Annotated in this window: 60 protein-coding genes and 1 riboswitch (2 of these 61 cut by a window edge); of the genes, 38 read left to right on the plus strand and 22 right to left on the minus strand. The window is 47.7% G+C overall.

The genetic code is table 11. The annotated features are described in order from the left end of the window. Window positions 1-481: the 3' portion of an N-carbamoylputrescine amidase gene (gene aguB / locus MHI54_RS10995; protein ID WP_095214358.1), read on the plus strand. 395 nt of this gene lie to the left of the window's left edge; 481 of the gene's 876 nt are visible here — the last part of the coding sequence; the start codon falls outside the window, past its left edge; the stop codon is at window positions 479-481. A gap of 239 nt (window positions 482-720) precedes the next feature. On the opposite strand, the gene MHI54_RS11000 is transcribed toward aguB, so the two are convergent. From MHI54_RS11000 to MHI54_RS11015, 4 genes are read right to left on the minus strand one after another with little or no spacing between them, the layout of a single operon-like run. Then, on the minus strand, window positions 721-1,620 hold the full coding sequence (locus MHI54_RS11000; RefSeq protein WP_340081473.1) for a glycine betaine ABC transporter substrate-binding protein: 900 nt from the start codon (window positions 1,618-1,620) through the stop codon (window positions 721-723). 19 nt (window positions 1,621-1,639) lie between these two features. Then, window positions 1,640-2,389, minus strand: a complete 750-nt coding sequence (locus MHI54_RS11005; RefSeq protein WP_340081474.1) for an ABC transporter permease — start codon at window positions 2,387-2,389, stop codon at window positions 1,640-1,642. Between the two features lie 13 nt (window positions 2,390-2,402). Next, entirely contained in the window at window positions 2,403-3,374 is a 972-nt protein-coding gene (locus tag MHI54_RS11010; protein WP_095214356.1) for an ABC transporter ATP-binding protein, read from the minus strand. Between the two features lie 13 nt (window positions 3,375-3,387). After that, on the minus strand, window positions 3,388-4,071 hold the full coding sequence (locus MHI54_RS11015; protein WP_233134752.1) for an ABC transporter permease: 684 nt from the start codon (window positions 4,069-4,071) through the stop codon (window positions 3,388-3,390). A 408-nt stretch (window positions 4,072-4,479) separates the two neighbouring features. Here MHI54_RS11015 and MHI54_RS11020 point away from each other — a divergent pair, with 408 nt between their 5' ends. The 3 genes from MHI54_RS11020 (at window position 4,480) to MHI54_RS11030 (ending at window position 7,377) form a co-directional block, all read left to right on the plus strand. Continuing rightward, window positions 4,480-5,499, plus strand: a complete 1,020-nt coding sequence (locus MHI54_RS11020) for a PTS sugar transporter subunit IIC (protein WP_095214355.1) — start codon at window positions 4,480-4,482, stop codon at window positions 5,497-5,499. Between the two features lie 96 nt (window positions 5,500-5,595). Then, window positions 5,596-6,543, plus strand: a complete 948-nt coding sequence (locus MHI54_RS11025; RefSeq protein ID WP_233134751.1) for a bile acid:sodium symporter family protein — start codon at window positions 5,596-5,598, stop codon at window positions 6,541-6,543. Between the two features lie 90 nt (window positions 6,544-6,633). Further along, window positions 6,634-7,377 carry a ZIP family metal transporter gene (locus MHI54_RS11030; RefSeq protein ID WP_340081475.1) on the plus strand — a complete coding sequence of 248 codons (744 nt, stop codon included), beginning with the start codon at window positions 6,634-6,636 and terminating at the stop codon, window positions 7,375-7,377. A gap of 194 nt (window positions 7,378-7,571) precedes the next feature. On the opposite strand, the gene MHI54_RS11035 is transcribed toward MHI54_RS11030, so the two are convergent. From MHI54_RS11035 to MHI54_RS11055, 5 genes are all read right to left on the minus strand, one after another. After that, window positions 7,572-8,900, minus strand: coding sequence for an ABC transporter substrate-binding protein (locus MHI54_RS11035; protein ID WP_095214353.1), 1,329 nt, complete (start codon window positions 8,898-8,900; stop codon window positions 7,572-7,574). A 19-nt stretch (window positions 8,901-8,919) separates the two neighbouring features. Next, window positions 8,920-9,732 (minus strand): carbohydrate ABC transporter permease, encoded by an 813-nt coding sequence (locus MHI54_RS11040; RefSeq protein ID WP_095214352.1) that lies wholly within the window; start codon window positions 9,730-9,732, stop codon window positions 8,920-8,922. Further along, entirely contained in the window at window positions 9,729-10,652 is a 924-nt protein-coding gene (locus tag MHI54_RS11045; RefSeq protein ID WP_095214351.1) for a sugar ABC transporter permease, read from the minus strand. The genes MHI54_RS11040 and MHI54_RS11045 overlap by 4 nt, the downstream gene beginning before the upstream one ends. After that, window positions 10,649-11,773 carry an ABC transporter ATP-binding protein gene (locus MHI54_RS11050; protein WP_095214350.1) on the minus strand — a complete coding sequence of 375 codons (1,125 nt, stop codon included), beginning with the start codon at window positions 11,771-11,773 and terminating at the stop codon, window positions 10,649-10,651. Before MHI54_RS11050 ends, MHI54_RS11045 begins: the two co-directional genes overlap by 4 nt. A gap of 184 nt (window positions 11,774-11,957) precedes the next feature. Continuing rightward, window positions 11,958-12,209, minus strand: a complete 252-nt coding sequence (locus MHI54_RS11055) for a GlsB/YeaQ/YmgE family stress response membrane protein (protein WP_095214349.1) — start codon at window positions 12,207-12,209, stop codon at window positions 11,958-11,960. Between the two features lie 267 nt (window positions 12,210-12,476). On the opposite strand from MHI54_RS11055, the gene MHI54_RS11060 reads away from it, so the two are divergent. After that, the gene (locus MHI54_RS11060) at window positions 12,477-13,289 is read left to right on the plus strand and encodes a glycerophosphodiester phosphodiesterase family protein (RefSeq protein WP_158221447.1); all 813 of its coding nucleotides are present in this window, start codon (window positions 12,477-12,479) and stop codon (window positions 13,287-13,289) included. Window positions 13,290-13,377: 88 nt separating this feature from the next. Here MHI54_RS11060 and MHI54_RS11065 read toward each other — a convergent pair whose 3' ends face one another. Further along, the gene (locus MHI54_RS11065) at window positions 13,378-13,518 is read right to left on the minus strand and encodes a hypothetical protein (RefSeq protein ID WP_198946012.1); all 141 of its coding nucleotides are present in this window, start codon (window positions 13,516-13,518) and stop codon (window positions 13,378-13,380) included. A gap of 197 nt (window positions 13,519-13,715) precedes the next feature. Between MHI54_RS11065 and MHI54_RS11070 the strand changes: the two genes are divergently transcribed. From MHI54_RS11070 to MHI54_RS11085, 4 genes are all read left to right on the plus strand, one after another. Further along, the gene (locus MHI54_RS11070; protein ID WP_038563668.1) at window positions 13,716-14,042 is read left to right on the plus strand and encodes a MerR family transcriptional regulator; all 327 of its coding nucleotides are present in this window, start codon (window positions 13,716-13,718) and stop codon (window positions 14,040-14,042) included. Between the two features lie 477 nt (window positions 14,043-14,519). Further along, window positions 14,520-14,627: riboswitch (SAM riboswitch) on the plus strand. Between the two features lie 94 nt (window positions 14,628-14,721). After that, complete coding sequence (locus MHI54_RS11075) at window positions 14,722-15,531, plus strand: MetQ/NlpA family ABC transporter substrate-binding protein (RefSeq protein WP_095214346.1); 810 nt, start codon at window positions 14,722-14,724, stop codon at window positions 15,529-15,531. A gap of 12 nt (window positions 15,532-15,543) precedes the next feature. Next, on the plus strand, window positions 15,544-16,557 hold the full coding sequence (locus MHI54_RS11080; protein ID WP_095214345.1) for a methionine ABC transporter ATP-binding protein: 1,014 nt from the start codon (window positions 15,544-15,546) through the stop codon (window positions 16,555-16,557). Beyond that, a complete protein-coding gene (locus tag MHI54_RS11085) occupies window positions 16,554-17,219 on the plus strand; it encodes a methionine ABC transporter permease (protein WP_233134750.1) in 666 nt (221 codons plus the stop codon). The genes MHI54_RS11080 and MHI54_RS11085 overlap by 4 nt, the downstream gene beginning before the upstream one ends. A 40-nt stretch (window positions 17,220-17,259) precedes the next feature. Here the strand turns inward: MHI54_RS11085 and MHI54_RS11090 are convergent, their stop codons facing one another. After that, window positions 17,260-18,258 (minus strand): inorganic phosphate transporter, encoded by a 999-nt coding sequence (locus tag MHI54_RS11090; RefSeq protein ID WP_095214344.1) that lies wholly within the window; start codon window positions 18,256-18,258, stop codon window positions 17,260-17,262. 10 nt (window positions 18,259-18,268) lie between these two features. Further along, on the minus strand, window positions 18,269-18,886 hold the full coding sequence (locus MHI54_RS11095) for a DUF47 domain-containing protein (protein ID WP_095214343.1): 618 nt from the start codon (window positions 18,884-18,886) through the stop codon (window positions 18,269-18,271). Window positions 18,887-19,071: 185 nt separating this feature from the next. Here MHI54_RS11095 and MHI54_RS11100 point away from each other — a divergent pair, with 185 nt between their 5' ends. Next, window positions 19,072-19,368, plus strand: a complete 297-nt coding sequence (locus MHI54_RS11100; RefSeq protein WP_095214342.1) for a HesB/YadR/YfhF family protein — start codon at window positions 19,072-19,074, stop codon at window positions 19,366-19,368. Window positions 19,369-19,401: 33 nt separating this feature from the next. Here MHI54_RS11100 and MHI54_RS11105 read toward each other — a convergent pair whose 3' ends face one another. After that, complete coding sequence (locus MHI54_RS11105; RefSeq protein WP_340081476.1) at window positions 19,402-20,652, minus strand: M20/M25/M40 family metallo-hydrolase; 1,251 nt, start codon at window positions 20,650-20,652, stop codon at window positions 19,402-19,404. 211 nt (window positions 20,653-20,863) lie between these two features. On the opposite strand from MHI54_RS11105, the gene MHI54_RS11110 reads away from it, so the two are divergent. The 12 genes from MHI54_RS11110 (at window position 20,864) to MHI54_RS11165 (ending at window position 31,841) form a co-directional block, all read left to right on the plus strand. Next, window positions 20,864-21,670 (plus strand): basic amino acid ABC transporter substrate-binding protein, encoded by an 807-nt coding sequence (locus tag MHI54_RS11110; protein WP_095214340.1) that lies wholly within the window; start codon window positions 20,864-20,866, stop codon window positions 21,668-21,670. 80 nt (window positions 21,671-21,750) lie between these two features. Continuing rightward, window positions 21,751-22,464: an amino acid ABC transporter permease gene (locus tag MHI54_RS11115; protein ID WP_095214339.1), complete on the plus strand. Its 714-nt coding sequence runs from the start codon at window positions 21,751-21,753 to the stop codon at window positions 22,462-22,464. Then, complete coding sequence (locus tag MHI54_RS11120) at window positions 22,403-23,125, plus strand: amino acid ABC transporter ATP-binding protein (RefSeq protein ID WP_095214338.1); 723 nt, start codon at window positions 22,403-22,405, stop codon at window positions 23,123-23,125. The genes MHI54_RS11115 and MHI54_RS11120 overlap by 62 nt, the downstream gene beginning before the upstream one ends. A 370-nt stretch (window positions 23,126-23,495) precedes the next feature. Beyond that, entirely contained in the window at window positions 23,496-24,272 is a 777-nt protein-coding gene (locus MHI54_RS11125) for an ABC transporter ATP-binding protein (protein WP_095214337.1), read from the plus strand. Then, on the plus strand, window positions 24,259-25,074 hold the full coding sequence (locus tag MHI54_RS11130) for an ABC transporter permease (protein ID WP_095214336.1): 816 nt from the start codon (window positions 24,259-24,261) through the stop codon (window positions 25,072-25,074). The genes MHI54_RS11125 and MHI54_RS11130 overlap by 14 nt, the downstream gene beginning before the upstream one ends. Window positions 25,075-25,084: 10 nt before the next feature. Beyond that, window positions 25,085-26,095 carry an ABC transporter substrate-binding protein gene (locus MHI54_RS11135; protein ID WP_095214335.1) on the plus strand — a complete coding sequence of 337 codons (1,011 nt, stop codon included), beginning with the start codon at window positions 25,085-25,087 and terminating at the stop codon, window positions 26,093-26,095. A 172-nt stretch (window positions 26,096-26,267) separates the two neighbouring features. After that, a complete protein-coding gene (zupT, locus tag MHI54_RS11140) occupies window positions 26,268-27,068 on the plus strand; it encodes a zinc transporter ZupT (protein WP_340081479.1) in 801 nt (266 codons plus the stop codon). 69 nt (window positions 27,069-27,137) lie between these two features. After that, complete coding sequence (locus MHI54_RS11145) at window positions 27,138-28,088, plus strand: aminopeptidase (protein ID WP_340081480.1); 951 nt, start codon at window positions 27,138-27,140, stop codon at window positions 28,086-28,088. Between the two features lie 115 nt (window positions 28,089-28,203). Next, on the plus strand, window positions 28,204-29,328 hold the full coding sequence (ugpC, locus tag MHI54_RS11150) for a sn-glycerol-3-phosphate ABC transporter ATP-binding protein UgpC (protein ID WP_340081481.1): 1,125 nt from the start codon (window positions 28,204-28,206) through the stop codon (window positions 29,326-29,328). Window positions 29,329-29,393: 65 nt separating this feature from the next. Further along, complete coding sequence (locus tag MHI54_RS11155) at window positions 29,394-29,912, plus strand: YfiT family bacillithiol transferase (RefSeq protein WP_095214331.1); 519 nt, start codon at window positions 29,394-29,396, stop codon at window positions 29,910-29,912. Window positions 29,913-30,119: 207 nt separating this feature from the next. Then, on the plus strand, window positions 30,120-30,905 hold the full coding sequence (locus tag MHI54_RS11160) for an SDR family NAD(P)-dependent oxidoreductase (RefSeq protein WP_340081482.1): 786 nt from the start codon (window positions 30,120-30,122) through the stop codon (window positions 30,903-30,905). A 33-nt stretch (window positions 30,906-30,938) separates the two neighbouring features. Beyond that, entirely contained in the window at window positions 30,939-31,841 is a 903-nt protein-coding gene (locus tag MHI54_RS11165; protein WP_095214329.1) for an NAD(P)/FAD-dependent oxidoreductase, read from the plus strand. Between the two features lie 13 nt (window positions 31,842-31,854). On the opposite strand, the gene MHI54_RS11170 is transcribed toward MHI54_RS11165, so the two are convergent. Genes MHI54_RS11170 through MHI54_RS11185 form a run of 4 tightly spaced genes read right to left on the minus strand, consistent with a single transcriptional unit; the run spans window position 31,855 to window position 37,037 of the window. Then, window positions 31,855-33,006: a mannitol-1-phosphate 5-dehydrogenase gene (locus MHI54_RS11170; RefSeq protein WP_095214328.1), complete on the minus strand. Its 1,152-nt coding sequence runs from the start codon at window positions 33,004-33,006 to the stop codon at window positions 31,855-31,857. After that, entirely contained in the window at window positions 33,006-33,437 is a 432-nt protein-coding gene (locus tag MHI54_RS11175; protein WP_095214327.1) for a PTS sugar transporter subunit IIA, read from the minus strand. Before MHI54_RS11175 ends, MHI54_RS11170 begins: the two co-directional genes overlap by 1 nt. 2 nt (window positions 33,438-33,439) lie before the next feature. Continuing rightward, window positions 33,440-35,533, minus strand: a complete 2,094-nt coding sequence (locus MHI54_RS11180) for a BglG family transcription antiterminator (RefSeq protein WP_095214326.1) — start codon at window positions 35,531-35,533, stop codon at window positions 33,440-33,442. Window positions 35,534-35,549: 16 nt separating this feature from the next. Next, window positions 35,550-37,037, minus strand: coding sequence for a PTS mannitol transporter subunit IICB (locus tag MHI54_RS11185; RefSeq protein ID WP_340081484.1), 1,488 nt, complete (start codon window positions 37,035-37,037; stop codon window positions 35,550-35,552). A gap of 317 nt (window positions 37,038-37,354) precedes the next feature. Here MHI54_RS11185 and motA point away from each other — a divergent pair, with 317 nt between their 5' ends. The 3 genes from motA to MHI54_RS11200 all read left to right on the plus strand — a co-directional run bounded on the left by motA (window position 37,355) and on the right by MHI54_RS11200 (window position 39,886). Continuing rightward, a complete protein-coding gene (motA, locus tag MHI54_RS11190) occupies window positions 37,355-38,146 on the plus strand; it encodes a flagellar motor stator protein MotA (RefSeq protein ID WP_095214312.1) in 792 nt (263 codons plus the stop codon). After that, window positions 38,143-38,946, plus strand: coding sequence for a flagellar motor protein MotB (gene motB, locus MHI54_RS11195; RefSeq protein ID WP_095214311.1), 804 nt, complete (start codon window positions 38,143-38,145; stop codon window positions 38,944-38,946). Before motA ends, motB begins: the two co-directional genes overlap by 4 nt. 133 nt (window positions 38,947-39,079) lie before the next feature. Beyond that, window positions 39,080-39,886, plus strand: coding sequence for a hypothetical protein (locus MHI54_RS11200; protein WP_340081486.1), 807 nt, complete (start codon window positions 39,080-39,082; stop codon window positions 39,884-39,886). Here the strand turns inward: MHI54_RS11200 and MHI54_RS11205 are convergent. Continuing rightward, window positions 39,878-40,702: a histidinol-phosphatase HisJ family protein gene (locus tag MHI54_RS11205; RefSeq protein WP_340081488.1), complete on the minus strand. Its 825-nt coding sequence runs from the start codon at window positions 40,700-40,702 to the stop codon at window positions 39,878-39,880. The genes MHI54_RS11200 and MHI54_RS11205 overlap by 9 nt on opposite strands. Window positions 40,703-40,793: 91 nt before the next feature. After that, window positions 40,794-41,726, minus strand: a complete 933-nt coding sequence (locus MHI54_RS11210; protein ID WP_095214308.1) for a nucleoside hydrolase — start codon at window positions 41,724-41,726, stop codon at window positions 40,794-40,796. A 97-nt stretch (window positions 41,727-41,823) separates the two neighbouring features. Between MHI54_RS11210 and MHI54_RS11215 the strand changes: the two genes are divergently transcribed. Then, window positions 41,824-42,768 (plus strand): fumarylacetoacetate hydrolase family protein, encoded by a 945-nt coding sequence (locus MHI54_RS11215; RefSeq protein WP_095214307.1) that lies wholly within the window; start codon window positions 41,824-41,826, stop codon window positions 42,766-42,768. A 44-nt stretch (window positions 42,769-42,812) separates the two neighbouring features. Here MHI54_RS11215 and MHI54_RS11220 read toward each other — a convergent pair whose 3' ends face one another. Next, window positions 42,813-43,067, minus strand: a complete 255-nt coding sequence (locus tag MHI54_RS11220; protein WP_038563758.1) for an HPr family phosphocarrier protein — start codon at window positions 43,065-43,067, stop codon at window positions 42,813-42,815. A gap of 344 nt (window positions 43,068-43,411) precedes the next feature. Here MHI54_RS11220 and argC point away from each other — a divergent pair, with 344 nt between their 5' ends. The 8 genes from argC to MHI54_RS11260 all read left to right on the plus strand — a co-directional run bounded on the left by argC (window position 43,412) and on the right by MHI54_RS11260 (window position 50,774). Next, complete coding sequence (gene argC, locus MHI54_RS11225; RefSeq protein ID WP_095214306.1) at window positions 43,412-44,449, plus strand: N-acetyl-gamma-glutamyl-phosphate reductase; 1,038 nt, start codon at window positions 43,412-43,414, stop codon at window positions 44,447-44,449. A gap of 14 nt (window positions 44,450-44,463) precedes the next feature. Then, window positions 44,464-45,687, plus strand: a complete 1,224-nt coding sequence (gene argJ / locus MHI54_RS11230; RefSeq protein WP_095214305.1) for a bifunctional glutamate N-acetyltransferase/amino-acid acetyltransferase ArgJ — start codon at window positions 44,464-44,466, stop codon at window positions 45,685-45,687. Between the two features lie 13 nt (window positions 45,688-45,700). Continuing rightward, a complete protein-coding gene (gene argB / locus MHI54_RS11235) occupies window positions 45,701-46,501 on the plus strand; it encodes an acetylglutamate kinase (RefSeq protein WP_095214304.1) in 801 nt (266 codons plus the stop codon). Beyond that, window positions 46,494-47,672 carry an acetylornithine transaminase gene (locus MHI54_RS11240; protein WP_095214303.1) on the plus strand — a complete coding sequence of 393 codons (1,179 nt, stop codon included), beginning with the start codon at window positions 46,494-46,496 and terminating at the stop codon, window positions 47,670-47,672. Before argB ends, MHI54_RS11240 begins: the two co-directional genes overlap by 8 nt. A gap of 125 nt (window positions 47,673-47,797) precedes the next feature. Continuing rightward, entirely contained in the window at window positions 47,798-48,697 is a 900-nt protein-coding gene (purU, locus tag MHI54_RS11245; RefSeq protein ID WP_095214302.1) for a formyltetrahydrofolate deformylase, read from the plus strand. Between the two features lie 14 nt (window positions 48,698-48,711). Then, on the plus strand, window positions 48,712-49,596 hold the full coding sequence (rbsK, locus tag MHI54_RS11250) for a ribokinase (protein WP_095214301.1): 885 nt from the start codon (window positions 48,712-48,714) through the stop codon (window positions 49,594-49,596). 39 nt (window positions 49,597-49,635) lie between these two features. After that, window positions 49,636-50,133 carry a preQ(1) synthase gene (gene queF, locus MHI54_RS11255; RefSeq protein ID WP_095214300.1) on the plus strand — a complete coding sequence of 166 codons (498 nt, stop codon included), beginning with the start codon at window positions 49,636-49,638 and terminating at the stop codon, window positions 50,131-50,133. 254 nt (window positions 50,134-50,387) lie between these two features. Further along, window positions 50,388-50,774 (plus strand): VOC family protein, encoded by a 387-nt coding sequence (locus MHI54_RS11260; RefSeq protein WP_095214299.1) that lies wholly within the window; start codon window positions 50,388-50,390, stop codon window positions 50,772-50,774. A gap of 41 nt (window positions 50,775-50,815) precedes the next feature. On the opposite strand, the gene MHI54_RS11265 is transcribed toward MHI54_RS11260, so the two are convergent. After that, on the minus strand, window positions 50,816-51,823 hold the full coding sequence (locus MHI54_RS11265; protein WP_095214298.1) for an NADP-dependent oxidoreductase: 1,008 nt from the start codon (window positions 51,821-51,823) through the stop codon (window positions 50,816-50,818). Between the two features lie 137 nt (window positions 51,824-51,960). Between MHI54_RS11265 and MHI54_RS11270 the strand changes: the two genes are divergently transcribed. The 3 genes from MHI54_RS11270 to MHI54_RS11280 all read left to right on the plus strand — a co-directional run bounded on the left by MHI54_RS11270 (window position 51,961) and on the right by MHI54_RS11280 (window position 53,871). Beyond that, entirely contained in the window at window positions 51,961-52,398 is a 438-nt protein-coding gene (locus tag MHI54_RS11270; RefSeq protein WP_095214297.1) for a DUF2188 domain-containing protein, read from the plus strand. A gap of 207 nt (window positions 52,399-52,605) precedes the next feature. Continuing rightward, the gene (locus tag MHI54_RS11275; protein WP_340082945.1) at window positions 52,606-53,469 is read left to right on the plus strand and encodes a DUF1002 domain-containing protein; all 864 of its coding nucleotides are present in this window, start codon (window positions 52,606-52,608) and stop codon (window positions 53,467-53,469) included. A gap of 15 nt (window positions 53,470-53,484) precedes the next feature. Continuing rightward, window positions 53,485-53,871: a RidA family protein gene (locus MHI54_RS11280; RefSeq protein ID WP_095214295.1), complete on the plus strand. Its 387-nt coding sequence runs from the start codon at window positions 53,485-53,487 to the stop codon at window positions 53,869-53,871. Window positions 53,872-53,904: 33 nt separating this feature from the next. Here the strand turns inward: MHI54_RS11280 and MHI54_RS11285 are convergent, their stop codons facing one another. Beyond that, window positions 53,905-55,128: an MFS transporter gene (locus MHI54_RS11285; RefSeq protein WP_095214294.1), complete on the minus strand. Its 1,224-nt coding sequence runs from the start codon at window positions 55,126-55,128 to the stop codon at window positions 53,905-53,907. 239 nt (window positions 55,129-55,367) lie between these two features. Here MHI54_RS11285 and helD point away from each other — a divergent pair, with 239 nt between their 5' ends. Then, window positions 55,368-56,054, plus strand: partial view of an RNA polymerase recycling motor HelD gene (helD, locus tag MHI54_RS11290; protein WP_095214293.1) — the beginning only. The gene runs 1,626 nt beyond the window's last position; the window shows 687 of its 2,313 coding nt (coding positions 1-687); the start codon lies at window positions 55,368-55,370; its stop codon lies beyond the right edge, outside the window.

Here is a 56,054-nt window from a genome sequence, read left to right on the forward strand (position 1 = left end):
ACCTGGGGATACTGGTTTCAAGGTATGGGATACGAGATTCGGAAAAATCGGTGTCGGTATTTGCTGGGATCAGTGGTTCCCGGAAGCTGCTCGCAGCATGGCGCTCCAGGGAGCGGAAATCCTGCTATATCCAACAGCGATCGGCTCAGAGCCGGAGGATGCAAGCATCGATTCGAAGGATCATTGGCAAATGTGCATGCGCGGTCATGCAGCAGCCAATTTGGTGCCTGTCTTGGCATCGAATCGGATCGGAGTAGAGTCGGATGATGATTCGTCCATCACATTCTATGGTTCTTCCTTCATTGCTGGACCGCAGGGGAATTTGCTTAAGGAAGCAGGACGTACAGAAGAAGAAATCCTAATGGAAACATTCGATCTGGATGAACTCGCGATGCAGCGAGTGGAATGGGGTCTGTTCCGTGACCGCCGTCCGTCGATGTACCGCAATCTCCTGAGCTCCGATGGCTCGACAATCATATAAAACAAAAGCTGCCGGCTAGTCCTGGCAGCTTTTTTTAATGGCGCATCATGACAGCAACGCCTGCTATACATAAACCAGTCCCGATCTGTCTCGCAGCTACATCCAGATCAAGTAACCGCGCCAATTTCGGCAAGTCCTGCAAAATGATGATAGATAAGAAGATGATTTTATCCCCTTGTATGTAATACCCATACCGCAGCTGAAATCAAATAAAAACGACCCTTGTCAGGGTCGTTTCATCAGTCCTTGAGCAGATCATTTGCCTCGAGGAAGTCCTTGGCTACACGTTCTACACTCTTTTGCTCAATATCCACTTGGTAGTTCAATTCACGCAAGGTATCCTCTGTCAGGGCCTTCTGGAGCGGATCCAGCAATTCCGTCAGCTCCGGATATTCATCAAGCGTTTCTTGGTTGATGGTAGCAGCATAATTGTAGGAAGGGAAAAACTTCTGATCATCTGCCAATATTTTCAGATCCATTGATTTAATCTGCGGATCCGTTACAAATGCTTGGGTGACGTCGATTTCATCGTTTTCCAATGCTGTGTAATAAAGACCTATTTCCATTTCGCGGATATTGGAAGGAGGCACATCGAATCCATAATATTCTTCTAATCCAGGCATCCCATCTCTCCGATTCCTGAATTCCGTCTCCATGCCGAATCGGAGATCCTCAGGATTTTCTTTCGCATAAGCTGCCAAGTCACTTAAAGTTTCAATGCCTAATTCATCGGCTTCTTCCTGCTCCATGACGAGTGCATAAGTGTTGTTGGCATCGGTCAAGTTTGTCCAAGCCACGCCGTTCTTCTTATCCAATTCCTTAACCTTTTGCATCGCCTCGTCTTTATCCGCTATCGGCTCTTGATCCAAATAGGTGACAAGTGCTGTACCAACATACTCCCATGTCATATCCACCTGTCGAGTCTCGATTGCTTGACGCATGGCAGAGGAGCCTAGATTTTGAATTTCTTCGACATTATAACCGTTATCCTCCAATATGAAGGCTGTCATTTTGGCTATCACGAGCTGCTCAGTAAACGTTTTCGCTCCGACGGTAATGGTTTTCCCGCCAGGGCCGCATGAACTTAGCACGACTAATAAAGCCGTCAATAAGGCGAATAGGGTCAATCTTTTTTTCATCGATTCAGGTATCCTTTCTTTACGGATTTTGTGCTTTTCTGGCAAGCCGGAGTCCTTTTGGCACCAAGGCGAACTGCAGCCACTTGAATAGATAATCAATCACGATGGCAAGCAGTGTGACGGGAACGGCTCCGGACATCAAAAATGCATTATCGAAAAGGCGGATACCTGTGAAAATCCATACACCCAGGCCTCCTGCACCGACTAGGTAAGCAAGTGCAGCGGTTCCGATATTGATGACCAATGCGGTCCGAACCCCCGCTATGATCGAGGTGAGTGCATTTGGAAGCTCGATTTTCCAAAGAATCTGTGTATTCGTTAGTCCCATCCCTTTGGCTGCATCTTTCATATTGTCATCGACAGAGTCGATGCCGGCAATCGTGTTTTGCAAGATTGGCAGCAGGGAGTAGAGGAATAAGGCAACGATGGCTGCGCTGATTCCGATACCCAGAAACCCCATGGCAAGTGCAAGCACAGCCAGGCTCGGAATCGTCTGACCAAGATTCGCAATGCCGACAATCAGCCATTCCGATTTGCGGAATCTAGGACGTGTGACAAAGATACCCAGTGGTACAGCGAGCAGCACTGCAGCAGCTCCTGAAAGGAGTACGATCGTGATATGCTCACCAAGCAAGCGCAGGAAAGTATCCGGCTGTTCCGCAATCTTACGGAACATATCATTGGCGAATGCCCAAACAAAGAAGGCGATGAGGAGCGCCCAAAAGATAAGCTTGATGATCAAAGCGATGGTTTTATTTGTCCGTTCCATGATCAAAGCCCCCTCAGACGCTCTCCTTGATCTCACGGTGCAGGAACTGCTCGATCAAGTCCAAAGTGATACTGCCTTTACGCGTACCATTGTCGTTTTCCACGATTAATTGATCCGCTTCCTGGTTTAAGATTTTCGAGATGGCCACACGCAGGGAAAGATTCTCGTTGATATTCTGAGAATCAGGAGACTCCAGCACAGGCTTTAATGTCAAGGCATCAGCCAAGTCTTTCACTGTATACAGGCTCATGCTTTTCAGCACGCGGTCCTGACCGACGAACTCTGCGACAAAGCTGTTGGAAGGTTTGTTCAGCATCCTTGCTGGTTCGGCGTACTGCATCATCTTCCCGCCTTTGAGCAAGGCGATTTTATCTGCCATCTTGACGGCTTCATCAATGTCATGACTGACAAAAAGGATCGTCTTCTTGAGCTCTTTTTGAATTTGCAGGAATTCCTCCTGAAGGTGTGTGCGGATGATCGGATCCAGGGCTCCGAACGGTTCATCCATGAGCATGACCGGCGGGTCGGCAGCCAAGGCGCGGGCTACGCCTACGCGCTGCTGCTGACCTCCGGAAAGCTCATGCGGATATCGTTTCCGGTATTCATCCGGCTTCAAGCCGACGAGCTCCATCAACATGTTGAAGCGATCGCGCATTTTCTTTCTGTCCCAGCCCAGCAGGTTGGGCACAATCATGGCATTGTCTTCGATATTCATGTTGGGGAATAGTCCATTGGATTGAATGACATACCCGATATTACGACGCATTTCTATCTTATTGGAATGCCGTACGCTTTTGCCATTGAGCATGATGTCGCCATCCGTGATGCTCTCCAGCTGGTTCACCATGCGAAGCAAGGTCGTCTTTCCGCAGCCGGAAGGACCCAGCATGATAACCAGTTCACCATCTTCGACTGTAAAATTCATATTTTCAATAGCCTTTACATTGCCGTTATATACCTTTGTTACATCGTTGAAATGAATCATAATGTCACCCTTATTATTTTTTTACACCCTTAGGCGTAAATAGATTTTCGATCAGACGCAGGAACAAATCGGCAATCAATGCCAAAATCGCAACCGAGATGGCACCTGCCAATATCATTGTATTATTGGTGCGAAGTATCCCTTGGTAAATGATACCTCCAAGACCCCCTGCACCAATCAGCGTAGCAATGGCACCGACACCGATATTCAGGACAGTGGCAGTGCGGACTCCGGCCATGATCAATGGCAGGGCGTTTGGAAGCTCCACTTTGTAAAGACGCTGGAAAGTAGTCAGGCCGATACCGTTGGCGGCATCCCGTATATTGGGATCTACATTGCTGATTGCTGTGTAAGTATTCCGGATGATCGGTAGCTGTGAATAGAGAACAAGTGCAATGATAGCCGGTAAAGTACCGATTCCTTCGTTGATGAGTGAAAGAATTGGAATCATGATTCCAAATAATGCGAGGCTTGGAATAGTCATCATGATGGAAGCAATTTGAAGAATGGTTGAGGCTGCGTATCTATTGACGGAGCAATAGATACCTAATGGGACGCCAATCACAATGGCAATGATGATTGCTGAACCGACAAGCTTGATATGGTCCCATGTATATCCGAGTATGAATGTAAAATTAGTTGTAAAATAATCGATTAAATCTGTAATGGGAGGGCACCTCCTGAATTTGTCATGCAAAAAGCTCTTGTCAGGCTTTTGCTACCTATTGTTATACCCAGATAAACCAACATCCTAACATGAAAGTATAGCCATTACAAAGGCTGGTTCAACTTATAATACGGAGCATTGAAGAGGAAATAAGAGGAATACAGCCTTAGGGATGGCTGAGGGTATTAAATAAAGGAATTTCCTGTTCGACAGAAGGCGGGGACTTGGCTTAATGAAATTTAAAATAACTGAAAATTAAATAATATTACTAAAAATATATTTACTTCTCCCCAAAAAGGGTGGTAGTATATCTAAATACTAATATGTACTCATTAAAAATGTACTAGCACATAAGGAGTCACGCCCTTATGTGAAAAGAGAGAATGCAAAGCTGAGTAGTCAGAATTGAATGACTATTCAGGAGAGGGAGCGGGAAGAATGAAGGAATATTTTATCGAGCGAATGTACAAAGCATCACAAGGAATGGCAAATGCAGTCCTCGTGACCCTCGGTATTGGTTTATTGATGGAAACCTTTGGTGAGTTTCTGAACTGGCCGACATTGATTGCTGTCGGTACAGTCGCGAAAGCATTGCTGGCACCAGCTTTAGGAGCGGGAATCGCTGTTCAGCTGGGCGGCAATACACTGGTCGTCTTCAGTGCGATGATCAGTGCGACAATCGGCGGTGCTGCAATGACTGTCGGCGATGACGGCTTGCTGACATCGATGGTGTCCGGTCAGCCGATCAGTGCTGTCCTTGCGGCGGTGGTCGCTACCTTTGTAGGAAAGAGGGTAGCAGGGAAGACACCACTTGATATGATGGCCATCCCATTTGCGGCGGTATTTGTGGGGGGTATTGCAGGGGCGGGTCTTGCAGCTGTGACAACACCGTTACTGACATGGATGAGCGGACAGATTGCCAACTCTGTTTCTGGTTCACCATTGCTTGCATCCATCGTCATTTCGTTGGTATGGAGCATTCTGTTGATGACACCAGCATCATCGGCGGCATTGGCGATCGCCTTGCAGCTGGATCCGGTATCCAGTGCTGCAGCATTGATTGGCTGTACTGCCCAATTCGTCGGATTCACTTTCATGAGTATCCGTCAGAATGATCTCGGTGGTTTCCTGGCACAGTTTGTCATTACACCGAAAGTACAATTCCCTAACTTGATCAAGAATCCAGCACTTGTCATCCCGCCATTCGTCGCTGCTGTCGTATGTGCTCCGATTGCGACAGTGCTGCTAGGTTTTACGACATCCTATGAACTGGCAGGTTTGGGCTTAAATTCATTCATTGCGCCGCTTAATATTCTGGCAAGCCAAGGCGTGGAAGCTTTCTTGATTTACTTGGCAACAGGTGTCATCCTGCCGCTGATCATCTCGCTTGGACTTTATCATGTCATCAAATCAATCGGATGGGCCAAGGCCGGCGACCTGCGCATGGAAATCCAATAATCAGGGCCGCAGCTGTGAAGCTGCGGTTTTATCATGCAGTTTTACATAATATTGATATACTGAAGGGAGATAAAATAAGAAAGAAGGATATCCTTCATGAATCATCTGAATCGTGTACTCGCACGATATATGCCTTTCCTGACTCCGCTCAGCGTAGTGGCAGGCATCCTTCTCGCTGATATCCTGCATCACGGGGAATCACTGGTTCCTTGGATTTTTGCTGGCATGACCTTTGCCGGAAGCTTATCAGCCGATTTCGGCAGCCTGCTGCATGCAGTTAAAAAACCAGGACCGATGCTGCTAGCTTTTGCCGTTCTTCATTTCATCATGCCTTTGCTGGCTTTTGGCCTTGGACATCTTTTCTTCCCGGGGGATGTGTACACCATTACAGGCTTTGTGCTGCTCACAGCCATACCCACTGGTATCACCGCATTCGTTTGGGTTGCAATGCAGGAAGGGGATATCGGTATCACTTTATCGACCATCTTGATCGGGACCTTGATTTCCCCTATGCTGGTGCCGATGATTCTGCATGTCCTTGTTGGCGGTGATGTACAGCTTGAGGTACTGCCGATGATGGAGGATCTGCTGTGGATGATTGTCGTTCCTTCGCTAGCAGGCATGCTTGTCAATCAATTTTGCAGCAAGCAGCTCACAAGCACGTTAAGTACAAATCTTGCTCCATTCTCAAAGATAGGCCTGATAGCGGTGGTATCCATTAATGCGTCCGTAGTGGCTCCTCAACTAAAAGAGATGGATTTGACTGTCATGGGAATTGTGCTGCTCGTTTTTTGTTTGTCCTTTGGCGGCTATCTGCTTAGCTGGTTTCTCGGAAAGTCATTTGGGTATGGGAGGCAGGAGATAGTCAGTGTCACCTTCATCGGGGGGATGCGGAATATCAGTGCAGGTGTGGTGCTGGCTGTAAGCTTCTTCCCGGCTCCTGTCGCCATACCGGTAGTGATCGGAATGCTGTTCCAGCAGGTTTTGGCTGCCGTATTCTCCAGCCTTTTGAAGAAATATGAACCACAGCAAGCTGCTGCTTGAACGAAGACCGTCTGTGCGGTCTTCTTTTTTGTGTTTACTTTTCAATCATTTAGGCAATGCCTCTAACATGACATGGAAAGGAGGATGCTTATGTGGGAAGCGTTGCTTTGGGGCGCCATTGCAGGTTCAGCTAGTTTGATTGGAGCTGTCTTGCTAATGCTCATCCCGGTAAAAAAGCGGATCATCGGCTTTATCATGGCCCTTGGTACAGGGGCATTGATTGGTTCCACCTCTTATGAATTACTGGAGGAAGCATATGAAATCAGCGGAGGCTTGCAAGAAGAGGCAATAGGTTTTCTTGGAGGAGCAATCATCTTCACTATATTGGATATAGTCATTTCGCGAAGAGGCGGGAAAAATCGCAAGCGGACACGTTTGCATGAGACGCATAATAAAGAGGATAAGGGTTCGGGATTGGCGATCTTTGCGGGAACCGTGATGGATGCCATTCCGGAATCAGCCATGATCGGTCTAAGTTTGGCAAGTGGAGGGGGTGCCAGTACAGCATTGATTGTTTCGATTTTCATCAGTAACTTTCCAGAAGGTCTTTCCAGCACTTCCGGTATGCAAAGCAGCGGTTATTCAAGAAACCGAATCCTTTTGATGTGGTTGGCCGTAATGATGATATCAGCACTCAGTGCACTTGTCGGAGCAGTGCTGCTGCAGGATACCAGCTCCAGTACAAGAGCAATCCTCAATTCGTTTGCAGGAGGAGCGATCATTGCAATGGTTGCTTCCACGATGGCGCCCGAGGCATATGAAGAGGGAGGCCCGGCTGTGGGTATCGTGACAGCAGTGGGAATGTTTGTCGCCTTCTCTCTTGCGCATGTTTAGGGAGTGTTCAAGAAGGGGAAATAAGAACCAAAGAATGGAGGCGTTTCAATATGAAAAACCTTGTTCGGAAAGCGATTAAGTATGGACCGGTCGTCTATCCAATCGTCAAAAAGATAATCAATAAAAGGAAAGCCAAGCGCTCAGGCAGGGCTTCATATTAAAAAACGTGAGAGCATCTGCTCTCACGTTTTCTTTTATCTGCTCCTGCTGCCTTTCTCGAGTGCGGTATCCACTTCAGCTGCAGCTTTGTCCAGAGCGGTTTTCGGGTCTTCACCTTGATAAAGGCTTTCCATGCCGGTTACAATTTGCTGGCGTGCCTCAGGGAAAATGGAGATCAAAGCGCCTTGCGTAGCTGTGCTCGGAATCGTGTCATGAAGCTGATCCACTGTAACTTTCAATTGCGGATACTTCTCCCATTCCTGCTTGACGATATCTTCCTCGTAAGCTGCTGGATTGATAGCAAAGTAGCCTGATTCCACATGCCATTTTGCCTGTACTTCCGGTGTGGATAGGTACTTCATGAAGTCCCAGGCGGCTTGCTGCTGATTTTCATCGATATCCTTTGCCATCCAGAGGGAAGCACCGCCGATGATGACGCCTTGCGGATTGACATCGTCAGGGTGAGGCAGGTATGCAACGCCCACTTCGAAATCAGCGTTATCGACAAGCCCTTTGATACCTGCCGAGGAATCCAGCATCATCGCCATTGTGCCGGCCTGGAAGGATGCGCGCATATCATCCCAGTTCTGACCGCTATTGTAATACGTGCCTGCTTCGTACATATCACTGATCAATTCAAAAACTTTCTGCCCTTTTTCATCATTGAAAGCAGCCTTCGTTGCTTCACCTTCGCGTCCATTTTCGTTATTGACATACATACCGCCTTGCGTTGCAAGCAATTCCTCGAAGAACCATCCATAGTTCAGAATGGATAGACCATACTGCGTTGTCTTATCGCCTTCTTTGATTGTCAGCTTTTCGGCAGCTTCCTTCAATTCGCTGTACGTGCGAGGAGCTTTCTCCGGGTCCAGGCCTGCTTCCTTGAATGCATCCTTGTTGTAGACAAGGACCGGGGTGGAGGAGTTGAAAGGCATGGAATACTGCTCGCCGCCGACTTGATAATAGGAGGAGATATTTTCTTCCCATTGGGATGTGTCGTAGTTTTCTTCATCGATGAACTTTTGGACGGGCTGGATATTCCCGCTGTCGATCATCTGTTTCGTACCAGCTTCGAAAATCTGTGTGACCGCCGGGGCATCTGCGGTTCCAGCCACGGTTTTCAGCTTTGTCAGTGACTCCTCATAAGAGCCTTGATAGACCGGTTTAACCGTATATTTGTCCTGTGAGCTGTTGTATTCATCCACGATTTCATTGATGCTGGTTTCCAATTCCCCGCCCATGGCATGCCAGAAGATGATTTCTGTCTTGCCATCCTCCGTTGTGCTGCTTGCAGAATCGGTTCCGGAACAAGCGCTGAGAAATAGTACGAATAAAACAGATAACCCTGCTAATAGTCTTTTCATCATACAACCTCTTTCGTTTTTATTTGATTGCACCTTGCGTCAGACCTTTTTGCAGTTTTTTCTGTCCAGCGAACAACAGCAGCAGGGTAGGAAGGATCACGATGACAACGCCGGCCATCACGATTCCCCAATCAGAGGCTATTTCCTGTGTTTGCAGCTGCTTAAGGCCGATTTGGACAGTTCTAGACGATTCAGTATTGGTGACCAGGAGCGGCCAAAGATACATATTCCAGTTAGTGAGAAAGCTGTAGATGCCCAAAGTGATCAAGCTGGATCTGCTGACCGGCAGGATGACATTCCAGAAGAAGCGGAATCTTGAAATACCGGCAACCTGGGAAGCTTCATACAGTTCCTGGGGGATGGTCTTGAAATGCTGGCGCAATAGGAAGGTTCCGAATGCCAAGGCAAAGAAAGGAACCGTCAAACCTATATAGCTGTTTGTCCACCCAAGATTTTGCACGGTCATGAAATTTGGTACCATTGTCGCTTCCCACGGGATCATCATCGTGGAGATGAACAGGAAGAATAGAAAGTCCCTGCCTTTGAATTTCATGAAAACAAAGGCGAATGCTGCCAGGCTGCTTACCAAGAGCTGCCCGAACATGACGATGGCCGATGTGACGAAGCTGTTGATCAGATATGTCAGCAGCGGCACTTTTTCGAATACTTCCAAGTAGTTATCCAGGGACAGGCTGCTTGGGAGCAGCCTGCCGTCCAGTACTTCTCCGCCTTCCATGAAGGAAATGCTGAAGGCGTAGAATATCGGAAACATCATCACGGCGGCACAGATGACAAGGACGGTATACAGGCTGATGCGTTTTGCGATGATCATTGATAATGCACCTTCCTTTCACCCAGCTTGAACTGCAGGACTGTAAGCAGCAGGACACAGAAGAACAAAATGACTGCCTGGGCACTCGCTGCCCCGACATCATTATTGATGAATGCGTCCTTGTAGATGGAATAGACGACGACATTCGTCGATTCCACCGGACCGCCTTTTGTAAGGATATCGATTTGTCCGAATGTCTGGAATGCATTGATGAGTGATACGGTCACGATGAAAAACAGTGTAGGTGATAACATCGGCAGTGTAATGCGGCGGAGCTGATAAAAATAGCTTACGCCGGCTACTTTCGCATTCTCATAAAGATGTGGGTCGATATTCTGCAATCCGCCAAGTATGATCAGATAGGCAAAACCAGTATTCATCCAGATCGTCGATAGGGAAACTGCCAGCAGAGCATAATCGGGATCCTGGAGCCATTGGATTGCAGGAAGGCCCAGCCATTCGGCAATTCTGCTGAATACACCGATCGAGGGATTGTACATGAACATCCATATGACGCTGGATGCTGCAACGCTCATTCCCATTGTCGAGGAGAAAAGGGTCCGGAAGAAGCCGATTCCCTTCATCTTTTCATTCGTCAGCAATGCCAGGAACAGCGCCAGCAGAATTCCGGCGGGGACGGTGTACAGGACGAAAAGGATCGTTGCTTTGACGCTGCTGCGGAAACTGTCAGAGCCAAGGATATACTGATAATTCCCAAGGCCGGCGAATTCGAATGGGCCCATCTGGTCAGCCAGGAAGAAGCTCAGATAGATGGTTCGGAACATGGGGTAGAAAACGAATACCCCGAACAGGATGATGGAAGGAAGCAGGTAAAGCCAGCCTTCCAGGAAGGCGAAAGGGTTCCGTTTGGGACGTTCCTCATGAGAAGGAACTGGCTGCAGGTCCCGCGCGGCGTTCATCTGAGCACCTCCCGAGCAGCTTGCTTCGGCTGTCCGTCATTCGCTGCCCAAAGGAGCCGGCCGCTGTCCTTTGAAAAAAGATGAATTGCGTCCAAGTCAAAGCGGATAGGAATCCTGTCTCCGACAGAGAACTGCCATTGTCCGTTCCATCTGGCGATCCATTGTTCATCGGCATCATCAAGCGTGAATGCTATGAGGGTTTCTGTGCCGAGTATTTCGGTGTTGACGACCTCCGCTACGGCGTCTGCTTGTTCCGGAGCGGAAAACAGGATGTGCTCGGGCCTTATTCCGATTTGGACATTTTTCCCTGAGGTACTTGTATTTCCTTTCATCGGATTCGGCAAGATGCATTGCGGGGACAGCGTGATCCTGCTTGGTGACACATTTGCTTCCATGACATTCATGGCAGGTGATCCGATGAAGGTCGCGACGAAGGTATTGGCAGGATGATTGTAAATATCGAGCGGTTTGCCGATTTGCATCGGTACGCCTTCATGCAGGATCATCATCCGGTCTGCCATCGTCATTGCCTCGGTCTGGTCATGTGTGACATAAATCATCGTGATTCCCAGTTTCCGCTGTATCTGTCTGATTTCCGAGCGCATCCTGGTACGCAGTTTTGCATCCAGATTGGATAGGGGCTCGTCCATCAGGCAAAGAGGGGCTTGGGTCACGATGGCCCTGGCCAAAGCGACCCGCTGTCTTTGACCGCCGGATAATTCCCGCGGTTTGCGTTTCAGGTAATCTGTCAAGCCAAGCATATCAGCAGCTTCCAGACAGCGGCGCCTTTGTTCCTCGCGTGAAATCTTCTTTGTATGTAAGCCGAAAGTGATATTCTGTTCCACATTCAAGTGGGGGTAGAGGGCATAATTCTGGAAAACCATGGACAAATCCCGCTTATTCGGTGGGGCCTCATTCATCCGCTTGCCATTCACGAATAAGTCCCCGCCTGTAATCTGCTCCAGACCGGCAATCATGCGCAGTATGGTGCTCTTCCCGCAGCCAGAGGGACCGACAAGGACGAAGAACTCTCCTTGCTGCAGCTGCAAATCCACTTGATTGATTACATTTTTCTTTCCGTCGTATGACTTCTTCAATCCCGCCAGCTCAACATGTGTCATAATCTGCTCCTTTCTGAAAATTCATCTATACTATAACGAGTGAAAATTGAGCTATTGTGAAGTGGAAATAAAAAAGCGTTTACACGGAGGCAGGAAATGAGCTTTGTTTTTACAAAGCTCATACATTCGGGCAATGAAAAAAGGACTTGCAGGTCATATGACCTGCAAGTCCCTTCATGTTCTGTTACTTTTTGCGCATTCCGCGTAAAATGAGGCTCAACACGAAAACAAAGATGATGGCGCCAATCAAGGCCGGGATGATGGCCATACCCGCCAAGTCAGGGCCGAAATCGCCGAAAATCAGTCCGCCCAACCAGGCTCCGATGATACCGGCGATGATATTTCCGATGATGCCTCCCGGAACATCACGTCCAAGGATCAATCCGGCAAGCCAGCCGATGATACCGCCGACGATGAGATATAAGATGAAACTCATGATAACTACCTCCAGAATTATTGTTGTATTGTGCTGTACTACTAGCATTCCCTAAGTATGCAATCTGCAAACGTGGCTTGTGGCGCCTTTGTATGTTTACATGTTCTTAAGATAAGCTGCATCATTCTAAACAGCAGCTCAACATCCCCTTAATAAAAAGCCTTTATATTGAAAGTACAAGAAAATAAGGAAAGATCACTGTCCAAAGTTCGAAGATTACGATCTTACGAAGATTACAATCCAGATAACCCCAGGGAGATGATCCGAATGACAAATCAGTTTAGTCCATCGTACGAGTCCGTAACCACTAAATCCCTCGATAGTCAGTCCGTTCACCGAAGTATCATGCCTGTTATCGCACATCGCGGTGCTTCTGGATTCGCGCCCGAGAATACAATTGCTGCTTTCGATTTGGCTCTGGAGATGAACGCTGACTTTATTGAGCTGGATGTACAAATGACAAAGGATGGCCAGCTTGTCGTCATTCATGATACATCCATCAATCGTACAGCAGCCAATGCACCGTCAGAGACTGTATTTGTTAAGGACCTTACCTTTGCTTCCTTGCAGAATTATGATGTGGGCGCAGGATATGATTCTGTATATGAAGGGCAGCGTATCCCGCTGCTGGAGGATGTGATCAGACGGTATAAGGGGAAGACAAAGTTCCTCATTGAACTGAAGTCCCCTGAACTCTATGACGGAATAGAGGAAGCTTGCGCAGAATTGCTGGAGCGATATGAATTGGCCAATGTCTTGCATGAAGAGGTAATCCTGCAGTCATTCAATTTTGGATCGGTTGCTTATCTTTCCCAGCTGCTGCCATATGTGCCGCTTGGCGTGCTGACGTCAAGAAGTGCCGATCTTACCAATCGCAAACTTGATAAGCTTGCTGCTTATACAGATTATGTGAATACACATTTCACCAATGTGACGCTGGACGATACATTGGTTAGTAGGATCCATTCACGCGGAATGCGTATCATGCCATGGACGGTCCGGGCACCGGGGGAAGTCCAGCCGCTGATCCGAGCAGGTGTCGATGGTATCATCACAGATTATCCGAATTATGTGAAATGAGAAAAGGAGACCTATTTTGAACTGCCTCCCCAAAAGTTTTGGTAACTTCTGGGGGGCACACCATTTTACGGGTCTCCTTTTGCATGTATCATCTATTCTGAACGAGTCGAAGCAATTCGAATGCTTTATCCCCAGCGAGTGCTGCGAGATCTTCCCAGCACTCATCGCGCTTCAGGTCGAGTTCCACAATCTGTTTGGCTAAATCAAGGGCTTCCTGATCATATGCCACGTGCAAGACGCTCCTTTCCGGTATCTCTTTTTGCTGTTACGTTCAGTATACGTATATCCAAATTGCCATGCATCAAACATGTAAGCGATGCTGACGAACTTTTTTTGTTGTTTGTTAGGTTTCCTTACATAATACTAGGATGAATGGAAAGTTGCGGTATAATGTTAAGTAACAGCACATGGTGATGAGGTGAACAGATGAGTAATGAGCCTTCTTATAAGAACAGGAAAGTGATCACAATCGGCATTGTGAGCGAGCTGACTGGTCTGACTGAACGCAAGATTCGTTATTACGAGGAACGCAAGCTCATTTTTCCGGAACGTTCAGCGAAGGGAAATCGCAAGTACTCTTTTTCGGATGTAGAGCAATTGATCGAAATCGCCAACAAAAGGGAAGAGGGTGTGCAAACCTTCGAAATTCGTCAGCAGATGCTGAGAGACAAGAGGAAGGAAGCGGAACGGGAAAGCCGCCAGCAAATGCTGCGTGGTCAAATCAATGCCCGCTTTGGCATACAAAGAGAATAGCTGTGTGTACGTATGTGTTGGGAGGCCTTGTACACAGGAGAGCCGGATGTCTGACATCCGGCTCTTGTTCATCTTTTCCGGCTATGGATGAATTTTTTATGCGCTCCTTGACGCTGATGCATATTTAGGATGAACCGACCATTCGCGCAGGAATTCAGGGGTGATTCTTTTGCCTTTTCGCTCTTCCGCAAATATATCAAATTTATGATAATAGTAGTCATATCGGAGAGCGGATTTCAGGATGGACATGAAAAAGAAGCGGGATCCTGTCGCTCTTTGGGAATTGATCAATCGCTCGTTTGATGCCGTACATGAATCGTTGCGGAACCATACAGCCAAACAAATCCCATTATCTTTTCGGATGACGGGACTACCAGGGAAACGGGATAATTTTTCTATTATTTTTGAAATTATATTGACAACGTTTGGATTGGGAGGTAAAGTAACAAACAGATCAACAACAAAAGTATAATGAAATTCTTATCAAGAGTGGCGGAGGAACAGGTCCTATGAAGCCCGGCAACCAGATCAGTGATCAGGTGCTAATTCCTGCAGACGGCGAAAAGCCGTACTGAGAGATAAGAGAATTAGTGCATATGTATACCATGCGCCTCTCTTAATCCGGAGAGGCGCTTTTTTATTGTAGTTGATAACAGCGAAGGAAAAAGGGGAGAGCAACATGAAAAAAATCTTAAGTTTTGGACTTATCGGATTATTGGCGTTATTTTTAGCAGCGTGCGGCAATGATAAATCTGCTGCGCTGGCAAATGATAAAATTTTGGTGGGTGTCAGCGGGGGACCGCATGAGCAAGTCATGGAAAAAGTAAAAGAATTGGCAGCGGATGAAGGAATCGATGTCGAAATCAAGACATTCAATGATTACAATACACCAAACAGTGCGCTGGATGATGGCAGTCTGGATGCGAACAGCTATCAGACACTTCCTTTCCTGGAAGATCAAGTGAAGAATCAAGGATATGAATTAGAGGAAGTATTCAAGACCTTGACTTTCCCGATGGGGATTTATACAGATAAGATTTCGGATATTTCCGAGTTGAAAGAGGGAGACAAAATCGCTGTACCGAATGACCCTGCCAACGAATATCGTGCGTTGAAACTCTTTGAGTCGGCAGGCGTATTGAAAGTGGATCCGGAGGCGGAAAACTCCGCAACGGCTAAAGATGTCGTAGAAAATCCGCTGAATCTGGAAATCGTCGAATTGGATGCTTCCCAGCTTCCGGCTCAGCTTCCGGAAGTGGCGGCAGCGGCAATAAATACAAACTTTGCAATGGGAGCTGATTTGAATATCAATGATGATGCTATCTTTGCAGAGGAATCGGAAAACAATCCATGGTCCAATTACTTTGTTGTAAGATCAGCGAACAAGGACGATGAAATTGTGAAGAAGATTCAAGAAATCTACCAGTCCGATGAAGTAAAACAGTTTGTGGAAGATGAATTCCAGGGATCTGTCGTTCCAAGCTGGTAAGGGGGAAGCAATATGATTGAATTGAAGAATGTATCGAAAACCTTTACCACCGGCAAGAAAAAAGTGGAGGCGTTGAAAGACGTCTCCTTGAAAATCAATAAAGGTGAAATCTATGGCATAATCGGATTCAGCGGAGCAGGGAAAAGCACCCTGATCCGCTGTGCCAATTTATTGGAACGTCCGACTCAAGGGGAAGTATTCGTCGACGGCGTGGAACTCACGACGCTTAAGAAGGCTCAGCTTCGTAAGGCAAGAGGGAAAATCGGTATGATATTCCAGCATTTCAATCTGCTGACGACGGCTACGGTATACGAGAACGTTGCCAGACCTTTGAAGCTGAGTAAAGTGCCGAAGGATGAAATCAAAGGGCGCGTTGATAAATATTTGAAGATAGTGGGCCTTGAGGAAAAGAAGAATGTCTATCCAGCTCAATTATCCGGCGGTCAGAAGCAGCGGGTGGCTATTGCAAGAGCACTTGCGCAAGAGCCGGAAGTGCTGCTGAGTGACGAAGCGACGAGTGCTTTGGATCCGAATACAACGTCTTCCATCCTTGAATTATTGCTCCGCGTGAATAAGGAGCTTGGCATCACCATCTTCTTGATCACACATGAGCTGGATGTCATCCAGCGCATATGTGACCGTGTCGGTGTCATGCATCAAGGAGAGCTGGTGGAAGAAGGATCCGTCATCGATGTCTTCACCAAGCCGAAGCATCCGCAGACCCGGAAATTTGTCTTTGATGAAGCGAACTTCGAAATTCCTGATAGTGTGAAGGAAGGGCTGTCTGCAACAGGGCGTCTCGTTTCACTGACGTTCATCGGGGAAGCTTCGAATGAGCCGTTCCTTGCGGCCATCACAAAGAAATTCGATGTCGTTCCGAGTATACTGGCAGGAGGAATCGATCAGCTGAAAGCGAGCTCCGTCGGCAAATTGCTTATTCACTTGCAGGGAGATAAAACGGAAGTGGAGAAGGCGATTGCGTATTTGGAAGCACAGCATGTAACGGTTGAGGAGGTGGCGTCATGATCGCCGAGTTCTGGACGGAATGGGGTACGGACATCACGGAGGCGTTTTGGCAGACATTGCTGATGACAGGTATTTCATTGGCTATTTCCATCGTGATCGGACTTCCATTGGGTATTTTGCTGGTCATGACAAGAAAAGGCGGACAAGCTGAGAACCGCGTATTTTATTCGATTGTGAACACGGTCATCAACATTATCCGATCCATCCCTTTCATCATCCTTTTGTTCCTGCTCCTGCCTTTGACGAGAGCGGTGGTTGGGACAACGATCGGAGTCCAGGGCGTAATCCTGCCGCTCGTTGTTTATACAGCACCTTATATTGCGCGCTTGATGGAATCGGCATTACTGGAGGTCAATAAAGGTGTCATCGAGGCGTATGAATCCATGGGCATTTCCACAAGCAAGATAATTTGGAGTGTCATCATAAGGGAAGCACGTTCCACGATGATTTTGGGATTGACCATTGCAACAATCGGTTTAATCGGGGCTACGGCAATGGCTGGCCTGGTAGGTGCCGGCGGCCTTGGGGATTTGGCCTATCAATATGGCCACCTGCGTTTTGAGCCTGAAGTCATGTATGTAGTCATCATCATCCTGATCATACTTGTACAAGCAATGCAGACGCTGGGAAATGTCTTGGCAAGACGGTTGCGAAAAGATTAAAAAAACACGCTTGGTTATCTCCAAGCGTGTTTTTGCTGTATCAGAAGAAGATGTTCAAGATGAAATACATCAGTCCGCCCAGGCAAGCTGTGATCGGCAGCGTGATGAACCATGTGATGACCATCCGTTTCGCTGTTCCCCAGTTTACACCTTTGCGGCGATGTGCTGCACCAACCCCCATGATGGAGGAGGAGATGACATGCGTCGTACTTACCGGCAGATGAATATAAGTGGCGCCGAAAATGATGAACGCACCAGTCAAATCGGCAGCAACACCATTCACTGGACGGATTTTCATGATTTTTCCGCCAACTGTTTTGATGATTTTCCAACCACCTACGGAAGTACCAAGCCCCATTGCAGTCGCACAGGCTGCTTGTACCCATAATGGGATATCTGTCGAAGAATGCAGGTCGGCTGTGATCAATGCCATCGTGATGATCCCCATTGCTTTTTGGGCATCGTTTGTCCCATGGGTGAATGATTGCAATGCTGCAGTCAGGATTTGCACACGACGGAAATTCTTATTCGTCTTCGGCAAGTTCTTTTCCCTGAAAATCAGCTTGATGATGTTATAAAGAATGAAACCTACAACAAAAGCCAGGATCGGGGAAAGGATCAATGCTTCCAGGATATTCAGGAACCCTTCCAAATTCAAGATGGCAAAGCCGCTCGACGCGATGACAGCACCTGCCAGGGAACCGATGATCGCATGGGAAGAACTACTCGGGATACCGTAGTACCAGGTAATCAGATTCCAGGCAATCCCGGCGATCAGTGCAGCAAGGATGACGACAGAGCCATTGACGATTTCGTTCGGATTGGCAATATCACTTGTGATTGTTTTCGCCACGCCGGTAAAAGTCATGGCACCGACGAAATTCATGACCGCAGCCAAAATGATGGCATGCCTTGGTTTCAAAGCCTTTGTCGAAACGGAAGTGGCGATGGCGTTGGCTGTATCATGGAATCCGTTGATGAAGTCGAATGCAAGGGCAAAGATGACGGTTAGAATGGTCAGTACTAATAATACATCCATTGTTTATGCCTCACGAATTCTTCATGATGATTGTTTCAAGATTATTCGCAACAGATTGACAGCTGTCGGCGATTTCTTCCAGGATATAGTACAATTCCTTGTACTGAATCACTTTGATAGGATCCTTTTCCTTCTGGAAGAGCTGTTTCAAGGATTTACGGAAAATCGTATCGCAATTCTGCTCGTGCGCCTTGATTTTGATTGCGTGTTCTTGGATCTCTTTCAGCTTGTTATGGGATAGCAGATCGACGGTGATCAAGATTTCCTTGGCACAGGAACGAATTTCATCTGTAAATTGATCGATGAAGCTGTCGGAAGAATAGATGCCGTAAGTATCCATCATACCTGAGAATTCTTCCATCCCATCCAGGACATCATCCAAGCTGTTCGTAAGCTGAAGGATGTCTTCCCGTTCGATTGGTGTTATGAAGGCATGGTTCAGTTCTTTGATGATTGTATGTACATGCTTATCACCTTTTACTTCGAATTCCTTTAATTTATTGGAGAACTCAGATAATGTAGACTCATCTTTTACTTTATAAGTAACAAAATACTCTGCAGTCTCATCAATATTCTTTGCTATATCAGCTAAAAGCAAAGAGAATTTGTCTTGTTTCTTCTTGAACATTACAAAACCTCCGAATGGTGTTTGAATAAGGTCGTTCCTGGGAACATATAATGATAATTTTTTGTAAACTTCCCTCTAGAGATTGTAAACTTTTTATTAATATTTATCAACGATTTCACGTGATTTTTGTCGGATGAGGTACACTTTGTCACTATTTGTTATAGTTGTATAGAAGGGGTGAAATTATGCAAATCTCCGTTACAAAGCCTGCATCGAATTGGTTCGTTCAGGAAATGGATCTTGAACCAGGCAGCGCGGTGCGTTTTTATGTCCGCTATGGCGGTTTCGGTGGCATTAAAGAAGGGTTCTCACTCGGCATTACAGCTGAAATGCCAAATGATCCGATTGCGAGTGAAGAAGTGCAAGGGATTACGTACTTTGTCGAACGTTCGGATGCGTGGTATTTCGAAGGGGTGGACTTGAATGTCAAGTATTCACGCAAATGGGATGATATCCAATATGAATATCCTCCGCATAATTGAAAAATGAGCAAGGACCGCATTAGCGGTCCTTGCTCATTTTTGTTCCCGGATAGGCAGTAATGGAGCAATGGTATCTTTGATGCCGACCATACCGAGTAAGGAAAGCAGAATTCGCTGCGGTCCATAAAAAGCATCGGTGGGATCAAAGAATTCCTCGAGCGTATGATGTCCGCCGCTTGTACCGCCTCCGCCGAGTGTCAGGGCGGGGATGCCAAGACTGATCGGCACATTTGCATCGGTACTCAATGGCTCTTCCCGTTCGACCTCGATGCCCAGGGCATCGGCAGCCTGCAGGGCGATCTGACGAATCGGAGCATCCTTTGGCTGGCTGCCTGCAGGTCTGTCCCCGACAAGTTCTATCGTCACCGAGATACTGCCAGGCTGCTGCCATGCTTCGCCCTCTGCCTGGGCAGCCTCTTCGATATGTGCCAATGCAATTTCCTCCAATTCAGCCAGAGCCTCGCTTGATACAGAGCGTAAATCAAGCTGGAAGCCGGCATGCTGGGCGATGGTATTGATGGATGTGCCGCCATGGATTGTTCCGACATTGTATGTCGTCTTTGGATCCTCGGGAACAGTCATATCCGCCAATGCAGCGATAGCTCTCCCGGCTGCATGGATGGCGCTCGACGTGCCGAAGTCCCCAAAGCTATGACCGCCCTTCCCTTTAAAGGTGACATTATAACGCTTGCTTCCGACACCGCAATAAATCAAGTCGCCAGGAGCACCCGGCTCCACGGAGATGAAGCCATCCACATTTGTGTTTTCGCGGAAAAATGCCTTCATCCCGCGTAAATCCCCTAAACCTTCTTCCCCGACATCCGCCAGGAAGATGATGTCGCCTTCTGTTTCGATCTTATTTTCTTCCAAGCTGCGCAGCAATGTCAGCAATACAGCCAAACCGCGGCCGTCATCTCCGATCCCCGGGGCATGCACAATGCCATCCTCGATAGTTGCCTTCACCTTCGTTCCGGCAGGGAAGACGGTATCCAGATGGGCTGCAATGACAACTGTAGGTCCGCTGCCGCTGCCCTTTCGTATACCATATACATTTCCTTCGGCATCTGTATTCAAATTTTCCAAGCCGTATGCAGCCATTTTCTCTTTAAAAAAGGCGGCGCGTGTGTCCTCATGGAATGGAGGGGCCTCCACTTCGGTCACCTCTATTTGATCCTTGGTTGTCTGTTCATTATCCTGTTTGAGAAAATAAAGTGCATCACGGACTTGCTGAAGTTCTATCAGCCACTCGAATTCCTTGGCAAAAGTGTCGCTGGTCGCTGTCATATGTCTCCCCGCTTTCCTTTGGTATATCTGTACTGTAACATAAAATCACAATTTACTGATAATTTAAAATGCGGGAATAGTCGAAAAGGAAGGATTAGTTCTATTTTTATATTTACAAGACATAGGATGTTATGTAAAATAAATGAACCAGAATGAATATTTATAGATTTTATTGCAAGTTTACAATATAGATAGAAAAGGGAGATCGATTATGAAATCAGTAAAGAAGCTCATGGCAGCGGCTGGCCTTATCTGTGTTTTATTTTTAAGTGCATGTATATCCAATGAAGAATCAAGCGGATCCGGCGAGGGGAAGCTCACGATCGGTACAGAAGCGACATTCGCTCCTTTTGAATCGATGGAAGGAGATAAAATCGTCGGATTTGATGCCGATTTGCTGGATGCAATCATGAAAGAAGCAGGGCTGGATTATGAATATAAAAACACAGGCTGGGATCCGATGCTTGTTGGAGTGGAGGATGAAACGCTGCAGGCAGGGATGGCTGGTATAACAATAACGGATGAAAGAAAAGAAACGTATGATTTCTCTGTGCCTTATTTCGAAGCAACACAAGTCATCGCGGTACCGGAGGGAACGGATATCCAGTCTGCTGAAGATATCAAAGGAATGAAAATCGGCGTACAGAATGGTACGACTGGTGATGAGGCAGCACAGAAACTGGTTGGGGATAACAGCAGTGATCTGTCAAAATACGATTCATCTGCAGCAACAATGATGGCATTGCAGAACGGTGATGTGGAAGCTGTGGTGACGGATATTGCCGTAGCACAGCATTATGCGAAAAACAATCCTGATGCCAATCTTAAACTGATTGAAGATGAAGATAATTTCGAGAAGGAATATTACGGTATGCTGCTTCCGAAAGACAGCGAGCATAAGGAAAAGATAGACGAAGCTATACAAACGATCATGGAAGACGGAACGTATGAGGAAATCTATCAAGAATGGTTTGAAGGCACTCCGGATATCGAAGCTCTTGAGAGTGCGCAGCCATAAGGAGGATCATATAGCGTAACGATCATATCCGTTACGCTATATTTACGTTTTGTTTTATCAGTTATACTGAGGTGAAAAAAATGGATTTTAGATGGGAAATTATTGGAGAGTATTTGCCTTTCTTCATGAGAGGCCTTGGCTACACGATATTGGCATCATTGATTGGATTCCTCATCGGGGCTGTCATCGGTTTGCTGATCGGAATGGGGAAGAGCCTTTCCAATCCGATTCTTCGCCTGCCGTTCATTTGGTATGTGAATATTTTCAGGGGCACGCCGCTGCTCGTACAGATTTTCTTGATTCACTTTGCGGTGATGCCTATTTTCATCAAGCCGCCAGAGCCGCTGATATCCTTGATTGTGGCATTGGCATTGAATTCTGCTGCTTACATTGCAGAGATTTTCCGTGCCGGTATCAATTCGATAGATAAGGGGCAGCGTGAGGCTGCATACAGTCTCGGAATGAATCACGCACAAGTGCTGCGGCATGTTGTACTGCCACAGGCATTCAAGCGGATGATTCCGCCGCTGGGCAACGAATTCATCGTCTTGGTGAAGGATTCTTCACTTGGAGCGGTCATTGCAGCGCCGGAGCTATTTTACTGGGGCAGGGTGGCAGTTGGCGCATATTCCCGGGTCTGGGAGCCATATTTGGCAGTGGCGGTTTTGTATTTTGTCGTTTGTTTAGTATTATCATATGTACAGGGCTTTTTAGAAAGGAAGTATGCGACAGATGATCAGCGTAAAAAACCTAAAAAAAACCTTCGGCGATCTCGAGGTGCTGCGGGACATTAATGTCGAAATCAAGGAAAAGGAAGTAGTCGTGGTCATCGGTCCTTCCGGTTCCGGTAAATCCACTTTCATTCGCTGTCTCAACCGCATCGAGGATATTACGGATGGTCACGTCTATATAGAAGGAACGGACATCTCTGATAAAAAAGTGAATATCAATAAGGTACGGACAGACGTAGGCATGGTATTTCAGCAGTTCAATCTGTTCCCTCATAAAACGGTGCTGGAGAACATCATGCTTTCCCCGATGGTCGTCCGCAAGTGGAAAAGGAAGGACGCGGAAGAAAAGGCGCTGGCGCTGCTGCGAAAGGTTGGCCTGGAAGATAAGGCAGGTGTTTATCCTGAGTCCCTATCCGGCGGACAAAAGCAGCGGGTTGCCATTGCCCGTGCCTTGTGCATGGAGCCGAAGGTGATGCTGTTCGATGAACCGACGTCTGCACTTGATCCGGAAATGGTCGGGGAGGTGCTGGAGGTCATGAAACAGCTCGCCAGGGAAGGGATGACGATGATCGTTGTCACGCACGAAATGGGCTTCGCTCGCGAAGTCGGTGATCGTGTCTTGTTCATGGATGGCGGTTATATCGTGGAGGAAGCGAAACCGGGGGATATTTTCAACAATCCGAAGGAAGAACGGACGAAGGCTTTCTTGAGTAAAGTATTATGACATTTACAGCCAGTGCAAACATGCGCTGGCTGTTTTCTTGTAAAAAGGGTGTCATATAATCTTACAAATTTGCTGTCATCCTATATTCCCTATGCTAAAGTAAGGGTAAGATTTTCGGGTAACTAACGAACTGTAACCAAACATTCGTCATGTTCTCGGTTAATCCCTCTCATTTGCAAGCAGAATGCATTGTTCGGCTTGTCTTACAGCTTGTACAGATGATATGTTGCGTGGCATATCCGACTGTGCGGGCTGTTTTTTTGTGCTTTTTGCTGAAATAAGGGAATTTATGCTGGACATGCCAATAATTTGTAATCATTCAGCACCCTCCTGCGTATGATGGGTCTATAGAAATGACAGGAGTGGCGCCATGTATAAATTAAAAGTCATAGATGCCAGTAAGATATTCAGACGCGACGGTCAGGAAGTGGTTGCATTGCAGGAGACGACAATGCAAATACCTGCAGGACGTTTTGTCAGTATCATTGGCCCCAGCGGCTGTGGCAAATCGACACTCTTCAATATGATTGCCGGGCTTATCAAGCCCACCACTGGAAAGATTCTTTTGGATGGAGAGAATATCGTCGGCAAGAGTGGCTATGTCGGTTATATGCTTCAGAAGGATCTGCTGCTGCCGTGGAGGACGATCTTGGATAATGTGATTCTTGGCTTGGAAGTAAAGGGTATATCGAAACGGGAGGCGAGGAAAAGGGCGCAGCCATTACTTGAAAGGTATGGGTTGCAAGGCTTTGAAAACAATTATCCTCCGGAGTTATCAGGAGGTATGCGTCAGCGGGCCGCATTGCTGCGGACGCTTTTGTATGACCAGGACATCATCTTGCTGGATGAACCATTCGGAGCATTGGATGCACAGACTAGGCTGCAGATGCAAGAGTGGCTGCTTCGTATCTGGGAGGATTTCCAGAAAACGATTCTTTTCATCACACATGATATAGACGAAGCGATTTTCTTATCGGATGACATCTATGTTTTGTCTCAGCGGCCAGGAAAACTGAAGGCAAAAATCAATGTGGAACTGGAGCGGCCTCGTACAGAGGAAACATTGTTATCGGATAAATTCATATCATTAAAGCAAACATTGCTGGATTTGCTTAGAGAGGAACCGAAAGAGAATGGCAAAACCTGAAAAAAAACGCTACATCGAGGATGAGAAAAAACGCCAGCAGCGAATGAAGCGGATAGTGTTTGGAGGTCAGATCGGTCTCGGTGTGCTCGTGATTATCTTATGGGAGGTCCTGACACGATATGAAGTGATGGATCCATATTATTGGAGCAGTCCGAGTACAATCTATGAAACTGCCAAGGTTGCTTTCCTGGAAGGCACGCTTTGGAGTGATTTGGTCTATACATCGCTTGCTACTTTGGCTGGATTTGCGTCCGGGACGCTTATCGGTTCACTGGTCGGGCTGTCTTTTTGGTGGTCCGCTTACTATTCACGAATATCAGAACCATACTTGATTGCTTTCAATGCGATTCCGAAACTGGCGCTTGGTCCGGTCATTGTCATTTTGTTTGGCATCGGGTTCTTTTCCAAGGTGATGCTTGCATTCCTGATGACTGTCATCGTCACAGCACTGGCTGCTCATAGCGGCATCAAAGCAGTCGATAAGGATTTGGAAAAACTGCTGTATTCCTTAGGAGCCAAACGCAGACATGTTTTTACGAAAGTGGTCGTTCCGACAACGATGCCTTGGATTGTAAGCAGTCTGCGCATCAATATTGCATTGGCGCTTGCGGGAACGATCGTCGGGGAGTTCATCAGCTCCCGTCAAGGAATTGGCAGGATGATCTTATATGCAGGTCAAATTTTGGATATCGACCTTGTGTGGGTCGGTGTCGTCGTATTGTCGATATTGTCTTTGCTCATGTATGCAGGGACGGTCAGCTTGGAAAAATTATTGCTTCGAGGTCAAGAGCCAAAACAATAGGAGGTGTCCCATGAAAAAAGCACGGTGGTTTGGCGTGTTCTTTTTGGCTGTCCTGCTTGGTATCCTGGCAGGATGTGCAGGTGGCGGCAGTGAGAAAGAGGAGCTGAAGAAAATAACCATTGCAGAACCGGTGCATTTGACTGGCTATCTGCCGCTCTATGCAGCTATACATGAAGGGTATTTTGAAGAGGAAGGTTTGGATGTGGAAGTGGTCACTGCAACTGGCGGAGCGCATGTAACGACTGTCGTAAGCGGGGATGCCTGGGGGAATATCGCCGGTCCGGATTCCAATGCACTCGCCAATATCGACTCGAATGATCCCATTGTATCGGTCGTCAATGTCGTCAATCGGGCCAATGTCTACTTGATGGCTGGCGGCGATACACCTCCGGCAGGTGCATCGGAGGAAGTATTGGCAGCTTATCTCGAAGGGAAGACAATTGCAGCAGGGCGCTATGGAGGCAGCCCGAACTTGCTGACACGTTACTTGATCATGGAGTTGGGGATGGAGCCAGGCAAAGACGTATTCCTTGAAGAGCCTGCCGATGCAAGTGCCGTTGTATCCTTGGTGGAGAATGGCCAGGCAGATATTGCCAATGGAGCCGAACCGCAAATATACGATGGCATTGAAAAGGGAGTCTGGAATGAACCGTTCTATGGATTTCCTAGTTTGGGAGATTACCCATACAGCGTCATCAGTGTAAAGCAATCCACGATTGAAGAGGATCCTGAAACAGTCCAGAAGTTTGTAAGAGCTATCACGAAAGCTTTAAAAGCGGTAGATGAGGATAAGGAAATGGCTATGGAGGTTTTGAAAAAGGAGTTCCCGACAACAGAGGAAGCGAGTCTGCAAGCATCACTGGACCGGGCTTATGCTGATGAACTTTGGAGCAAGGATGGCTATATCACAAAGGAAGCAACGGATAAAACGATGGATGTAGTGACGAAGACCGGTGTATACAAAGGAGATTATAAATACGAAGAGCTAGTCAATATGGAGTTCGTCGAGGCATTGGAATAGGCAGGGCTGGCAATCCAATTGCCAGCTTTTTTTCTTGTCAACTTAAGCAAGTCACCGCCATATAGTAGGAAAGGAATCGGAACTTCCATGTTTATAAGTTTCCACTAGGAAACTTTATTGTTATGATGCATAATAAAAGGAAGTAGATTGTAGCAGGACGAGGAGGGCAACGATGGACGAAAATGTATTACTGGCCTTGGGTTTGACCCTGATGGCAGGGCTTGCAACAGGAATAGGCAGTCTGATGGGATTTTTCACTTCCACAACGAATACAAAATTCTTATCACTCAGTCTCGGGTTTTCTGCTGGGGTGATGATTTATGTGTCGATGGTGGAAATCTTCGTCAAGGCAAAGGATGCCTTGACCGGGGCCATCGGCATCCAAGCAGGCAACTGGGCGACGGTAGGCGGGTTCTTTGGCGGGATGCTCCTCATCGCACTGATTGATAAAGTGATACCGAAGCAATCCAATCCGCATGAGGGCAAAAAAGTCGAGGAGATGGACAGCCTGGTTCAAAATCAGGCCTTGCTTAAAATGGGTACTTTCACTGCGCTGGCAATAGCCATCCATAATTTTCCGGAGGGTATAGCCACCTTCACTTCTGCCTTGCAGGATCCTTCCCTTGGGGTAGCCATTGCCATCGCCATCGCGATCCATAATATCCCGGAGGGGATTGCAGTCGCTGTTCCAGTCTATTTTGCGACAAACAATAAGAAGAAGGCTTTCGGTCTTTCTTTCTTATCGGGTCTGTCGGAACCAGTTGGAGCCATACTTGCGTACCTCGTTTTGATGCCGTTTTTGAACGATATCATGTTTGGGATCATCTTTGCCGCCGTGGCTGGGATCATGGTGTTCATTTCACTCGATGGATTATTGCCGGCTGCCAAGAAATATGATGAAGGACATACTTCGATTTATGGATTGATCAGCGGCATGATGGTGATGGCAATCAGTTTGCTTCTGTTTATCTGAATCTGGAACCGTCTGCTTAAGCGGGCGGTTTCTTTGTGTATAATAGAGAGAAACAGGAGGGATGTCCGAATGGGAAGTAAATTGGTGGACAATAGCAGGAATGCCTTGATCAGCAGCTTGGCACTGAGAGAGGAAGAAACATTGCTGATCGTCACGGATGACAGTAAAAAGGAGCTGGCGGAAGCTCTCTATGCAGCCGGCAGATCCATTGGCGCTGAAATATTGCTGCTTATCATGCAGGACAGGGAGAAATCCGGTCAGGAACCGCCAAGCGTCATTGCTGAAGCAATGAAGCATTGTGATGCAGCTGTATGCATCACGGAGCATTCCCTGACACATACACAGGCGAAAAAGGATGCCGTAGCCGCTGGGGTCCGTGTGGCGACGATGCCTGGGATTACATACGATATGTTCCTGGAAGGTGCCATCAGTGCAGACTACGATCAAGTCGAAAAAATGACATTTGAAGTTACGGAAAAATTGAGTCAAACAAAAGAAGTGATAATCAGCAAGGGTGGAGAAGAGCTGACATTCTCGATCAAGGGCCGCAGCGGTGTCCCCAGTACGGGCATATACCGGAAAAAGGGACAGTCCGGAAATCTGCCGTCGGGTGAAGCGTTCATCGCGCCAGTGGAAGGTACTGCTTCAGGGCGGATATGGATTGATGGCTCCATTTCAGGACTTGGCAAGGTGGAGGAACCGATTCTGCTTACAATCGAGGAAGGCCGTTTGACGGCAGCTACCGGCAGGCAAGGAGATATGCTGCTGCGAATGCTTGGTGACGGAGATGGTCGCAATGTAGCGGAATTCGGTGTCGGCACAAATGATAAAGCGCGGATAACAGGAAATGTCCTGGAAGATGAGAAAGTGTATGGGACGATCCACATCGCCTTTGGAAGCAATAATACATTTGGCGGGACTGTCGCAGCTGGTGTCCATATTGATTGCGTAGTGAAGGCCCCGACAGTCTTCCTCGATGAGGTGCTGCTGTTGGAAGATGGGGATATGAAGCGTGGCTAAGCTGCGCTTCTTTGGCATAACGCACAATAAAAGCGCTTACATTTTGTGCAAGTGCCAAATGGTATGAAAATCCAAAAAGAGGTAAAGTAAAGATATACAAAAAGGAGGCGCTTACATGGCGAAGATACAGTTGAAGAATATCCAAAAGGTTTATGATAAGAACGTGACGGCGGTAGAAGATTTCAATTTAGAGATAGATGACAAAGAATTCATCGTTTTCGTTGGTCCCTCCGGATGCGGAAAATCGACCACCTTACGTATGATTGCCGGTTTGGAAGAAATCTCAGGCGGCGACTTCTATATGGATGGAGAACGAATGAACGACGTTCCGCCAAAGGATCGGGATATCGCCATGGTATTCCAGAATTATGCCCTTTACCCTCATATGAACGTGTACAACAATATGGCCTTCGGCTTGAAACTCCGCAAATTCAAGAAGGATGAAATCGACAAACGTGTCCAGGAAGCCAGTCGGATCCTCGGGCTTACAGATTATCTGAATCGGAAACCAAAAGCGCTATCCGGCGGTCAGCGCCAGCGGGTGGCCCTTGGACGTGCGATTGTCCGGGATGCGAAAGTATTCCTCATGGATGAGCCGCTTTCCAACTTGGATGCAAAGCTGCGGGTGCAAATGCGTGCAGAAATCCAGAAATTGCATCAGCGCTTGCAGACAACCACAATTTATGTAACCCATGACCAGACAGAAGCAATGACGATGGCGAGCCGGCTGGTTGTCATGAAAGACGGCATCATCCAGCAGGTGGGGGCGCCAAAGGATGTTTATGATAATCCGAATAATATGTTCGTCGGCGGCTTCATCGGCTCACCTTCCATGAACTTCCTCAACGTGACCATTCAAGACGGCAAAGCTAAACTGGGGGATGTCACCTTCCAGCTTCCGCCCGCTAAAAAGAAGATGCTGCAGGAAGCTGGGTACGGCAGCGGAGAAGTCGTAATGGGAATCAGGCCGGAGCATATCCATGATGCCGATTATGAAGAAAGCCTGGAGTATGCCCATGAAGTGGAAGCGACAATCAATGTTGTCGAATTGATGGGTGCTGAAAGCTTCCTCTACGCCGATATGGCTGGACAGGAGTTCGTGGCCAGGGTGGATGCCCGTTCCGATATCAAAGGCAAGGATAAGCGCAAGCTGCTATTCGATATGAGTCAGGTGCATTTCTTCGATAAAGAGACGGAAGGCCGAATCACCGAAGCGAACGCAGCCTCTCAGGTTTCCTGATAAAACTGTGCCCATGGGGCGCAGTTTTTTTATGGTAAAATCAGAATCAATGAAGGAGGGGTTTGATGGACAGTAGATATCCGATCGGTAAGTTTCACTTGGAAGGACCTATATCGGAAGCACAGATAAGACGATGGATAGATGAAATCAGCCAGCTGCCCGAGCAGCTGAACCTGCTTGTGAAGGGGCTGTCAGAGTCTGAATTCCTCTATACATATCGGGAAGGCGGATGGAATATCAAGCAGCTGCTGCATCACTTAGCGGATAGCCATCTCAATTCTTACATCCGCTTCAAATTGGCGCTGACAGAAGAAAATCCAATCATAAAACCTTACGAAGAATCGGAATGGGCGAAGCTTGCGGATTATGAAATGCCTCCTCGATCAGCTATGGATCTGCTTGCAGCCATCCATCGAAAATGGGTTGTTTTACTGTGTTCGCTCCGTGCTGAACAGCTTGAACGAACATTCCGGCATCCGGAATCGGGGGAAGTGAGTTTGAAGGAGAACATCGGCATCTATGCTTGGCATGGCAAGCATCATTTGGCACATATACGTTCAGCCTTGGAAAACGATAATCAATAGAGGAAATACACCGGGCAATCAGGGCTTCAGATCAGCCGTTATCCCGGCGTCCAGCCTGAAATAAAACCGAACTTGCGTGAATCCTTCTCGCAAGTTCGGTTTTATTTCGGGCTGATTCCACTTTGTCGCCCCCTTTTCTAGAAGGGTGTTTTACTTGGGGCGCAGTAAGGAAATAACTATATAAATAGATAAGGAGTGGATGACCGGATGGATGGATCATTGGACGGGAAAACAGCAGTGGTGACCGGAGCAGGATCTGGTATCGGAAAAGCAGCTGCAAGGATGCTCGCTGAGAATGGAGTCCGGGTAGGGTTATTCGATATGGATACCAGCGCTCTGGAGCAAACCGCTGCTGAAATCGCGAAAGCGGGTGGATCGGCTATGGCAGTGAAAGTCGATGTTACTGATAGCAGCCAGCTGAAGCAGGGATACCGGCAAGTGCTTGATGCGTTCGGGCGGCTGGATATCGTCTTTGCCAATGCAGGGATCAATGGTATGCTCTCCCCTATTGAACATTTATCGGATGAAGACTGGGATAAGACACTTGGTACGAATGCAAAAGGGACCTTCCTGACCGTCAAGTTCGCCATACCGCATATGAAAGAGCGGGGCGGGAGCATCATCATTACCAGTTCGATAAATGGGAACCGGACATTCTCCGGCTTTGGGATGAGTGCCTATAGTGCATCCAAGGCGGCACAGACGGCTTTCGGTAAGATGGCTGCGTTGGAGCTGTCTGCTTACCGTATCAGGGTGAATATCGTCTGTCCGGGAGGGATCGAGACCAATATCGATGAACGGACGAAGAAGGATGAAGAGCATCTGGCTGAAATCACGATTCCAAAAATTTTCCCTGAGGGACAGCATCCATTGAAAGGGAGACCAGGAAAGCCGGAAGATGTTGCTTCTATTGTCTGTTTCCTGGCTTCTGACGCTTCGGGTCATATGTCTGGCAGTGTCCTTTATGCTGACGGGGCGGAAACATTGCTGTAAACATCGGGAACATGAATGATGGGAGGCGAATATATGTATGATGTAATCATTATAGGCGGTGGAATTGCAGGTACGCAGGCAGCCATCCAATTCGGACGCTATAAGCGGGATGTCCTCGTTCTGGATAAGCCGAACGACGGCAGGTCCCATTGGTGTAAAAGCTATCATAACTTGATTGGCTGGCCGGATGGTGTCTCGGGTGATCATTTGCTGGAGCTTGGCAGGAAGCAGATGGAATCGTACGGCTGTATCGCAGTCGAGCATCAAAAAGCAGTTGAAGTGGAGAATTGGAAACAAGGCTTTACGGTTAAAACAGAAGACGGCAAAACATATGACAGCAGACTGCTGCTATTTGCCACGGGAGTGACGGACCGGATACCGATCAAAGAACTGTATCCGCTGCTTGGTACAGATGTTTATGTTTGCCCTGATTGTGATGGATATGAGATCAGCGGAAAGCGGACAGCAGTGACTGGATCAGGGGAAGCCGGGGCGAATTTGGCTGTCATGCTTTCCTATTGGTCGAGTGATATTGTCTATATCAATCATGAGCAGGAGCCGGTTTCTGAGGAAATCTTCGAGAAATTGAAAAAGCACTCCATTGAGTATTATGAACAGCCGGTGCAAGAAGTCGTGCTCGATGAAGAGGAGCAGTTGGAAGGCTTCCTGTTACAAGATGGGGAGAAACTGTGGACGGAGAAAGCCTTTGTCGCTTTCGGAAAGAACCAGGTGAACAGCAAGCTGGCTGAATCATTGGGTGTGGAGCTTCATAAGAACAGACATATCGAAAATAATCCCCGTACGAAGGAAACGAGTATAGAAGGTGTCTGGGCCGCCGGGGATATCACAGTCCATTCCGAGCAAGTCAGCATCGCAATGGGGGATGGTATGCAGGCAGCTATTTGGATGCATAAGCGTCTGCTGAAAACAAAATGAAAAGACAGAGCGCTTATGCTCTGTCTTTTTGGAGTTCATATTTTTCAATCGCTTTCGTCACCAGCGCGCTGTCTTTGGACTGTCCGCTGATATGGGATAAAGCAGAGGCTGCTCCTTCGGCTTTGATGCGTTCTTGCAATTCTTTTGCTTCATCATCGCCTTCTGGATCGAATTCCAATGCATAAGCGATGGTGGTAAGCAGCGCATCAGCGGATTTGCCTTTATCCAGCAATGCCTGTGCTGGATAAACCAATCTATCTTTCGGTCCAAGCTTACGGATCGGTCCGCGGCCTACACGTGTCAGCCTATCGGAAATGTATGGATTTTGATAGCGCTGCAGGATTTTCGCGATATAGTGGGTCAAGTCATCTTCGTCAAAGCCCCATTTTTCCTGCAGCAAGTAACTTGTCTCTTCCAGAGCCTGTTTCGCAAGACCGAGGATTTCCCCATCCTTTATTGCTTCGATGATGGTGGCATAACCTTTCGCATACCCTGCGTAGGCAATGGCGGCATGGCCAGTGTTGACTGTAAGCAGCTTTCTTTCGATATAAGGCTCCAGGTCATCGACGAAGGTGATGGCATCTATTGCCGGAAGTTCACCTTGCCAGTTTTTCTTCTCCACGACCCATTCGAAATAAGGCTCCACTTGAACAGTCAGCAAGTCCTTGTGCTCCTGTATTGGTACGATCCGGTCAACTGCAGCATCACAGAATGCGGTATAGCCTTCGACCTGTTCCTTATCCTGTTCATCTACATGTGCCATGACAAACTCACGCAATTGACTCGAACCGCGGATCATATTTTCGCATGCGATTACGTGGATCGGCTTGGGCTGTTTGGCGCGCTGGACAAGTCCTTTGGCGATGACAGGTGCGACGTGCGGCAGGATGGATGGACCTACTGCTGTAGTCACCAGATCCGCCTCTGCAATAGCCTTGATGACAGCTTCCTCTTCTGTGGCACTGTTCAAGCCCGTAACGCCGGTAATCATTTCGGAATGCGCTTCTTCCTGTGCATAGACAACTTCATACTGTTGCTTTTCTTTCAGGGCGGAGATGATGTCTCTGTTCACATCCGCGAAAGTCACTTGGACATCGGCATGGGAGAGAAGGGCGCCGATAAATCCCCTGCCGATATTGCCGGCACCAATGTGTACGCTTTTCATTACGCATCCACCTCGGAGAACATGTCCATGATCTCTTGTTTGCTTGTTGCATTGACAAGCTTATCGATGTTTTCCTCCTCTGAGCAAACGATTGCGATTTGCGAAAGGATATCCAGGTGTTCGTTATTTTTGCCGGCAATGCCGAAGACAAGCTTCACTTCATTGCCATCGAATGTAACGCCTTCAGGTGCCTGGATCACAGAGATACCGGAAGCAAGCACTTCCTCTTTTGCCTCTTCTGTACCGTGGGGGATTGCCACGAAATTTCCCATATAAGTCGATGTCAATGCTTCGCGTTCGATCATTTTGTCCACATAGGTTTCGTTTACATAGCCATTATCCACAAGGATTTGCCCTGCCTTGCGGATGGCATCCTCCTGGTTATCCAATTTTGTGTTCAGTAAAATGTTCGCTTCTTGTAGTACTTGCATGATTACCCTCCTAAATGATCTGTGAATTGCTGGATGTGGGCAGTGAACAGCTGTGCCAATTCCTTGCTGAGTGCTTCTTGGTCTGCAGCGCGGATCAGAGGCTGAATTTGCTCTTCCAGAATGAAAATACTGATCTTGCTGAATAGCTCATAACAGCTCAAAGGCAAATTGTCCGGTGCAGCAAGGATGAAAAGGCGGTCAGCCTCCATCGCTTTATTATCCATCCCCTTTATCCTGATAGGGGAGGAGAGCGCCATCATCCAAAATGCAGGCTGTTCGATTTTGCTGTTGCGGCTGTGGTACAAGGCCATTTTAGTTTCAGGGATCCCCATTCCTCCGAGTCGATCTCTTTGTTCAAGGAGAGGGGCGAGTAGCCCTTGGCTTCCGATGATGCCAAGATCTGCAGCTTGTTCATCGATATGTGTAAATAGGTCCATCTGCTGCGGGTGATAGGTTTCGTCGATCTTGAAATTATCCCAAACCTTTCGTATCACAGCTGTCAAAGTCTTCAGTTCCTCTAATTTGGACTCAAAAGCTGATATGGCCGGAAGGGATGCCGGAACGGATTCAGCTGGTTCCGTTTGTTTTCTCTTTTTATAAATGGCCGGCAGCTCTTGCTGGATGAATGCATCTACGCGTTTGACATCGGGACCAGGCAGAAGCGGATTGACAAGCAAGTATTCCCGATGGAATTGATCAAGGCTGATCGTCGAGATCAGCAAATCGAACCTTTCCAAGTCCATCTCCCTCAATTCCAGGAAGGATGATAATGTGACCTGTGTAATTTCGGGAAATTCATTTTGTAATCTGCTGGCCAGCATCTTGGAAGTGCCAATTCCGCTTGCGCATACAACCAAGGCATGCAGACGCTGTCTGCTGCGCTGTCTTTCCCGTGCAGAAGCAAAGTGCAATGCCAGGAAGGCGACCTCGCCTTGCCCAAAACGAAAAGTGGGGAACACTGTCTCAAGGGCTTGCCGGACAGCAGCCACGATCTCCTGGTAGTCTTGCTCGATCTTTTCTGTAAGCGGATTGTACGTTTGGATGCCTTCTCTTGCACGGCTGATCGCTGGTTCGATATGGGCGAGCAGACCTTCTGTGAATGTCTCATCCTTTTCCAGCTGGGGCAGCTGGATCTCATCTGTGACCATCTGGATGAAAGCTTGCACCTGGAGCTCGAGCAGCGGGTCGGAACGATGTATCGTTTCATTCCGCTTCGCCCCTTGGATCTGTACCGCGATATAACTGATTTCCGAAGCAGGAAATGCAATGGAGAAGGTAGTTTCCAATTCCCTGCTCAGCGCTGCGGCAATCGCATATTCTTCCGTTTTTTGTAAAGATTCAAGCAAAGGATCTGATAAGGTCACAAATTTATGCTGCCGTATTCTCTGAATCGTAATGCTGATATAGGTGATAAGCGCAACATAAGCGTTATCTGCGATGGAATAGGACAGTTTGGTCAAATGATCCATTACATATTTCTCCACCGTTGTCATACTCTGTTCCTTGATGATGTTTTGCAGGAACTGATGCAATGTCTGTTCTTCATAGTCATTCGTGAAGGAATAGATGGATGCTTGATCCAGCTGCTCCATCATGAGCTGGACAAGGATCTTCCTCTTTTCATTTTCTTCGCCTTCCAGCTCAACTCCAACACCCCGGCGCCTTTTGATGGACAGCGAATAATCATTCAGTCTGGCTTCCAATGCATCCAAATATACAGATATCGCTGTTTTGGATAATTGCACTTCATTTGCCAGATAGGCAACTTTGACAGGCTCGGCAGCTTCAACGAGTAAATAAAGCAAATGGAGCAGCCGCTCTTCCTGTGTCGTGTCCACTTCGACGGCGTCACGCAGCTGTTCCTGCATCGCTTCCATATGAGCTTTTTCTCCTTCTATCCGGATGCCAGATCCGGTGACACGCAGTAAGGACAGCTTATTCTCAGCGAGTGTCCGCTCCACTTGCTTCAATTCCCGATGAATGGTTCGAGAGCTGACATTCAAATGCTCTGCCAGCTCTCGGATGGAGATGAATTGGTGTCTGGAACGTAGCAAATGCAGGATCATTCTTCTTTCTCTGCTGCTGACCAATTCCAATTCAATCACTCCTTACTTATGCTTGATGCTTTTTGAGGTTCTCGATCAGTTCTGCATATTTTGGACTGTTCAAGAAGTTTTCCACTGAGATATGCTCAGCATCCGGTCGTTTATTGCGTGCGCGGTCTGTCAGATTCTTCTGCGTGATGACGATATCGGCATCATCCTGGATATTGGAAATGGCTGCATTATCGACTGTTATTTCAGTCAATCCGGCATCCTTCATCTTCTTCCGCAGAAGGGATGCACCCATTGCACTGGATCCCATTCCGGCATCACAGGCAAACGTGATTTTGTTTACATTACTGTAATCAAATGCACCGTCGTCCTGCTCTTTGTGCTGTACAGCTGTATCCAATGTTTCAGCAGCTTCATCCGCTGCACCGCCAGTTTGGTTGATGCCGACTGCGGCTGCAGGTTTTGTTCCTTTCATTTCTTTAGATTTTGCAGTTGCTTCTTCGATATTTGTTTCGGTAGCTTTGCTGCTCTTCATGATGACTGCAGAGATAGCGAATGATACGGCAGCCGCACCAAGAATACCAAGTGCCAGGCCGAGATAGTCGCTTGGGTTGCCCATCAGGAAGATGGCGATGATACTGCCTGGTGAAGCCGCGGCGCGAAGGCCGACATCCATCAGGGAGAATATAAGCGTTCCGGTTACACCGCCGCCGATTGCCGCTACAATCAGGAATGGTTTCATCAGGATATACGGGAAGTAGATCTCATGGATCCCCCCGAAGAAATGGATGATAGCTGCACCTGGTGCTGATGCTCTTGCGCTTCCTTTTCCAAAAATGATGAATGCAAGCAGGATACCCAATCCTGGGCCTGGGTTGGCTTCCAATAGGAAAAGAATGGATTTGCCGACTTCTGCCGATTGCTCCAGGCCAAGCGGTGTGAAAATACTATGGTTGATTGCATTGTTAAGGAACAATACTTTTGCTGGTTCGATCAATATGTTGACAAGCGGGAGGAGACCCAGTCCTACAAGCCAGTCAACGCCGGCTGCCAATATATTTGTCAATCCTTCAAGCAGCGGACCTACAAAGTAGATAGCGCCGATTGCCAAAGCGCCGCCGATGATACCTGCAGAGAAGTTGTTGACCAGCATTTCAAAGCCGGAGCGCACTTTGGAACCGATATACTGGTCAAATAGCTTGATGGTATATCCGCCAAGCGGCCCCATTGCCATCGCTCCCAGGAACATCGGTGTATCCGGCGAGCCGACAATCGCCCCCATTGTGACGATGGCCCCGACGACACCGCCTCGAATATCATGGACGAGACGACCGCCGGTAAAACCGATCAGCAGCGGGAGCAAATACGTGATCGAAGGATCTACGATTGCTGCAATCGTTTCATTCGGGAAATACCCATCTGGTATGAATAATGCGGTAATAAGACCCCATGCGATAAATGCGCCGATGTTCGGCATGACCATGCTGCTCAAATAAGAACCGAACTTTTGAACTCGAGCGCGGACACTGGTTTTTTCCTGTGCCATGCTTTTTCCCCCTTTTATATGTGGACAAATGATGAATTATATAGTGCTTGTTTTTATCTTACTCGCTATGTAATCGATTACACAATACAAACAAACACTACCTTTGTCACTTGTCTTCCTGCCAATCGTGTCCATTCACTCTCAAGATAGCCTTAGGTAAAGCTGTAGAGTATATACGGATGAATCTAAATATGACACTTTTGTTACTGATTTCCTCTTAGGCTGGAAAAGAAACGTAAAGTTTATGAAAAAACATACAGATTTTATGAATGTATCCGATATTAAGAGTAATCAAAAATTTTTAGGAGAATGGAAATATGGATAAATCATCAATCATTGGTGTCATATTGGGCTTAGTTGCTGTCGGAGTCGGTATGGTATTGAAAGGCGTAAGTCCAACCGCTCTTATCAATCCTGCGGCCATACTGATCATCATAGTCGGTACAGCGGCCTCGGTTACTTTGGCATTTCCGGGAAATGAATTGAAACGATTCCCGAAACTGCTGGGCGTAGTTTTTAAGAATAAGCAGGAGTTCGACACAAAAGAGCTTGTACGTATGTTCTCGGAATGGTCGCAGATCAGTCGGAAGGAAGGACTGCTGGCACTGGAGAATAGCGCTCGTGATGTAGAAGATGACTTTTTGCGTAATGGACTGAGCATGGCTGTCGATGGAGAATCACCGGAATATATCCGCAATGTGCTGAATGAAGAAGTCGATGCGCTGGAGGAGCGGCATGCAATTGGTGCTGCTATCTTCACACAGGCCGGTACCTATGCACCTTCACTGGGGGTTTTGGGAGCCGTTATCGGTCTTATTGCGGCCCTTGGGGATATTTCGGATATCGATAAGCTGAGTCATGCAATTGCCGCTGCTTTTGTTGCGACCCTGATGGGGATTTTCACCGGATATGTCATCTGCCACCCGATCGCCAACAAACTGAAGCGCAAGACCCAGCAGGAAGTGCAGCATAAGCTGCTGATGATAGAAGGTATCCTCTCCATATTGGAAGGGGAGACGCCGCGCATGCTGGAACAAAAACTTCTGGCGTACTTGCCTGGCAAGGAAAAAGCTGAATTCGCCGAAGCCGAAGAGGAAGTGGCAGTATGAGCCGTAAGCGCAAGCGCAAAAAGCATGAAGAACATGTGGATGAATCCTGGCTGCTTCCGTATGCCGATCTTCTGACCCTGCTGCTGGCGCTGTTCATCGTCCTTTTTGCAAGCAGCTCGATTGATGCGCAGAAGTTCAATCAGATTTCTGATACTTTCAGCAGTATCGTTCATGGCGGTGAAGGGTTATTGGATTCCAATACGAACATGACACCGGAAAATGAAACGAGCTCTGCTGTGAGCGATCAAAATGATGAGGAAGAAAAGAAAGAAGCTGCGGAGGATACAGAAAAAGAGAAGGATAGCGAAGCTGACTTGGAAGCAGCGGAGAGGGAAGAACTGAAGAAAATCCAGAAGAAAATCGAGACCTATATCGAGGATAAGGATCTTAGTGATAAGTTCTCGACCGATTTGACGGACGAGGGCTTGCTGCTGACGATCAATGATAATGTCCTGTTCAACTCCGGAAGCAGCGAGGTCAGTGTCAAGGATGAGGAGATTGCAAAAGAGATTTCCGACTTACTTGTCATGGATCCGCCCCGGGAAGTGATCATCAGCGGACATACCGATAACGTACCGATCAGCACGTCATCGTATAACTCCAACTGGGAGCTCAGCGTGATGAGGTCTGTCAACTTCATGAAGCTGGTATTGGAGAATGATAAGCTTGATCCGCGCTGGTTCAGCGCCAAAGGGTACGGAGAGTACAAGCCGATAGCATCGAATGATACAGCAGAAGGCAGGGAGAAGAACCGCCGAGTCGAAGTCTTGATTCTGCCGAGAACTGCTAAAACCGAATGACAGCCCGTATAGGGCTGTCGTTTTTTATGGATGAAATGAAACTGCTTACAAAAGAATAGGGAAATAAGGTAGGATTGAGTTAGGGGAATTTGTGAAATACTAGCTATAAGCAGGAAAGAACGGAGGAAAAAGCATGATTACAAAAGAAACGCTACCAGAGCCGGTGGCTGCTGCATCCGAGCGCAGCCGCCAACAGGACGATGAACGGATTGACGTTTGTCCTGCAGTCTGCAAGGACAGCCAGATACCAATCCATTATTATTTCACGTTCATGCCAAGCAACGAGCATTTGCTTGTAGCAGAGGACGGCAGGATACCTGCACAGGACGAAGTGGAAGAACTGGCAGCCCGTTATTATCGGTATATGACCAGCGTCCAGATGATACGGAGACTGACTTCCGATAATGGCGTCAAATTGACGGATAATCGCTATCACTCTTTTCGTCAGCTGCTGGAGGCTGTTGAAAAGAACGTCATGCATCTGGCAACGGATATCATTCAGCAAGCATTTGCCAGATTCTTTGAGCTTCTGGATACGATTCGGCAGGAACAGCAGACCATATTGAAGCATACAGCCGAAGCGGAAAAACTGCTGGATGAGACGATCGGCAAGGGTACATTCACGACGGCAGAACAAGAATTGATGGAACAGCATCTAAACAAAGTCGTACAGGCGCAGTATGCGATTGCGCAGAAGAAAGAGGAGACGACAGCAAGCCAGGCAGAAGTATTTGAATTCTTCAAAGAAGAGATGTGGCTTGATCTCAAACTGATGTTTTATTATGTAAGGCTGCGGGTCCTGAAAAGGGAGCTATGGAGCGATGAAGAGGCGTACATGCAAAATCCTGGCCATGCGGCATTGCTGCCGGATGGCCAGGATGAGCAATTCAAGGCATTCATCAAACAAAAATTGCGTAATGAAAAGAAAATATTAGCCTAGAGATACAGCTTTTGGCTCGCGTTTATCAAACTGATATATATGGGTGAAACCGCATTGCTTCGCTATTTGCTGTGCCTCTTTTATACCGGCGCCGACTGTCTCGGCCTTATGGGAATCGGAGCCAAGTGTCAGGATCTGTCCGCCTAAATCACGGTAAAGCGATACAATTTGCGGTGTCGGAAGAGCTTCTCCAAGGGTACTCCGGAGGCCCGATGTGTTGATTTCGATACCGATACCGCGCTGTATCGCTTTTTCCAATATAGCGGCAATCTGGTCCTTATACTGCTCAAATACATAAACCTCATGCCCTTCCTGGACAGCATACCGCTTCATCAAATCGATATGTGCGAGTACGTCGATATCCGCATCAGAAACAAGCTTGTACATTTCCGCGAAGTAGTCATCATAGAAGGTATCCCGATTCGCACGCAAATGCAGCCTCAGTTTTTGGTTGTTGATATTATGCACAGACCCCATGATGAAATCAAATGGAATGGGGCTAAGCTCTTTCTCGTATACATCCATCATCAAATGCGGCTCGCATAATTCAATCCCCATCTTGATGGTCAATTGATCACCGTAGGATTCCTGGGAATCCCTGATATCCTGCTGATATTTAGCGAAATCCATATGCCCGTAGGTCGGTGCATCCGGATTTACGGAAAAATGCTCGGTGAAACAAATTTCTTTGATTCCCTTGCTGATCGCCTGTTCGCACACATCCTGCATGACAGCTTTGGAATCGATTGAGTTATTCGTGTGATGATGGTAATCCATATACATATCTCTAATCTGCCTTCTTTCCGTTTCGAACATATTAGGTTATCCACATGTGGATAACAACCACGGAATAGTATAACAAATTTATTGTATATATGCGATACCAATTATATGAAACAAGGCTCGATTATGCTTTCATCAAGGAGAGGATATAAGAGAAGAAAGCATCATGATCCACATCATGCACCAATTGGATTTCCTTCCCGTTTTTATCTTCATATGTACGTCCCTGCGAAGGGCCGTTAGCCTCGACGCTTACTCGGACAGCCTTTTTCTGCACCAATGAACTGTTGCCTACAGAAGCTGTCGTAAGCACATCCCATAAATAATACGTCGAATTTGTCTCAAAGTGTACGAGCGGCGGTACGGCAGCATAGCTTTGACCGACGAAATCCACACCTTCATGCTTGCGGTTGCGTGCCCATTCTTCCCGGATATCCACAGTCAACGGTACTTGATTGGTGCTTTCCAGCGCTACCATGTCAATTAGTATGTCACTTTTCCAAACGATGTCCATCGCTTCCGGATCCCAAAAAGCATTCCATTCTGCTGTTCCATCATGCTCTGGCTCTTCGACGTTTCCTGTCGGAAGCAATGTGCCGCCCATCCATACAAGCTTCTCGATATGCTGCACGATGGAGGGATCGATTTCCAAAGCACGAGCCAAGTCAGTAAGCGGTCCGATGAAGATAAGGGTTGTTTTCTCTTCCTGGGCTTTCAATTTATCTATCATATCCAGATGGGCTGGTTTCTCGGCAACCTTTGTACGAACTGGCAGATGCTCGTTGAGAATCGGCAGGGCATCGACAAAAAAGGCGTGCATGCGCCAATCTTTCGGAAATGGGTTTTTGCCTCGTGAAGTAGATGCCGCAATCTCAAGTGTTTCGGCACTGCCAAAGCGATCATTGATTTTTCGGCTCGCCGACAGAGCAGGCTCCAAATAGCAGTCTGCCGGAATGACAGAACAGCCGATGAGGCGCACATTCTCCATTTTCAATAAAAGATATAGTGAAATCAGATCGTCTACTCCGCCATCGTGATTCAAATAAACGTTTTTCATTAGTATGACTCCCTTTCTTCTATGCTGTCTGACTTTCTTACTATATCATAGAAAGAGAGATTCAATTTTGAGTATTCGAAAAAAGGAGAGGATTTGGATGAGGCTGGTAGCTTATAAAGTTGGCAAAGATCTTAATCCGTATCGGATCGGCAGCAGGGCAGAAGGACGTATCATCGATTTACAAGAAGCATACCGTCAGTATCTCCTGGCAGAGCAGGAGGCGGATTTGGCGATGACGGTCGAGAGTCTGCTTCCTGCCGATCCGAACGCTTTCTACAGCATGGGTCCCCATGCAATGAAACGTGCTTTTCGGGCAGAAGCATTTGCATTGGCGGAAGGACTGGAGGAAGTGCAGTACAGAGCGGAAGAAGTCAAGCTCGGACCTCCTGTACCCAAGCCTGGCAAGATTGTCTGTGTCGGTTTGAATTATCGGGATCATATCGAGGAAATGGGGCGTGAGCTGCCGGAATATCCGGTACTTTTCGGAAAGTTCTCCAATGCCGTCTGTGCACATGAACAAGGTGTATATCATTCGAAGCTGACTGAAAAGCTTGACTATGAAGGGGAGCTTGCTGTCATCATCGGAAGAAGGGCGCAAGAAGTACCGGAAAGCGAGGCGCTGGACTACATAGCGGGATATACGGTTGCCAATGATGTATCGGCCCGGGACCTGCAGCGGCGCACTCCGCAATTCCTGCAAGGGAAAACACTGGATCGCAGTGCGCCGATGGGTCCGCATCTAGTCACTGCCGATGAAATAGAGGATGTATCCAGCCTCTCGATACGGACATTCGTCAATGGGGAAAAACGACAGGATTCCAATACGAAGCACCTCATCTTCCCGGTTCCGCACTTAGTGTCCTTTATCTCGGGCATCATGACATTGGAGCCTGGGGATGTAATCATGACAGGAACGCCGAATGGTGTCGGATTCGCCATGGACCCTCCGCAATTCTTAAAAGAGGGAGACGTTGTCGAAATCGAAATCGAGGGAATTGGTCAGCTGCGGAATACCATCATTCCGAAGCCTTCCCGGCCTTAATGAAAAAAGACAGCCCTGCATGCGGGAGCTGTCTTTTTTCGGTATTATTTATTACTGATTTCCACAGGCAGACCGTTACTTAAAAATACATCCCGCATCGCCTTTTTTGCCTCCTCGGCGTCTTCACCATATATCTCCAAGCGGAAGAAATCTGACGTCAGTACACTATTGGACAGCCCCAGCATACTTTTGGCATCTACCACTTTATTATCCATCACTAGTACAATGCTTGATTTAAACTGATTCGCAGTCTGATTGATATCTACTGCAGCATGGATGAGTGTTTTTTTCGATCGCATAGGCCCATTCTCCTTTATCTAGCAATTTGCCATACCAAATTTTACAGCAGCAGCAGAAAAGTGCAAGCGTTATATATGATAACGCTTACAATATTGCTTGGTAGCAGTATAACATATTGCATGGCAAGTGCAATGATTTTAAGGAGAAACTGCCCTTTCCATCAAAACTGAAATATCTTTTCCTCTGATGGAAACTACCAGATGGCTATGAGAACATCATTTGAAGTCTGGAAGGATTGCAGGAAGGGTGCACAGGTTAAATTTTCATCTTACCCATTGAATAAAAATGCACACTAAAGTATAATTACTAACTAATTCATACTTGTTCACAGGAGGTTACATTCGTGAAAGTCGCAATAATTGGCGGTACAGGTTATGGAGCGGTGGAATTGCTTCGGCTTTTACATATACATCCATATGCAGAAGTGAAGGCAATCATCTCCCATTCCAGTGCGGGTAAATCATTGACGGAATTGTATCCGCACACGGACGGTTTCATAAAAGGGAAAATGGAGGCATTTGATGTTGCAGCCCTGAAAGAGCAAGTGGACTTTGCATTCTTTGCGGCTCCGCCAGGGGTGAGCAGAGAGTTGCTCCCGCAGCTGGTCGAGGCGGGTATCCGCTGTGTGGATTTGGCGGGGGATTTCCGGTTGAAGGACCCTGCAGTTTACGAACAGTGGTATAAAGTGAAGCCAGCTTCACTGGCACTATTGGAAAAGGCCGTTTACGGATTGCCTGAATGGAATGAAAAAGAGATAGCGGAAGCGGACTTTGTAGCCAATCCTGGCTGTTATCCGACTGCGTCCTTGCTTGGTTTGTTGCCGGCTGTACATAATGGCCTGATCGATCCGGCATCTATCATCATCGATGCCAAGTCAGGTCTATCCGGAGCGGGAAAGTCCCCGAATGCCATCGCGCACTATAGTGAAATCAATGAAAATATGAAAGCTTATAAGCTAGGCGAGCATAAGCATATCCCTGAAATCGAACAGCTGTTGGCAGAAGCGGGTGGTTCGCAGCAGCCTGTCAGTTTTTCCACACAGCTGGTGCCGATGACCCGCGGAATCATGGCAACCATTTATGCCGATCTGCAAACGGAATCATCAGAGGAAGAATTATTGGAATCATATGAAATTTATTATGAAGCTCACCCATTTGTCCGAATCAGGCCTCAGGGCACATGGCCGGCGACTAAGGAAGTGGCAACAAGTAATTTCTGTGATATCGGGTTGCACTTGGATAAACGGACAAATAGGCTGACTATCGTTTCAGTCATCGACAATCTGGTAAAAGGAGCGGCAGGTCAGGCCATCCAGAACATGAATATCATGCAGGGCTGGGAGCAGACAACAGGTCTACGGATGCTGCCGGTTTATCCATAAAGGAGAGGGATCAAATGATAAAGACAGAACAGGCGGACTACACAGTTATAGAAAACGGAACGATCACAAGCCCGGCTGGCTTCCAGGCAGGTGGTGTCGCCATCGGCATCCGCAAGCATAACAAACTGGATCTGGGGTGGGTCTCTTCGGAATCTCCAGCAGCTGCTGCGGGAGTATATACGTTGAATGCTTTTCGGGCAGCTCCGCTTCTTGTGACGGAGGAAAGCATCGGTTTCGAGGGCAAACTGCAGGGGATTGTGGTCAATAGCGGGATTGCCAATGCTTGTACAGGAGAAGAAGGCTTGGCGAATGCTTATGCGATGCGTAAAGCTTTTGCTGAGAAGCTCGGGATTCAAACCCAGCATGCGGCGGTAGCATCGACTGGGTTGATTGGTGTCCAGCTGCCGATGGATAAAGTGATGTCGGGTATCCATGCGATAAAAGGGGCCGGCAAGGCAGATGAATTCGCCACAGCCATCCTGACGACGGATACATGCACAAAGCAGATTGCTGTCAGCGTGGAAATAGATGGCATGCCGATCACCATCGGCGGGGCTGCCAAAGGATCAGGCATGATTCATCCAAATATGGCGACGATGCTGGCGTTCGTGACGACGGATGCCGCTATTCCAAGTGATACGCTGGAACAGCTGCTGAAAAAAACGACGGATGGATCCTATAATATGATCACGGTTGATGGAGATACGAGCACGAACGATATGGTGCTTGCACTGGCAAACGGAAAAGCAGGCAATAAAGAGCTGACCCCGTCACATCCAGAATGGGAGAAATTTTCCGCGGCCTTCCAATATGTCTCGCAAGAATTAGCAAAGAAAATCGCTCGTGATGGAGAAGGAGCCACGAAGCTCGTCGAGGTTCGTGTACAGAATGCCAAATCCGAAGCAGAGGCGAGAAAGATAGGCAAGGCAGTCGTCGCCTCCAGCCTGGTGAAAGCAGCAGTATATGGAGCTGATCCGAATTGGGGCCGTATCATTACGGCAGCAGGATACAGCGGTGCCTCCTTCTCCCCTGATAAGATCTCGGTTTGGCTTGGAGATAGCGTGGTCGTCCAGAACGGCAGTCCCGTGGTGTTCGATGAAGCAGAAGCTAGCAAACACTTGAAACAGGAAACGGTCCTGATCACGATCGATCTGCAGGATGGAGATGGGGAAGCGACTGCCTGGGGCTGTGATTTGTCATACGATTATGTCAAAATCAATGCTTCCTATCGGACGTAAAGGGGGAGGCTGGATGAAATTCCTGGTTATAAAATGCGGCGGCAGCATCATCGATCAGCTGCCTGATAATTTCTATGATAATATCGCGGCTATTCAAAAGCAGGGTGATTGGAAGCCTGTCATTGTGCATGGAGGAGGGAAGCTGATCAATGACCTGCTGCAGCAGACAGGGGTAAAGACGGAATTCGTCGACGGTTTGCGGGTGACGACCGAAGAGGTGCTTGATGTGGTCGAGATGGCACTGAGCGGGGCGGTGAACAAGTATCTGGTACGAAAGCTGATGGCCAGGACCGATGCCTATGGCGTAAGCGGGCTGGACGGCAAGCTGCTGTATGCAGAACCTGTTGCGAATGCGGATAAGCTCGGCCTTGTCGGCACCGTGACAGAAGTGAATACGGCTTTGATCGAACAGATTGTTTCCCAGGGTAATATTCCGGTCATCTCACCGCTGGCTGGAGGGGAAGGCAATTCCCGCTTCAACATCAACGCCGACCTTGCGGCATCAGCCATCGCGCGGGCACTGCATGCAGAGCTATGCTTCATAAGCGACATTCCGGGAATTTATCGCCAGGAGCAAGGAAAGAAGCAAATGCTCACCGATGTAACGGACAGGGAATTGAAGCAGATGATCGATGATGGACTCATCAAAGACGGTATGATCCCGAAGGTGCGTGCAGCATTGGAAGCTTTGGTGCATGGGGCTGGGAAAGTCACCATCGTCAATGGCCTTGCAGCAGACAGTTTGTTGCAGCTGGTGGAAGGTAAAGTCGCAGGAACAACCATCACATTATCAGGGGAGGCCCATCATGTCTGAAACGAATACAGCTATTTCATCTGTCATGCCGACTTACAGCAGGTTTCCGATTTCCATTACAAAAGGGGCAGGGAGCTATGTCTGGGATGATAAAGGCAAACGATATCTTGATTACACTGCCGGAATCGCTACTTGCAATTTAGGGCATGCCCCGGCAGCCGTCAAAGAAGCTGTCAAGGAGCAGCTGGATACCCTTTGGCATTGTTCCAACCTTTATCATATCCCGATTCAGGAACAGCTGGCAGAACAGCTGGCGAGCTGTACATTTGCCGATCAAGTTTTTTTTGGCAATAGTGGTGCAGAGGCGAATGAAGCAGCAATCAAGCTGGCACGCAGCTATGCCCAGAAGGTAAAGGGAACCAAGGCTTTCGAGGTCGTCACGTTCAGCCGATCATTCCACGGCCGGACGCTCGCGACACTGGCAGCAACGGGGCAGGAAAAGATCCAAAAAAACTTCGCCCCGCTGGCACAGGGCTTCCGATATCTTCCTTATAATGATGTAGAAGCCCTGGATGAGCTGATCGGACCTGATACATGCGGCGTTTTATTGGAGCTCGTCCAAGGGGAAGGCGGTGTGATCCCTGCCGATCCTGCATGGGTGAAGGAAGTGGAACGGATTTGTAAGGAAAACGATGTCCTGTTCATGCTGGATGAAGTGCAAACTGGCGTCGGGCGTACTGGTACGCTTTATGCCTATGAGCAATATGAGGTGGAGCCGGATGTGCTGACTACCGCGAAAGGGCTGGCTTCGGGCATCCCGATCGGAGCTATGCTTGCTTCGGGGAAAGCGGCGCAAGCATTTGAAGCCGGCAGCCACGGCAGCACTTTCGGAGGTAATCCTGTGGCGGCTGCAGCTGGGAAGGCCACCTTGGAAGTGATCACAAATCCTGCATTTTTGAGGGAAGTGCAAGAGACCGCGGATTACTTCCGGGGTAAGCTGGAAACGATCGCTGCCGAGTCCGGTGCGTTCACGGATGTGCGCGGGAAGGGCTTGCTGCTTGGCCTTGGTACGACAGGGAAAGCGATCGAGCTTGTGCATCAGGCCCGGGAGCTCGGGTTGCTTGTTCTGGTAGCTGGTGAGCAGGTGCTGCGGATCCTGCCGCCGCTTAATACAACCAGGGCGGAAGTGGATTTCTGTATCGAGGCCTTGAAGCAGATCGCAGATGTATAAAGAGACGCATCCCCCATACAATACATACGATTCCAGACTAGTTGGGATCGTATTTTTTTGTCATGATTTTCTGTTGTCGAAATAAGTTACAATCGTTAAGATAGAAGAATATTAGGAGGTTAGCCATGTCCGCACATTATCTAGAAAAAATCAAAGCTTTCCAGCAGCAGAATGAAAACAGATATCGGATCGTCATTTCCTGTCCTGATCAGCCGGGAATTGTCGCAGCAGTTTCCGAGTTCCTTTATAAACAGCAAGCAAATATCATGGAATCCAATCAATATACAACCGATCCGGATGGAGGGGAGTTCTTCCTTCGGATTGAATTCGAATGCCGACAGGACGGCGATACGCAGCAGATGCTGGAGCAAGGCTTCCGGCAGATAGCGGAGCATTTCCGGATGGAGTGGCAGCTTGTGCGTGTACGCGACCTGAAAAAACTGGCTCTGTTCGTATCGAAGGAATTGCATTGCCTGCAGGAGATTCTTTGGGAGTATCAAAGCGGCAACCTCATGGCCGACCTTGCAGTGATCGTCAGCAATCATGAGGATGCGCGTGAACTGGCGGAAGCCCATGATATCCCCTTCCACCATATCCCTGCCAATAAGGATATCCGTCAGCAAGCAGAGCGTCAGCAGCTTGAGCTGTTGGCGCAATATGATATCGACACCGTCATTCTCGCGAGGTATATGCAGATCCTGACACCTGCATTCCTGGAGAATTATAAAAATAAAATCATCAATATCCATCATAGCTTCCTTCCAGCCTTCATCGGCGCCAAACCATATGAGCGTGCCTTTGAACGGGGGGTGAAGCTGATCGGGGCAACAAGCCATTACGTGACATCGGATCTGGATGAAGGTCCGATCATCGAGCAGGATATCCATCGGGTCAATCATAAGGATAAAGCGGAAGATCTGAAGCGTGTCGGACGTCTTGTCGAACGCAGTGTACTCATGCGTGCAATCAAATGGCATGTGGATGATCGCGTGATTGTATTCGGCAATAAAACGATCGTATTTTAAAAGGAGGACTGGGCATGGTACCGAAGATAACGGTAATCGGCAGTCTGAATATGGATTTGACTGCCACCTCAGCTAAACGTCCTGCAGCTGGTGAAACAATACTGGGGGAGCGCTTTGAAACTTTCCCTGGCGGTAAAGGTGCCAATCAAGCTGTCGCTGCCGCCAGGCTAGGGGCGGATGTCGCCATGATCGGTATGGTCGGTCGGGATCCTTTCGGGGATGAGCTCACGCAGGTTCTCCGCCGGGAAGGGGTCCGGACGGAGCATATTGGCAGAGCGGGCACTTCTTCGGGTGTTGCCGTCATCCAGGTGGTGGATGGAGATAACAGCATCACTGTCATCCCGGGAGCCAATTTTCAGCTCACACCGGATTATATCGGAACGAAACGGAGTGTCATCGCAGAAAGCGACATGGTCCTGATTCAATTGGAGATTCCGCTCGAGTCAGTGGCAGCTGCAGCCAAATGCTGTCAGGAGGCGGATGTACCATACATACTGAATCCTGCACCAGCACAGCTGCTTTCCCGCGAGGTCATCGATCAGGCAGCGTACATCACGCCGAATGAATCAGAGGCTGCCATTCTTTTTGACGATATACAAAAGGCATTAAAGGAATATACCGATAAGCTTGTCATCACAAAAGGGGAAGAGGGCATTGTGTATAGCGGCGGGCGTGTACCGGCTTTTTCCGTCGAGCCAGTTGACACGACCGGAGCCGGAGACACATTCAACGCTGCACTTGCACTTAAGCTGGCAAGCGGCAGTCCGCTGGATGAAGCTTGCCGCTATGCCAACGCAGCAGCAGCCTTGCAGATAGGCTTCCCAGGTGCACAAGCCGGCATGCCGACAAATGATGAAGTCATCAGCTTCATGAGACAAAATGGACAAAATCCTTTATAATAAGGAGCGCTTGTTAAAAAGCAGCAAGGAGGAATACAAATGGCAGGAAGAAAGCCAGAAGAAATGGAAGACATAACATTGCTTGGCAACAAAAACAATGTCTACGATTTCGATTACAAACCTGAGGTTCTCGAAACCTTTGATAATAAACACACGTACCGTGATTACTTCGTGAAATTCAATTGCCCGGAATTCACGACACTATGCCCGATCACGAATCAGCCGGACTTCGGTACGGTGTACATCAGCTACATCCCGGATGAGAAGATGGTGGAAAGCAAATCGCTGAAGCTGTACCTATTCAGCTTCCGCAACCATGGTGATTTCCACGAAGACTGCATGAACATCATCCTGAACGACCTGAAGGAACTGATGAACCCGCGCTACATCGAAGTATGGGGCAAGTTCACACCACGCGGTGGAATAAGCATCGATCCATACGTCAACTACGGCCGCCCAGGCACGAAGTATGAGCAGATGGCAGATCATCGCATGATGAATCATGATATGTATCCGGAGAAAGTGGATAATAGATAAGCAGTGATAAATTGTATAATCATAGGAAGAATAAATCATTATGATTAAAAGAGTTTAGGAAAAGGCATCCCTGAAGTGGGGTGCCTTTTTTAGTGCATGCTATTAATGGAATTAGTGGAAATGGTGAAGGAGTATATTGTTCGGGTGGTATAATTTATAGTGATTAGAATCATCAGAGTGAAGATAGAATGAATGGTATTACCGACGGATCTCAGCATGTTAGCAAGGTGTCAATACAAAGGAGGCAAAACAATTTGAAAATCATTGTTACGAGTATATTTGTAGAAGATCAAGACAAAGCATTGGAATTTTATACGGGAACACTCGGGTTTGTAAAAAAGCATGACGAGCCAGCTGGAGAATTCAGATGGATAACTCTAGTTTCTCCTGATGAGCAAGAAGGTACTGAACTTTTATTGGAACCGAATAATAATCCGATAGCCAAGGAGTATCAAGAAAAGTTGTTTATGCAAGGCATCCCAGTAACTATGTTTGGTGTTTCAGATATTGAATCAGAGTATAGACGGTTATTGGACCAAGGTGTGAAGTTTACAATAGAACCAACCAAAATGGGACAAGTCACATTGGCTGTCTTTGACGATACATGCGGCAACCTTATCCAAATAGTAGAGAACGATTAAAGAAAAAAGCCTGACAGTGTACAAGCTGTCAGGCTTTTGCATCATTCCTCTTCTGCCACTTTCACTAATTGTTTCCCTAAATTCTCTCCCTTGAACAATCCAAGGAAAGCATCGGGCACATTCTCAAAGCCTTCCACGACATTTTCTTCGAATGTAAGCTTGTCCTGCTTGAACCATTCGGACAGCTGTTTCTTTCCTTCGGCGAAGCGATCGCCATAGTCGCCGACGATGAAGCCTTGCATTTTGGCTTTCGATTTGACGAGGTAGCCGTGGACGCGTGGTCCTTGATCTTCTTTTTTGTTGTAAGAAGAAATGCTGCCGCAAAGCGGAATGCGGGCATGTGCATTAAGCAATGGATAGACTGCGTCTGACACTGGGCCGCCGACGTTGTCGAAATAGACATCCACGCCGTCAGGGCAGGCTTTCTCAAGAGCTTTCGCTACATCGTCTTCTTTATAATTGATGACTTCATCGGCGCCAAGTGTATGTTTGACATAGTCGAGTTTTTTGGGGGATCCGGCGATGCCGACGACGCGGGCACCGATGATTTTGGCAATCTGGACGACGGTGGATCCGACTGCGCCAGCTGCTCCGGAAACGACGACCGTTTCACCGGCTTTTGGTTCGCCGATATCCATCAAACCGAAGTACGCAGTGAGACCCGGCATGCCCAGTACACCTAATGCCGTAGAGATTGGGCCGAGATCGGGATCGACCTTTTGCAGGTTATTCGGATCCGCTGCGTTATAACGGGCCCAAGGCAAATTGCCGAGTACAAAATCGCCTTTTTGGAACTTATCCGATGTGGATTCGGTAACTTGACCGACAATACCGCCAGCAATCGGTGCATCCAGCTCATACGGAGGCACGTAGGATTTCGTATCATTCATCCGGCCGCGCATATATGGATCGACACTGATATAGATGCTTTTGATGAGCACTTGTCCTTCCTCGAGTGCTGGGATTTCTGTTTCGACAAAACGAAAAGTATCTTTCGTCGGCATGCCTTCCGGACGTTCTGCCAATTGGATTTCTTCATTTTTCGCCATGGGGCATCATCTCCTTTTGATAATACGATAATTGTAAGACGGCGGCAGGAACTTACACAACTCATTTGCTTTTCGCGTTTCATGGTCACAGGGAGGGGAATAGGGACTATATAAACAATCGCAAAGGAGTTTTTAGCATGCCATGGACGATGGACGACTATCCTGCTTCGCTGAAAAATTTGGACAAACCAGTCAAAAAGAAAGTTATTGAGATTGCCAATGCGATGGTGGATGAAGGCTATGATGAAAGCAGGGCCATTCCGATTGCGACCAGTCAGGCGAAAGAGTGGCATGAGAATGCCTCCGAAAGCGAAGTGAGGGACTTCATGGAAAATGATGATCCGACAGAACGTGATTCTGATGGATCTGGCAGTAATCCGGATTTGATAGACAATGCGGAGGAGGTCGTGCCTCATGATGATGGCTGGGCAGTTCAAGCCAAGGGCTCGAAACGGCCGTCCCAGGTATTTGATAAAAAACAGGACGCTGTGAAGCGGGCCAAGGAGATTGCAAAAAATAAAGGAACAGAGACGATCATCCACAAGAAGGATGGTTCTGTTCAGAAACGTGCTTAATGAAAGGGCTGCATCGGTCAAGGATGCGGCCTTTTTGCTTGTCTGTGCTTTTTGGGGATATACGACCAGGGACGCAGGACAAGTTAAGACTTTATTTATTTCCATAAAAGCTTATAATGAGGAAAGCAAGACCATTTTGAAGAAAAGGTGGATCATTCCATGAGAAGGTTAACCAAAAGCATGATGGCATGTGCAGCATTGGTCCTGATGCTCAGCTTTGCCTTTTCCGATGTTGTATCCGCAAATACAGGAAAGAACACGGATAGTATCAATGAGAAATTCGGCTTGCCGATTGTCGTAGTTGGAGATTCGTTATCAGAAGCACAAAAAGAACAGGTCAGGGAAGACCTTGGTGTTACAAATACAGATAATGTAGAGGAAATTCCGGTTACTGCCGAGGATATCGTGAAGTACATAGATGGGGATGCCAATTCCAGGATGTATTCCTCGGCAATGATCACAAGGGAAGATGAAGGCCACGGACTGGATGTCCAGATTGTCACGCCTGACAATATCACGCAGGTGACAGTCGATATGTATAAGAACGCATTGCTTACTGCTGGTATCGAGGATGCTACAGTGGAAGTCGCTTCCCCGGTGAAAGTCAGCGGTCATTCCGCTTTGACCGGTATTTATAAAGCCTATGATACAGCAGATGGCAACCTGGATCCGGAACGGACGGAAGTTGCCAATGATGAGCTCGATCTGGCGACGGATTTGGCGCAGAAGGAAGGGCTGGATAACGAGAAAGTCACGCAGCTTTTAACGGATATCAAACAGGAAATTGCGGAGCAGAACCCTGCCACGCGCGAAGATGTCGAGCAGATCGTTTCCGACCAGCTGAGCAAGCTGGAAATCAGCTTAAGCGATGAAGATCGTCAGCTGCTTATCGATCTTTTCGATAAGATGCGCCAGCTGGATATCGATTTCGAAGGTGTGAAATCACAGCTGGATGATATTGCCGCGACGATCCAGGACAAGATAGATGAAGTAGCTGGAAATGAAGGCTTCTGGCAAAGTGTGAAGGATTTCTTCAAGTCGATTGGTGACTTCTTCAAAAATCTATTTTAAATAGGGGAGATACGTATGCGTAATATCATTCAAACCGACAAAGCACCACAAGCGATCGGTCCATATTCCCAGGCAGTGGAAACAGCCGGGACAGTTTATATTTCAGGGCAGATCCCGCTGGATCCGGCTACAGGGGAGATGGCAGACAGTATCGAGGAACAGACGGATCAAGTGATGAAGAATCTGTCTGCTATTTTGGAGGAAGCGAATTTGTCATTCGATCAAGTTGTCAAGACAACGATATTCCTTACCTCGTTGGATGATTTTGCAGCCGTGAATGAAGTGTATGGACGCCATTTGTCCGAGCCATATCCGGCACGTGCGACCGTGGAGGTTTCCAAACTGCCAAAAGGGGCGAAAGTGGAGATCGAAGCGATTGCTGTCCGCAGCTTCAATATGTAAAAAAAAAGGATTGCCGATGTTCGGCAATCCTTTTTAAATGGAAGAAGTCTCCGCCCGTGAGCGGCCATTTTTAATATGAGCAGTAAGCAATGTGATACCGCAAATGATAAGCAGGGCGCTTGTCATATAGAAAACGGCCGAGAAGCCGAAATAACCAGCCATCATACCGCCCAATATCGGACCGATGAAGTTCCCGAGGAACCGAAGGCTGTTATTATATCCGAGTACTTCTCCTTGCATGGTAAGCGGAGCGGCATGCCGGATGTAAGCGACTCGCAGCGGGATGATACCGCCGATGGCCATGCCCAGAAGCAGGCGGATGATTGCTAGTTCCCAGACCGAGCCGACCATTGCACCGGGTATATAAACGATACCTGCGGCAATGATGAGTCCTATCAGGATCTTGACATATCCGATGCGGTCGCCAAGCTTTCCCCAAGTCCTTGTCATGAGCAGATTTCCCAGTCCGGCTGCCGAAAAGGCAATACCGGAGTAGAATGCTAGATTCTCAGGCCCATGCAGTTCCCGGACATATAAAGATAGGATTGGCTGGACGCTGAAATTGGCAATCTGGATCAATGAGCTTAAAAGGAGTACGACTAGTAAAATCGGATCCTTCAGGATATGTGTGAGCACTTCCTTGGAAGTATAATGTGATTTCTCCCCTTTTTGAACCTTCACTGGGTATTCCTTCGTTCCGAACGTGACGAGTACGGCAGAGATGAAGACGCTTATCGATACAAGCAGGAATGTTCCATGAAAGCCGATGCTGTCGGCCAGGATGCCGCCGATCATCGGACCGAAGAGCATACCAGTGATGCTGCCGGTCTGTAAGGTGCCGAGCACGCGTCCGGCAATGTGACTGGGAGTCTGTGTCGAAATGAACGCTTGGGATATTCCGATGAATCCGGTGAAGATTCCCATGAATACACGGAGCATGAATAACTGCCACACATTTTCGGTGAATCCGAGCAGGAGAATGGAAACCCCCATGCCGAAGGAAGATATGATCAAAATAAGCTTCCGTCCGTATCGGTCGCCGATTTTCCCCCAGAATGGCGAGCATATGAATGCGGTAACAAAAGTCACCCCGAAAATGATGCCTGACCAGCTTTGGACCTCCCGATCGGATAATGTACCGAATGATGAAATATATAAGGAGAGGAATGGCATGATCATACTCAAGCTCGCCGAGATGAAGAAATTGGCGAACCACATGATAAACAGGTTGCGTTTTGCGAGCTGTTCGTCCGTCATTATGTGAAAAACACTTCTTTCGCATTAATATTTCGTTTCCCTAACTAATTATACACACGAATGGAAGGGATATGCAAAGGGGTGGCTTGTAAATGGCAGGAAGGATAGAGAAAAATTGCAGGGGAACAATGAACATGATAAAATAGAGGATGTTCTGCTAATATAACATAATTTAGCAAACCATATAAAATTATACTTTATTTCAATATAAATGTCAAATGTTTTGGAGGGACGCCGGTATGACTGAAGAGGAGAAGGATTTAAAGGACGAACAAGCCCGCGTGGCCCGGGTCCAGGAAACGATCGAAAAGAAACGGGAAAAAACCGCAGGAATGATTCAAGGGCTCCGGGAGAAAGTGATCGATTTGCGCAAGAATTTCTGGGAGGATGTAACTGTCAACCTGGATGAGCCGGATGATGTGAATGAAACGCAGGCCAGCCTGAAGCAGCAGGCTGAGCTTCTTGGTGAACGGGAGCGGACCCATCAGCAGATCCATAATGAAGTGAAAACATTGGACCGCTTGCAGCGCAACCCTTATTTCGGCCGTATCGATTTCCGGGAAACGGGTGCTGATCATGAGGAGGAAATCTATGTCGGGCTGGCGAGTCTGATGGATGAGAAGGAAGAGGATTTCCTCATCTATGATTGGCGGGCGCCGATCTCCAGCATGTATTATGATTTTTCACCTGGAGAGGCTTCCTACGAAACGATCGAAGGCAGGATACAAGGGGAAATGACGCTGAAACGCCAGTTCATCATCCGTAATGGGAAGCTGGTTGCTTTGTTTGATACAGGGGTGACGATCGGTGACAGTCTCCTGCAGTATGTACTTGGCGGGAATGCGAGTACCGAGATGAAAAGCATCGTTGCGACCATCCAGAAAGAGCAGAATCAAATCATCCGTAACGAATCTGCCGCTAATTTG

Source organism: Terribacillus sp. FSL K6-0262 (assembly GCF_037977385.1).
Lineage (GTDB): Bacteria > Bacillota > Bacilli > Bacillales > Amphibacillaceae > Terribacillus.

What these genes read in the sequence shown, in the direction of transcription:
- MHI54_RS11000 (WP_340081473.1), bottom strand. Translation starts at nt 1,620, where the DNA reads ATGAAAAAAAGATTGACCCTATTCGCCTTATTGACGGCTTTATTAGTC.
- MHI54_RS11005 (WP_340081474.1), bottom strand. Translation starts at nt 2,389, where the DNA reads ATGGAACGGACAAATAAAACCATCGCTTTGATCATCAAGCTTATCTTT.
- MHI54_RS11010 (WP_095214356.1), bottom strand. Translation starts at nt 3,374, where the DNA reads ATGATTCATTTCAACGATGTAACAAAGGTATATAACGGCAATGTAAAG.
- MHI54_RS11020 (WP_095214355.1), top strand. Translation starts at nt 4,480, where the DNA reads ATGAAGGAATATTTTATCGAGCGAATGTACAAAGCATCACAAGGAATG.
- MHI54_RS11025 (WP_233134751.1), top strand. Translation starts at nt 5,596, where the DNA reads ATGAATCATCTGAATCGTGTACTCGCACGATATATGCCTTTCCTGACT.
- MHI54_RS11030 (WP_340081475.1), top strand. Translation starts at nt 6,634, where the DNA reads ATGTGGGAAGCGTTGCTTTGGGGCGCCATTGCAGGTTCAGCTAGTTTG.
- MHI54_RS11035 (WP_095214353.1), bottom strand. Translation starts at nt 8,900, where the DNA reads ATGAAAAGACTATTAGCAGGGTTATCTGTTTTATTCGTACTATTTCTC.
- MHI54_RS11040 (WP_095214352.1), bottom strand. Translation starts at nt 9,732, where the DNA reads ATGATCATCGCAAAACGCATCAGCCTGTATACCGTCCTTGTCATCTGT.
- MHI54_RS11045 (WP_095214351.1), bottom strand. Translation starts at nt 10,652, where the DNA reads ATGAACGCCGCGCGGGACCTGCAGCCAGTTCCTTCTCATGAGGAACGT.
- MHI54_RS11050 (WP_095214350.1), bottom strand. Translation starts at nt 11,773, where the DNA reads ATGACACATGTTGAGCTGGCGGGATTGAAGAAGTCATACGACGGAAAG.
- MHI54_RS11055 (WP_095214349.1), bottom strand. Translation starts at nt 12,209, where the DNA reads ATGAGTTTCATCTTATATCTCATCGTCGGCGGTATCATCGGCTGGCTT.
- MHI54_RS11060 (WP_158221447.1), top strand. Translation starts at nt 12,477, where the DNA reads ATGACAAATCAGTTTAGTCCATCGTACGAGTCCGTAACCACTAAATCC.
- MHI54_RS11070 (WP_038563668.1), top strand. Translation starts at nt 13,716, where the DNA reads ATGAGTAATGAGCCTTCTTATAAGAACAGGAAAGTGATCACAATCGGC.
- MHI54_RS11075 (WP_095214346.1), top strand. Translation starts at nt 14,722, where the DNA reads ATGAAAAAAATCTTAAGTTTTGGACTTATCGGATTATTGGCGTTATTT.
- MHI54_RS11080 (WP_095214345.1), top strand. Translation starts at nt 15,544, where the DNA reads ATGATTGAATTGAAGAATGTATCGAAAACCTTTACCACCGGCAAGAAA.
- MHI54_RS11085 (WP_233134750.1), top strand. Translation starts at nt 16,554, where the DNA reads ATGATCGCCGAGTTCTGGACGGAATGGGGTACGGACATCACGGAGGCG.
- MHI54_RS11090 (WP_095214344.1), bottom strand. Translation starts at nt 18,258, where the DNA reads ATGGATGTATTATTAGTACTGACCATTCTAACCGTCATCTTTGCCCTT.
- MHI54_RS11095 (WP_095214343.1), bottom strand. Translation starts at nt 18,886, where the DNA reads ATGTTCAAGAAGAAACAAGACAAATTCTCTTTGCTTTTAGCTGATATA.
- MHI54_RS11100 (WP_095214342.1), top strand. Translation starts at nt 19,072, where the DNA reads ATGCAAATCTCCGTTACAAAGCCTGCATCGAATTGGTTCGTTCAGGAA.
- MHI54_RS11105 (WP_340081476.1), bottom strand. Translation starts at nt 20,652, where the DNA reads ATGACAGCGACCAGCGACACTTTTGCCAAGGAATTCGAGTGGCTGATA.
- MHI54_RS11110 (WP_095214340.1), top strand. Translation starts at nt 20,864, where the DNA reads ATGAAATCAGTAAAGAAGCTCATGGCAGCGGCTGGCCTTATCTGTGTT.
- MHI54_RS11115 (WP_095214339.1), top strand. Translation starts at nt 21,751, where the DNA reads ATGGATTTTAGATGGGAAATTATTGGAGAGTATTTGCCTTTCTTCATG.
- MHI54_RS11120 (WP_095214338.1), top strand. Translation starts at nt 22,403, where the DNA reads ATGATCAGCGTAAAAAACCTAAAAAAAACCTTCGGCGATCTCGAGGTG.
- MHI54_RS11125 (WP_095214337.1), top strand. Translation starts at nt 23,496, where the DNA reads ATGTATAAATTAAAAGTCATAGATGCCAGTAAGATATTCAGACGCGAC.
- MHI54_RS11130 (WP_095214336.1), top strand. Translation starts at nt 24,259, where the DNA reads ATGGCAAAACCTGAAAAAAAACGCTACATCGAGGATGAGAAAAAACGC.
- MHI54_RS11135 (WP_095214335.1), top strand. Translation starts at nt 25,085, where the DNA reads ATGAAAAAAGCACGGTGGTTTGGCGTGTTCTTTTTGGCTGTCCTGCTT.
- zupT (WP_340081479.1), top strand. Translation starts at nt 26,268, where the DNA reads ATGGACGAAAATGTATTACTGGCCTTGGGTTTGACCCTGATGGCAGGG.
- MHI54_RS11145 (WP_340081480.1), top strand. Translation starts at nt 27,138, where the DNA reads ATGGGAAGTAAATTGGTGGACAATAGCAGGAATGCCTTGATCAGCAGC.
- ugpC (WP_340081481.1), top strand. Translation starts at nt 28,204, where the DNA reads ATGGCGAAGATACAGTTGAAGAATATCCAAAAGGTTTATGATAAGAAC.
- MHI54_RS11155 (WP_095214331.1), top strand. Translation starts at nt 29,394, where the DNA reads ATGGACAGTAGATATCCGATCGGTAAGTTTCACTTGGAAGGACCTATA.
- MHI54_RS11160 (WP_340081482.1), top strand. Translation starts at nt 30,120, where the DNA reads ATGGATGGATCATTGGACGGGAAAACAGCAGTGGTGACCGGAGCAGGA.
- MHI54_RS11165 (WP_095214329.1), top strand. Translation starts at nt 30,939, where the DNA reads ATGTATGATGTAATCATTATAGGCGGTGGAATTGCAGGTACGCAGGCA.
- MHI54_RS11170 (WP_095214328.1), bottom strand. Translation starts at nt 33,006, where the DNA reads ATGAAAAGCGTACACATTGGTGCCGGCAATATCGGCAGGGGATTTATC.
- MHI54_RS11175 (WP_095214327.1), bottom strand. Translation starts at nt 33,437, where the DNA reads ATGCAAGTACTACAAGAAGCGAACATTTTACTGAACACAAAATTGGAT.
- MHI54_RS11185 (WP_340081484.1), bottom strand. Translation starts at nt 37,037, where the DNA reads ATGGCACAGGAAAAAACCAGTGTCCGCGCTCGAGTTCAAAAGTTCGGT.
- motA (WP_095214312.1), top strand. Translation starts at nt 37,355, where the DNA reads ATGGATAAATCATCAATCATTGGTGTCATATTGGGCTTAGTTGCTGTC.
- motB (WP_095214311.1), top strand. Translation starts at nt 38,143, where the DNA reads ATGAGCCGTAAGCGCAAGCGCAAAAAGCATGAAGAACATGTGGATGAA.
- MHI54_RS11200 (WP_340081486.1), top strand. Translation starts at nt 39,080, where the DNA reads ATGATTACAAAAGAAACGCTACCAGAGCCGGTGGCTGCTGCATCCGAG.
- MHI54_RS11205 (WP_340081488.1), bottom strand. Translation starts at nt 40,702, where the DNA reads ATGTTCGAAACGGAAAGAAGGCAGATTAGAGATATGTATATGGATTAC.
- MHI54_RS11210 (WP_095214308.1), bottom strand. Translation starts at nt 41,726, where the DNA reads ATGAAAAACGTTTATTTGAATCACGATGGCGGAGTAGACGATCTGATT.
- MHI54_RS11215 (WP_095214307.1), top strand. Translation starts at nt 41,824, where the DNA reads ATGAGGCTGGTAGCTTATAAAGTTGGCAAAGATCTTAATCCGTATCGG.
- MHI54_RS11220 (WP_038563758.1), bottom strand. Translation starts at nt 43,067, where the DNA reads ATGCGATCGAAAAAAACACTCATCCATGCTGCAGTAGATATCAATCAG.
- argJ (WP_095214305.1), top strand. Translation starts at nt 44,464, where the DNA reads ATGATAAAGACAGAACAGGCGGACTACACAGTTATAGAAAACGGAACG.
- argB (WP_095214304.1), top strand. Translation starts at nt 45,701, where the DNA reads ATGAAATTCCTGGTTATAAAATGCGGCGGCAGCATCATCGATCAGCTG.
- MHI54_RS11240 (WP_095214303.1), top strand. Translation starts at nt 46,494, where the DNA reads ATGTCTGAAACGAATACAGCTATTTCATCTGTCATGCCGACTTACAGC.
- purU (WP_095214302.1), top strand. Translation starts at nt 47,798, where the DNA reads ATGTCCGCACATTATCTAGAAAAAATCAAAGCTTTCCAGCAGCAGAAT.
- rbsK (WP_095214301.1), top strand. Translation starts at nt 48,712, where the DNA reads ATGGTACCGAAGATAACGGTAATCGGCAGTCTGAATATGGATTTGACT.
- queF (WP_095214300.1), top strand. Translation starts at nt 49,636, where the DNA reads ATGGCAGGAAGAAAGCCAGAAGAAATGGAAGACATAACATTGCTTGGC.
- MHI54_RS11265 (WP_095214298.1), bottom strand. Translation starts at nt 51,823, where the DNA reads ATGGCGAAAAATGAAGAAATCCAATTGGCAGAACGTCCGGAAGGCATG.
- MHI54_RS11270 (WP_095214297.1), top strand. Translation starts at nt 51,961, where the DNA reads ATGCCATGGACGATGGACGACTATCCTGCTTCGCTGAAAAATTTGGAC.
- MHI54_RS11275 (WP_340082945.1), top strand. Translation starts at nt 52,606, where the DNA reads ATGCTCAGCTTTGCCTTTTCCGATGTTGTATCCGCAAATACAGGAAAG.
- MHI54_RS11280 (WP_095214295.1), top strand. Translation starts at nt 53,485, where the DNA reads ATGCGTAATATCATTCAAACCGACAAAGCACCACAAGCGATCGGTCCA.
- MHI54_RS11285 (WP_095214294.1), bottom strand. Translation starts at nt 55,128, where the DNA reads ATGACGGACGAACAGCTCGCAAAACGCAACCTGTTTATCATGTGGTTC.